Genomic DNA, 57,671 nt, shown 5'->3' on the forward strand with positions numbered 1-57,671 from the left:
AGCTGCCGCTTAGGCAGCCTGACCCACCCTGTCACCTATCGGTGCAGCAGTCCCGCCCTGGGCCATCAACACCCAGAAACTCCCCTCCTTGGCAATCCGTTCCTTCTTCGACAACACGCGCAACACCTCATCAGTGGGGGGGGTGTTGCAACGACCGATTGAGCTCGCCGATCCTCAGACGGACGCTATGTCGCTGATGCTGCACGTCCCACTGCATGGGCTACAACGGGACGATGGGATGGCTCGATAAGTGGTTTGGCTTGGACGAAACGGACTGGCCGCAGGATCCGAAACTGAACATGTTTCGTGAGGCGGTGTGGCAGCTGTCGCTGGACGGTGAGGTCCGCGGATGGGTGACGACCTCTGTGATGCCCATGCGTTCGCTGCCGTTCTTCTGGGATAAGCAGGAACAGATGTGGACCCAGGTGCATTGGGTGGACGGCCGGCACGAGTACTGCGAAGAAGACTACGGCCCCGAATGGTATGCGGTGGAGGAACTACGCCACGGACACTTCTCTACGTGGGATCCGGCGGTCGATGAGGAAGTCGACTTCGACGCGACGCTCGTCACCGGCGCCGAGCGAGACCGCCTATGGACAGAGTTGAACCACGGGCTCGAGCCTCACAGTCGGAGTTAAGGAGAGGCCCACACATATATATCCGCGTGGATTGACTGGGCCCAAGTGTCCGATGGTGGATCCCTCAGCGGTGTGGTGTTCAGCTTGGGATCGGAGTCTGCTGGTACGAGGCGAGAGCCCACCCGTTGCCTTGACGGACGTACACGCTTGCCATCAGAGCAACGAATGCCGGTGCTGTGCCGTCACGGTAGGCGGTACCGCGGTAGACGAGCACGGCGGCGGAGTCTCCGAGTGGGATTAGTCGTTCCTCATCGATGTCGTAGGAACGCCATGGTGGTGCTTCGTTGAGTGATTCGACGACGTCCTGTCGACTGAACACCTGACCGTGGGCCAGGACCATAACGCTGTTGTCTGTCATCAGTCGGCCGTAGAAGTCGGCTCCGGTGCTATTGCACAGCGATTGCCAGCCCTGATGCTCCAGCTCCATCAACTCCTGCAAGCTCATGCGGCCACGGTAGCCGCCGCTGCACGGCACTCGCTTGCCGGAGCGTCGCATGGACCTTGGTAGTGCGCCGCAAGCGGATCCCCAGCGAGACGGTCAAACCGGACCGCGGCCCCACGATGGTGGCTCGATTTCGTCCTGGGCGCGGCTGGCCACGTGCTGGACGGCTGGCCGCTGCCACCCGATTGATGTCCTACTAGAGCGACGGCTCACGACACGCTACCTTGGGGGCACCCCGAAGCAGAGGAGCGCCCGGTGGGCAAAGTGGTCATGTACGCCGCGGTGTCGGTGGACGGCTTCATCGCGGACGAGAACGACCAGCCCGGACCGCTGTTCGACTGGTTGACCAGCGGTGACGTGCCGTTGGACGAGAGTGGCGTGTTGACGGTGTCGCAGACGTCCTACGACTACACCCGGCCGTACTGGGACCAGATCGGGGTGACCATCGCCGGCCGCCACGTCTTCGACATCACGGACGGCTGGGACGGGACGCCTCCGGCCGGGGTGGACCACGTCGTCGTCGTGACCCACCGGGGCAGGCCCGAGGGCTGGGACCCCGAGGCCCCATTCCAATTCGTCGACGGCATCGAGGCAGGCGTGGCCACCGCGCAGGGACTCGCCGGTGACCGCATCGTCGAGGTCGCCGCCGGCGACGTCGGCGGCCAGGTGCTTGCCGCGGGCCTGGTCGACGAGGTGCGCATGGACGTCGTACCCGTCGTGTTCGGGTCCGGCAAGCCCTACTTCGGGTCGGTCCAGGGGCACCACCTGTTGGAGGATCCCGACGTGATGCTTCAGGGCCACCGGGTGCTTCACCTGCGCTATCGGGTGCGCCGTTGACCGATCCCCTTGCGGCAGGCTTCGGGACTATCTGCCCGGGTGTGCCCGCCGATCCGGTGGTCTTCAGCGCTGTGCCCGGCAGACCGACTCGCGGCGCCGAGCGAGGGCCGCTCCCGCAGCGGACCGTCGGCCCCGTCAGTGGTGACGATGGCCCGGTAAGTGCGCCTTCTCGCCGTCCTGGTCGAAGATGGTCAACAGCTCGACGGGTCCGTGATGCGCCTGGAGTAGGTGCGGGGTCATGGTGGAGAACTCCACAGCCTGACCCGGGTGGACCAGGATGGTCCGCGTGCCGAGCTGGAGCCGGATGGTGCCGCTGAGCACCGTGAACCACTCGTAACCGGGGTGCACGCGGGGCTCGTGCACCTCATGGTCGGCGGCCAGGCGCATCTTGGCGATCGTGACCCCCCGCCGGTCGCGTTCCCGCGAGAGCAGCCAGAACGTCGCACCGCCCATGGATTCGGGCTCCGGGCGAATCACCACGTCCTCGTCCCCCTCCGGCTCCACCAGCTGATCGAGGGAGGTGCCGAGCGCCTTGGCAATGGCCACGAGTTGCTCAAGCGCGATCCTCTGGTGACCGGTCTCGATGCGGCTGAGCGTGGACGGGGACAGGAAACAGCGGGCCGCGAGCGTGTCCAAGGTCCATCCGCGCGCTAGGCGCAACCCACGGATGCGCTGCCGGACGATGGACTCTGCCGATTCTTGCGTCATACGCAAGAGTGTATTCGTATTGTGGGAGACGGCCGTAATGTGGATGCCATGACTGCTCATCACCACGACCCTTTCGGCCACGAGGCTTGGCACGAGCTCCCCGACGGTTTCGCCGAGTACCTCGAGCTCGAAACCCGGCTGAACGCCCCGCTGCGTGATGCCGTCCTCGACCGTGTCGCCGGTGCCCTCGACGCAGACCCGGCCGTCGTTCTCGACCTAGGTTCCGGCGCCGGTGCAGACGCCGTGGCACTGGCCGGCCGGTTCCCCACCGCCCAGGTGCACGCCCTGGACGTCGCCCCGGAGCTTCTGGACCGTCTCGCGGGTGCGGCGACCGAGGCCGGACTGGCGGACCGGATCCACGGGCACCGAGTGGATTTGGACGGGGGCTGGCCGGCGGAACTCCCACAGGACGTGGACCTGGCCTGGGCGGCGCTGTCCCTGCATCACGTCAGCAACCCCGCCGCCGTGCTGCGGCGCGTGTTCACCGCGCTGCGGCCCGGCGGGGTACTCGTCCTGACGGAGCTCACCGGTGAGGAGGGGTTCGAACCCACAGATCTCGGCACCGACCGTGAGGGGCTGGCGCGCGCCCTGGCACAGCGCGCCCCGCACGCGATGGCGGACTGGGACCGGCTCTTGAACGAGGCCGGGTTCTGCGCGGTGAACCGCCGCGACCACGAGTTCGTCGTCCACGCAGAGACGGATGAGGGCGCCCGGTACCTGCAGCGGAGGGTGCAGTCCCAAAGGGAGCGGCTTACCCCGCAGCTGACCAGCACGGACATCGAGGGGCTCGACGGGGCCCTGGGTGCCCTCAAGGATGGGACGTCGGAGATCACCCTGCGCTCCGGCCGCGCGGTGTGGATCGCGACGCGCCCGTCGACGTCCAATGCCCCCACCGGGCATGCGGCCCGAGAACCGCTCCGTGTACGGGCCCAGGAGAGCAGATCTCAGAACGGCCGGTCCGACGCGGCGGCCGAGGACCTGGAGGCGGAGGTGGTCGTCCTGGGCGGCGGTCCCGCGGGGCTTGCGGCCGCCGTCGCGCTGGCCCGGTCGTGTCGCTCCGTCGTCGTGGTCGATGCTGGCGAGCCTCGTAACGCCCCCGCCGCGGGAGCCCACAACCTGCTCGGGCACGAGGGCATCGCGCCGGGGGAGTTGCTCGCTCGAGCCCGTACGGAGGCCGAGGCCTACGGTGTGCGGATCGTTCCGGGACGAGCGACCGGGATCTCGGGTGCAGTCGATGACTTCACCGTAGAAGTCGATGACGGGGCCTGCCTGGTCCGCGCGCGCCGGGTCATCCTCGCGACCGGGCTGGTCGACGACCTCCCGGACATCCCCGGGGTCCGCGAGGGCTGGGGTCACACCGTCTTGCACTGCCCGTTCTGCCACGGCTGGGAAGTCCGGGACCAGCAGATCGCCATCCTCGCGCGGGACGAGGTGGCCATCCACCAGGCCATGCTGTTCCGCCAGCTCAGCGACCGGGTCACCGTGTTCCTGCACGAGGCGCCGGAGCCCACCGAGGAACAACGAGACCAGATGGCGGCGCTTGGGATCGAGGCCGTGCGGGGCCGGATCGAACGCCTGGTGCTCGAGGGCTCCCAGGTGCGCGCGGTGGAACTGGAGGACGGCAGCACCTTCGCAGCCGACGCCGCCGTCATCGCCCCGCGTTTCGAGGCCCGCACCGAGCTGTACGAGCAACTCGGGGGCACCATCGAGACGACACCTTTCGGCCGACAGGTCCCCGCCGACCCACGCGGGATGACAGCGATCCCGGGAGTCTGGGCCGCCGGCAATGCCAACCAGCTCATGGCGATGGTGGTCGGCTCGGCCGCGGCCGGCGTCACCACGGGTGCCGCCGTCCACGGCGACCTCTGCGTCGCATCCCTCCAGCAGGCCCTCGAGGCCCGTCGGGCCGTCACCGCCTGATCGCGGTCTATCGCGCACGCGGGCCGCCTCTTTGCTACTGAACCACTCCCGCCGACGCCCCGTGGGTTCGTCATTTTCGTAGGGGTAGCCGAGGAACTCACCGCACTGCCAAACATGGATCTCAGCGTGCCCCGGCAACTCAAAGCACCACCCCTTGCATCGCCACCACCAACCGTTCCGAAACGGGATCCCTCGCTGGGACGGTCCTGGCGAAAGGCTTCTTAGTTCCTCGCGGGACCGGTGGAGGTTCCTCTAACGGGCAGGCTGGCACGCGTGGACAGCGCCGCCAACAGGCGACCAAAGAAGACCGCCATTGTGCGATCAAATCCTTAATGCGGTGTTACCGTGCCAGTTGTTCCGTGGCGGCTGCGGCGAGGCCGAGGGCCGGAGCGCGGGGCTGGACTGGTGCATCTGGGACCTGGCGTGAGCACACTGGGGGCATGCATAGTTCCGAGTTCCTCATGACCGCGGACCTGGCCTTGGCGGCCAGGGCACTGGCCCAAGTCTCCGGGGCCTATGTGGCCGACCGCGCCGGGCTTGACCCTGGACGGTTACAGGCGTTCGAGCGGGGTAGTGCCGATCTGGCGATCGGAGAGAAAATGCGGCTGCAACGGGCTCTGGAAGACTGCGGAGTCGTGTTCATCCCCGAGGATGACCAGTCCGGTTATGGCGTGCGGCACCGGTTGACCCGCGCCAAGATGAACCGATTGGAGAACTGGGAGAACGAGGGCGGCCCCGCCTCCGAGCATGACGTCTAGCGCCGGTTCTGATCGGCCGGGTCCGACCGTGAGTCTGGACGCCTGCACCAGCGGTGTCTCAGGCGTTCACATCGAGCTACCCGTGCCGTGTTTGCGCACCGTTTCCTGGTTACGGCCTGTTCGACACGGTTATTCGTGACCTGACGCCCCGCCGCGATCATCACCGCGACGCTGACCCACGGGCATCCGGGCCCGCCCCATCTAACGGGTCGGGGGGAGGGGCTGGAGCTTGAGTTCTCGGGACTACGCTTCCTTCATGGGATCACCCGGGGCCGCCGCCGTTCATGCCGCGATCGTTTACAATCCGGTCGGCAGGCTTCCGCTGGACCGGGTGCGGGGGGCCGTCGAAATCCAGGAGCACCGTCATGGTTGGGGCCGGTCTCGGTGGTACCGGACGAGTCGGGAGGACTCCGGGCGGAGCGCAGCACAACAAGCCCTGGCGGGCGAGCCAGCGGTGGTCATCGTCGTCGGCGGGGACGGGACCGTACGAACGGTCGCCGAGGTCTTGCACGGTAGTGGAACGCCGCTGGCGTTGCTGGCGGCGGGCACCGGGAACCTGTTGGCTCGGAACCTGGGGCTGCCGCGGGGGGATATTGACGCCTCGGTTCGGGCGGCATTCGGCGGGGTGGGCCGTCGGGTCGATGTGGGGGTTGCCGAGCTGGAGGACGAGGCCGGGCACCGCAGCAGTCGGGTGTTTTTGGTCATGGCCGGGATTGGGCTGGATGCCCAGATGGCGGCGGACACCAGCGCGGTGGCCAAGCGACGCCTGGGCTGGTTGGCCTATGTGGATCCGATCGCGAAGTCGATCCTCCGTAATCGGTTGTTCCAGTTGCGGTTCCGGGTCGATGGCGGGGGCGTGCGCTCTGCCCGGGCGCACACGATCATCGTGGGCAACTGTGGCACGCTCACCGGCAGCATGCTCTTGTTGCCGGCCGCCAAGGTGGACGACGGGGTTCTGGACATGGTCATCCTGCGCCCCAAGGGCCGGTTCGGGTGGGCCCGGATCGGCACCCGCCTGGCGCTCCAGGGGGTGGCCCACCGGTCCCGGTTCGGCCGGGCCATGCTGGTGCTGGCCCCAGACCTACAGGCCCTGGCCTATGCCCAAGGACGGGATTTCGCGGTCCGCTTCGAGGTCCCCCACCGCGTGCAGCTCGACGGGGACAGCTTCGGCACGATCGTCGCCGCCCGGATTACCGTTCGTCCGGCTGCCCTGCAGGTCTGCACCGCGAACACAGAACCCTGATCTGCCCCAGGCGCGGGGATGCCACGGTGCCCGGGTCGTTCTCGGTCAGCGGCCCGGCCCGGTCCTACCCCGATGTCCTGCGGGCGGTAGATGCTCGGCCCCAAAGAGCCGCACCAAGCCGGGCAGGCATACCGTTGGTGAGGGGCGGTGGATGGTCAGAGTCGTCGTGCCGGAGGGGTATGGGCGGTGAGGATTAGCGGTGGTGTGAACGGCTGACATGCGTGCTGGGGGGCGCCTATTGTCGGGGCAGGTTCCGTTGATGGCTGTGGCACCGCCGAGTGCTGCCCCACCCTCAGGAGTATTCGATGGGCGCTTCTTCCTCCTCCGATGCCCGACCTGCCGACGAAGGCGCGTCGGACCGCGGGGCTGCGGCCCGTCCCACGCCGGTCGAGGCGATCCAGGGTGCGCGCGCCCACGACGACGCCGCGCACGCGGTGGCCCCGGTTCTCGGGGTCTGGGCGGACGCCCTGGGTCGGGCCGGGTCCCGGGCGGCCCAGACGCTGCTAATCGCCGCGGTCGTGGTGGGCGTGGTCTGGGTGTTGCTGCGGGTAACGCTGGTGGTGATCGCCCTGCTGGTCGCGCTGATCCTGGCCGCGGCGGTGGCACCGGCCGTCAAGTGGCTCGAGCGCCGGGGCTGGTCAGACCTGCTGGCCACCCTGGCCGCGTTCCTGGGGATCCTGGTTTTGGTCGGTGGGGTGCTCACCGGCATCGTGTTCTCCGTGCGCAGCGAGTGGGACACCCTCACCACCCAGGCCGTGGAGGGCTGGGAGGAGCTGCAGCGGTTCGTCACCGCCGGACCGGTGCCCATCGACACCGCCGCCATCGACGAGGCCGCCCGCCAAGTAGGGCAGTTCCTGTCCAGCGGGGCGGCCGCCAGTGGGGCGATCAGCGGGATCTCCGCGGCCACCCAGGTCATCACCGGGGCGGTGCTGGTCATCGTCATCCTGTTCTTCTTCCTCAAGGACGGGGAAACGATGTGGAACTTTTTGTTGCGCTGGACCCGGGGGGAACGCCGGGCCAAGCTGGCCGAGTCCATCGACCGGGGCTCGGAGGTCCTCGGCGGCTACGTGCGCGGCACCGCCGCGATCGCCCTAGCCGATGGCATCCTCATCGGCGCCTTCCTGGTGATCTTCCGGGTGCCCCTGGCCCTGCCCCTGGCCGTGATCGCCTTCGTCACCGCCTTCATCCCCGTGATCGGGGCAACCATCGCCGGGGCCCTGGCCGCCCTGGTCGCTCTGGTGACCAACGGCCCGCTCATCGCCCTGGCGCTGATCGCCTGGGTCATCATCGTCAATCAGATCGAGGGCAACATCCTGCAACCGATCATCATGGGGCGCACCCTGAGCCTGCACCCACTGTTGATCCTGCTGGCCTTGACCGTGGGCACCATCGTGGGCGGGATCTTCGGGGCCATCCTGGCCGTACCGTACACCGCGGTGACCTGGGCCATCCTCCAGGTCTGGGCCACCGGCTACCAGGCCGGCCCCGACCCGGTCCTCGGGGCAGACCCGCTGGATCCCAAGGACCAGATGCGGGACAAGGCCACCCTCGCCCAGCGCTTCCGATACCAGCGCATGCGCCTGCAACACCGCCGCGGCGCCCGCCTCGGGGCCACCGAACAGGACACGACCGGGACCAACCCCACGGACAAGACCGACACCGAACACCCCTGACCTCACACCACGCCGCGCCACCGGTGAGGACCCGGCGCCGCGATCACGGCCATACGCTGAGGTTCGCGCTGGATCACTGGTCGTCATGCAGAGCGTCCCCGTGCCGCAGCTGCGGCACGGGCCCTCTAACTGTCCTCGGCTTCCCGGAGTTCGGCCCGGCTCATGCGATGATGCCGCCTTGGTTCTGCCACCAGGCGACCAGGTCTTCGCGCACGGGCCGGGACATCAGCTCCGCGGCCCGCTTTTCTGCATCCAGCACCGCCGCCCGCACCGATTCCCACACGACCTGGTCGCTCTTCTTGCCCGCCTCGATCCAGCCCGGCGAGACCTGCTCGCGGCGGGCATCGGCGGCCTGGATGGCCGGATCCCCCGACGCCTTACGCAGGTTCTCATAATCTTGCATCAGCTTCTGCGGGCGTTCGGACTCACTCAGAAGCTGGGCCGCGAAAACGATCCCGGTTCCGGTCTTGGTCCCGTGGCGCAGGGCAAGGGCCACCACGTCGGCATGGCGGTGCTCGCTCTGGACGGGGCGCCACTCCAGCAGGTCCAGGTCAATGCCTTCCCGCGCCAAATCGACCAGGGACGCATCGGTATCGGACCACATCAACTCGCTGCCCGGCTGGACTCGATAAAGCATCGTCGGCTCCGATCAGATTGGTGCAGTGAGCCTACCCGCGCCTCGGGCCGATAGATAGGTGCCCACGGGAGCGCCGTCCCACTCACCGAACACCTTATCGCGGCACTTTCGCAATACCGGCGTGCGAGGCCCGGGCAGAGGATGCCCCGCTCAGCGCTATTGCTAACGAGGCCCGGGGGACCCTGCTGGCCGGTGATGCCCTATTCCTTGATCTCACGCACGGGCTTACCGGCGTGCGTGTCCCACACCGACGGGGCACGGTGCACGATGCCGTCCGCGACCGTCTGGAGGCGGATGAAAAGAGCCAGAGGCGGGACTGGGTGGGGCCGGCCGGTCACTGCGGACCACAACACGGATTCAAAGGGTGTGGCTGGGCGAAGCGTGCCGGAGGGCACATCGAGGTCGGCGGTCTTCTGGGCCTCTTCGGCCACGAAGAACGGGCAGTGTCCCACGTGCCGGCACGTCAGCGGGCCGGCCGGGTGCTCGTCCAAGAACGGCCCGGCACATCCGGGACAGACGGCGACGGAGTTCTCAGTCATCGGGTCTCCTTACGTCCTCGGAGCAGCGTGCAGGGCCCCACGGCCGGCCGGCCCGGAAGTTACGGGCCGGAGCTGGGAAAAATCCATCAGGAGCGACCCAGACGAACCGGTGGGACAGGAACGGGGCTTCATGATCTTCTCCGTCCTCCTTGAGTGGACAGTCTGCGCCATGATGCAGGCCCAAGTAACCCCTGCCCTCAGCCGCGCCGGCGTCATTTTCAAGAGTCGACGGCACTCAAACCAGAAATGGCCTTCACTGATCGCCGAATGACTTCCACACTGCGCCGTAACAGGATCGTCATACGGGGTGAAGAACGGCCCTGAGCGCAGCGCTTTCCTGTTCGGATGACTACTTGGTGGGTTCCAGCATCAGCCGGTAGGGCAGGTTGGTGATCTCGATGCCCTCATCGGTCTGGTGCACGGTGAGTTGACCTTCGAGGGTGGCGACGGCCTTGTCTTTCACGGCCTGGGCTTGTGCGCCGCACCCTTCCGCGGACTCCACGTCGGTCTTCACGGTGGTCCAGACGTCTCCGTCGACGGCCGTGATCTCGAAACCGGGGTTATTGCAGACGTGGCCGGGCCGGATGACGCCGCCGACGAGGGTGTCTGGCAGGTCCACGTCCGTCCACCCGGTGATGTCGACGGGTTCGTTGTCCTTGGTGAGGGACTGGACCTGGTAGGTGATCGACGGCTCGGCGATCGGTTGGTCGGTCGTCGGGGGCGCAGTGCCCATCTTCGGTTCCCCGGGGCCGCAACCGGTGAGCACGAGCAGGGCACCGACGACCAGGATGCTCGCGGCTTCACGTCCTCTGGTCCTCATCGGGTGTCCCTTGTCGATCAGTGGCCGATGCTGTGGTTCCTGAGCGTACCGGTCATATGCGAAGGTGCGCGGTGGCTCAGCCACCGGTGCCGACGCCTTGTCACCGGACCCCACCGGCGCGGCCTGTGCCCACAACTTCGGCGTCACCTCGGGCGTCGGCATGATCCTCAGGATCAGCGGACCAGCTGCCAGGCAGAGCCGGCCCCTGGGGCGAGTGATTGTTGAGAGGGGTAGACGGCCTCGGCCTCGGTCTCCCGCGCGCTGATACCTATGCTGGCGGCATGAGGTGGCGGAGGCGTGGGCGCCGGGTGTGGATCGTGCAGCAGGACGAAACGCCTGACAATGTCGTCTTGGGGGTGTTCGACGACCCGGGCGAAGCCGATGCGTTCGCGGAAGCGATCCAGGACGAGTTTCCCGGGCATGTCATCATCGAGCAGTTCCCCATCGGCTACAAGTACACCGACGGCTCGGCCCGGTATTCCGATTTCTCATAACCATGGTCTACCGATGTGGTTTGAAGATGGCGCCCGTCAACGGTGCAACGGCGAACCACTCGGAGTTATCTGCGTCAGGAGCAATTGCAGCATTGTCGGATCTCTGCTGCTCCGCGATCAGAGCCGCTTCTAGCTCTCCGAAGGCAGCGGCGGCTCGAGGATTGAGGCCCGAGCGCGCCCCACGGAACCTGTGCGGTGGGACACCCGGTTCGTAGGAGCTGAACTGGACTTCGTAGCCGTCACCCAGTTCATCTGCCACCCGTTGGGCCAGACGGTTGCCTTCCGCGGTGAACTGGCGGGCCAGTTCTGCTGACTTCCAGTCTTCGTCGGGCGTCAGTGAGTCGTAGTAGGACTGTTCCCAATCCTCTAGTTCTCGTACCAGCCCTTCAGTGAGGCCGGATTCGTCGTACGGCACGGGCTCACCGAACCACAGAACGGTATCGGCGTAGTCCGGGAACATCCGCACCATAGGAGGCTGACCGTCGCTGTCGTTCATATCGCGACGCTACTACGAGGGGATGCAAACGAGCTGTGCCTCAAGAGGTGCTCCGGTGACCCCTCTTCTCCATTCCGTAAGTGGAACCCCCACCGGACGCCCCCGCTCGTGACCTGCTGTCAGGTTCAGAAGTGGGCTTCACTAATGTCAGAAGCGCGCTGCACTCGATTCCCCCGTCGTCTCCGCGTCGATGAGTAGTCATCGACAGCGACCTTGATCAGTCCGGCTTCACGCCGGTGGGATGCTCGGTCCAGCCTTGTTCTTGTTAGCCGGTTCTGTCACACGGTCCGGCCCGGCGAGCCCGTTGAGATCTGGTTCGTCGAAGGTCACTGATGTCGCGGGCTGCGCGCGGGAGCTTTGCCTCGACGGGGTGCCTCCTCCTAGCAGGGAGAAGCGAGCCCCGGGCCTTTCCATTCTCTCCGGTCAGGCCTTAGCGGTGTCTGACTTGGGTGCTGGTTTTGGGGTGGTCCTGGAGGGATGAAGCGTTAGGAACGCTGTGCGGCGCTTGCCGTGCCCGTCGGAGCAGGGGTGGCCTGGTCGTCGGTGCCGTTGTGGTCTTCGCTGAGGCTGTAGAACCAGGTGATGTGGTGGTGTAGGGCGTCGGCGGCGTCGTGGCCGCGTCGGTCTCGGAAGGCTTCCAGGATGGTTTTGTGCTGGTCTTGAAGGGTGCACCGTACGTCGGTCCAGTTGGGTAGGCCTGCGACGGTTTCCTGGACGTAGCTGATGGTGGCCTGGCGGAGGGAGTCCATGATGGTTTCGACCACCACGTTTCCGGCCAGGGAGCTGAGCAGGGTGTGGAACTGGGAGTCGTGTTCGTGAAACCACCCGGAAGGCAGATCCGGGTCATCCATGGTCTGGAGCAGCTCGGCGGCCTGGTTCAGGATTTCTGACCGCTGATCGGAGTCTGGGGCGGCGGCTGCGTCGAGGGCCGACTGGGTTTCCAGCAGGAGTCGTGTTTGGACGATGTCCTGGACGGGCAGGGAGCGGGTGGCGATGTGCATGCGCAGCGCCCAACCCAGGGCCTTGGAGGGTTCGGAGATGACCACGGCGCCGGCGGTGGGTCCGGAGCCGGTGGCCGAGCGCACCAGGCCCATGGCGTCGAGGATGCGGACGGCTTCGCGGACGGAGGCGCGGGAGATCCCGAATTGTTCGGCGAGGTGGCGCTCTCCGGGCAGTTTGTCGCCCACGCTGAGGTGTCCGGTGCGCAGTTGGGCCTCTATCCAGTCGAGGACCAGGGTGTAGGCGGCGGGGGCTGATGGCACGGACGGCTCCTGGGGTAAAGGGGTAGGACCTCATTCTAGAGAGGCTCACCGATCCCCGGACCGTGGGCTGGTCTGGCCCACGGTCCGGGGATGGGCCCGCGGGTTTAGGTCCTCACCCGCTCGGTCCGGAGCGGGGCGGGGGTGTTGTGCCGCATCATCCACCACGCGACTAGGGCCAGCCCGGCCAGCAGCAGGACGAGCATGATGGTCCCGGGGTTGGCCCCGAGGCCGTGGATGAACAGGTAGGCCACCACACCGCCGGCCAGGCAGTAGTAGGTGGTGACCAGGATGGTCTGGCGCAGCAAGTCACCCTCTCGGCCCAAAAGGCCGACGGTGGCGGAGGCGGCGACGATGTTGTGGATGGAGATGGGGTTGCCGCCGGCGCCACCGACGGCCTGGGCGGCCACGACGAGTTCGGGTTGGGGCACGCCGATCTGGACGCCGGTGGAGAACTGGAACTGGGAGAAGGTCAGGTTCGAGACGGTGTTCGATCCGGCAACGAAGGCGCCCAGGGCCCCGATCCAGGGTGCCAGCAGCGGCCAGGCGCCCCCCGAGATCGCCGCGGCCCCTTCGGCGAGGGTGACCGGCATGCTGGACAGTCCCGAGGCGTTCAGTTCCGGGCCGGACTGGATGAGTACCCGCACCAGGGGCAGGGCGAAGAGCAGGGCCACGGCGGTGCCGGCCAGCTGGCGACCCGAGACCTTCAGGGTGCGCAGGACCTGTTGGCCGTTCATGCGGTGCAGTAGGTAGGCGAATACCGCGGAGAGGATCAGCAGCAGGGCCGGAGAGTAGAACGGTTCGATGCGGGTGCTGACCCCGGTGCCGAGGATGTTCTCCACAGGGATGGCCAGGCTGCGCAGGAACTCGGTCACGGGGGTGACGATCCGGGTGATCACCAGCAGTGCGGCGAGCAGGGCGTAGGGCGCCCAGGCCCGGACCAGGCTCATCTTCCGGGACACCGGCGGGACCTTCTCGGGGTCCAGGGTCCCGGTCCAGCGCCCGACCCAGGAGTCCCGGGGGCCAAAGTCGAAGTGGTCCTTGGGCATCAAAAAGCCCTTGCTGGAGGTGAACATCACCAGCGCCAGGCCGATCAGCCCGCCGAACAGGGACGGGAACTCCGGGCCGAGGAAGCGGGCCACGAGGGTGTAGGGCACGGTCATGGCCAGGGAGGCGTAGATCGCGAAGGGCCACACGGCCAGCCCGTCGCGGAAGCGGCGCTCGGGTCCGAAGAACCCGGTGAGCAGGCAGACCAGGATCAGCGGGATGAGGATGCCCACGATCGCGTGCATGACCGCCACGGAGAACCCGATCGAGTCAACGAACTCCGGCATGCTCAGCCCAAGCACGCTCGCCCGTTCGCTTACCGCCGGGTCACCGCCCAGCCCGTTGGCCACCCCGACCAGGATGGGGGTGCCGACCGCCCCGAAGCTCACCGGGGTGGACTGGACGATCAACCCGACCATGACGGCGGCCATCGCGGGAAAGCCCATCGCCAGCAGCAGCGGGGCCACGACCGCGGCCGTGGTGCCGAACCCGGAGGCGCCCTCGATGAAGCTGCCGAAGAGCCAGCCGATGATGATCGCCTGGACCCGCCGGTCCGAGGAGATGTTGTCGAACCCGGCCCGGATGGTGGCCATCGCCCCGCCCACGGTCAGGGCCGAGAGCAACAGCAGGGCCCCGAAGACGATGTACAGCAGGGTCAGGGCCACGATGAGCCCCTCGATGGAGGCGGCGATCACCCCGGCCGGACTCATCTGCCAGACGGTCAGCGCGATGGCCACGACCGCCACATACCCCACGGGCATGGCGTACTTCGCGGGCCAGCGGAATCCGGCCAACAGCACGCCCACCAACAGCAGGGGCAGCAGCGCTAGAAGGCTCAGCACAGCGAGATTGTCCACGAGGGGTGTCCTTTCTGGGGGACAGGATCTGGCGGGGCCCGCCATCGAGACGCAATGCCTCGACGCCGGCCGGCAGGGGTTGCAGCGAGGGGTTCCCGACACCGCCCCGGCTGTGGTCGGACCACAGTGGTCAGGCCACATAAGTTATATGAGGTGCATCACACCGGTCAACCCCCACCGGCGCGGCGCACCGTCGGGCGGGCCACCGGACACCCCATCCCGCCCCTCGTTGGGCGCCACCCCCGGGCGGCACCCGGACACTCGGGCGGGCATCTAAGGGGGCGCTCGAACCGGACGCCGGAAGGGGGTGTGGTTGTGCGGTGCCTCACACTGCCCTACAGTGGTCAGACCACACGGTCTGTTGGGCCGTCCAGCACTGCTCCCCGACGGAGGTCGCATGAGAATCGCCTTGTTCGCCACGTGCATCGTGGACGCGATGTACCCGCGGGTCGCTCTGGCGACCGTGCGGGTCCTGGAGCGGCTGGGCCACGAGGTGGTGTTCCCGCCCGGGCAGGGGTGTTGTTCGCAGATGCACGTCAACAGCGGCTACCTACAGGACGCGCTGCCGGTGGTGCGCAACCACGTGAAGGCCTTCAGTGCCGCGGACTACGACGTCGCGGTGGCGCCCTCGGGGTCCTGTGTGGCCTCCCTGGGGCACCAGCAACCGATGGTCGCCCGGGCCGGCGGGGACGAGGACCTGGCTCGGCGGGCCGAGGCGGTGGCCGGGACCACTTATGAGCTCTCCCAATTGCTGGTGGACGTGCTCGGGGTGTCCGATGCCGCCGAGCAGCTGGGGTCGTGGTTCCCACACACGGTGACGTATCACCCGTCCTGCCATGGGATGCGGTTGCTGCGCCTGGGTGACCGGCAGAAGGACCTGGTGCGTTCGGTGGCCGGGGTGGAGTTCACCGAGTTGCCCGACGCCGAGGAGTGTTGCGGGTTCGGCGGCACGTTCTCGTTCAAGAACCCGGATGTGTCCGCGGCGATGGCCGAGGAGAAAATCGGCAACATCACCGCCACCGGCGCCCAGGTCTGCACCGGTGGGGACGCCTCCTGCCTGATGCACCTGGGCGGGGCGATCTCCCGCACCGGTGCGGGGGTGGCCACCGTGCACTTCGCCGAGATCCTGGCCTCCACCCGGCAGAACCCGCTGGAGGTGACCGGGCCGGTGGAGCTGTCCATCCCCGGCCCGACCGGACGACGCCACCGGACCCAAGCCGCCGCCGGTTCGGCCGCCGGTTCGGCCAGTAGTGATGCCCCCGCGGCCGTGGCCGCCGATTCAGGAGAGAGCCGATGAGCCGCACCGCCTTAGGGATGCCCGCCGTCCGCCCCGTGCACGGGCAGGGGAACCTGCACGCCGAGACCGCGTTCCCGGCCGCGGCGAAGACCGAGATGGGCAACACCCAGATGCGGGCCAACATCCGCCACGCCACCCACACGATCCGCGGCAAGCGCGCCAACGTGGTCAAGGAGCTCCCGGACTGGCAGGCGCTGCGCTCGGCCGGCTCGGCCCTCAAGGAGTCGGTGATGGCGAACCTGCCCGAGCTGTTGGAGCAGTTCGAGGCCAACGTCACCGCCCGCGGCGGCACCGTGCACTGGGCCCGGGACGCCGCCGAGGCCAACCGGATCATCACGAACCTGGTCCAGGCCACCGGCAGCACCGAGGCCATCAAGATCAAATCCATGGCCACCGCGGAGATCGACCTGGAACGCCACCTGGCCGAACACGGGATCATCGCCACCGAAACGGACCTGGCCGAACTGATCGTCCAGCTGGGCCACGATCGCTCCTCTCACATCCTGGTCCCGGCCATCCACAAGAACCGCCACGAGATCCGCGAGATCTTCCTGCGGGAGATGACCGAGACCGACGAGACCCTCACCTCCGAACCGCGCGACCTGGCCGAGGCAGCCCGCGCCCACCTGCGCGAGAAGTTCCTCTCGACCAAGGTCGCGATCTCCGGGGCGAACTTCGGGGTCGCCGAGACCGGCACGCTGACCGTGGTGGAGTCCGAGGGCAACGGACGGATGTGCCTGACCCTGCCCGAGACGCTGATCACCGTGATGGGCATCGAGAAACTCGTCCCCACCTTCGCCGACCTGGAGGTCTACCTGCAGTTGCTGCCTCGGTCCTCCACGGGTGAGCGGATGAACCCCTACACCTCGATGTGGACCGGTGTCACCCCCGGGGACGGGCCCCAGGACGTGCACGTGGTGCTGCTGGACAACGGCCGCTCCGCGGTGCTCTCGGACCCGGCCGGCCGCTCGGCGCTACACTGCATCCGTTGCTCGGCCTGCCTGAACGTGTGCCCGGTCTACGAACAGGCCGGCGGACACGCCTACGGCTCGACCTACCCCGGCCCGATCGGGGCGATCCTCTCGCCCCAGCTGACCGGTATCACCTCCGCGGAGAACGCCTCCCTGCCGTACGCCTCGACCCTGTGCGGGGCCTGCTACGACGTGTGCCCGGTCAAGATCAACATCCCCGAGATCCTCGTGCACCTGCGCGACGAGGACGTGCGCACCAAGCACGGCCAGCGCCCCACCGCCGACGCGGTCCCCACCGAAGACGGCGCCACCGCCGCCCTTCAGACTCCGGCCGGCCCCCAAGCCACCGCCGAGAACACCGACGGTGGCCGCAGCACCGGATCGGCGTCGGGACCGGCCCCGGGCCGGGTGCGCCGGTTGTTCCAGCGGCTGCCGCACCCGCCGTCCGAGATGGACCTGATGATGAAGGGCGCCTCGATGGTGATGTCCTCCGGACGGCGCATGGCCCTGGCCGAAAAGGCCCTGCCCCTAGGCCGGGCCGTGGCCGGCCACGACCGACGCATCAGCTGGCTGCCCGGCATGGCCGGTGGCTGGACCGACGTCCGCGACATCCCGGCGCCACCCCGGGAGTCGTTCCGCAACTGGTGGGCCCAGCACGCCGATGAAACACAAGACCGGGTCCGTGCGGACGGGGTGGTGCCCGGCACCGGCCCCGGTCAGCCCGCCGGCCCGCGCCAGTCCGAGGAGGATGACCGATGAGCACGGAAGCAAAGACCGAGATCCTGGCCCGCATCCGTGGCGCCCTGGCCGACCAGCCCGCCGCCCCGAAGGTGGAACGCACCTACCGGACCGTCTCAGACCGGCCCGCCGCGGAGGTCCTGGAGATGCTCGAGGACCGGCTCGTCGACTACAAGGCCACGGTCCACCACGAGAGCGTGGAGACCCTGCCGGGCCGCATCGACGAGCTGCTGGGCTCATCTGCCCGCTACGTGGTTCCGACCGGACTGGAGGCGTCCTGGCTGCCGGCCGACACCGACACCCGCCAGGCGGTCTGGGAGTCCACGGATGAACGCGGACGGGTGCTCGGGGTCCGGGAACTCAACGCCGTGGACGCAGTGGTCACCTCCTCCACGGTCACCTGCGCCGAGACCGGCACGATCTTCCTCACCGCCCGCTCGGACGAGGGGCGCCGGGCCATCAGCCTGGTCCCGGACCACCACATCTGCGTGGTTCCGGCCGCATCGGTGGTGGAGCTGATCCCCGAGGCCCTGGCCCGGGTCGAGCCCACCGCGCCGATCACCATGATCTCCGGGCCCTCGGCGACCTCAGATATCGAACTCGAACGCGTCGAGGGCGTCCACGGCCCCCGCCGGCTGGACGTCATCCTGCTCGGCTAAAATCTCCCGGCCCCACCGGGCCGCCGTAACCTGCTGGCCGCCGGTCCCTGCCGGAGCGCCGGGGCCTGGCGGTCGGTGGCCTGACCGCGGGGGGTCGATCACCGGGGGACCTCACCGCGCCCCTAGACCGGGGGGCGCCCGGTCCTCTTGTACCTTTGGACCACTCCGTGCCTCCTCCCGAGGTTCGCACGGCAGCGAAACGGAGTGATGTTCATGGTCCAGAAGATCCTGGTGGCCAACCGGGGCGAGATCGCCATCGGCGTGTTCCGGGTGGCGGTCGAGCTCGGAGGCCCGAGGTGTGGGGTTCGCCAAGGGGTGTTGTCGTGGGTCGGGTTGGATGAAGCGGGCATATCGCTCAGCGTGGGGGACCGGTAGCGTGAGACAGAGCCCCGATGACGCCCGAGTTGGTCACCGAGGATGCGGTGCGCGATGGGTTCTCGGGCCAGGATGTCTTGAGGGGCCCAAGACGTCATCCGCCGCCCACCAGAGGAGGTTCGATTATGAATCCCACCACTGCCCGCGCCGCCGTGCGAGGCCTCACCGGTCTGGGACTGGCAGCCACACTGACGGTGAGGGCTACCGGGTGCAGTGTCGTCAATGAGCAGGCCACCCTCGACGTGTACGCTCCCTCGGACGGGATTATCGCGAACGTCGGGGATGCCGAGCTGCGCAACCTCCTGCTGGTCTCCAAGGCCCCGTCCTCGGAGGCCCGCTTCCTGGGCTCGGCGTTCAACGACTCCGACGAGCCCCTGGAGGTGGTCATCACCATCGAGGGCACGAGCACGCGGTTGACCGTGCCCGCCGGTGAGCGCCTCGAACTCGGCGAGCCCGAGAACGAACACATCATCCCGGACACCGGCACCTTCCCCTGCGGCCTGGCCGAGGCCACCATTCAGGCCGGAGACGCCAGCCAGGATGATCAGATCCCCGTGCTGGACGGCACCCTGGAACACTACCGGCCGTACGTGCCCGGAGGCTGGGACCCGGCCACCCTCGACCACCTCTACACCACCCCTGCCGCACCGGCAGGCGCAGCACACTGAATGCGGGCCCCCCGATGACCGATGCCCACGGGGCGCGGCGTTCCAGGACAGGCACCCCACGCGGGGCGAGGGGACCGGGCCTGGGCATGACCGCGCTCGTGAAGGAGGAACTGGCCCGAACGGGGCTGGGGCCGCTGGCGGAGTGCAGGGCCGAGATCGCGGCGATGCTGCGCTTCGGCGGTGCCTTGCAGCTGGTCTCCGGCCGCATGGTCGTCACCGCGGACCTGGACCGGATCGTCACGGCCCGCCGACTGCGCGCGGGGTTAGCAGGGGCCTACGGGGTTGACAGCGAGATCTCCGCACACTCCGGCACCGTGCACCGCGGTGGCGGTTACACGGTCCGGGTGGATCCGGGCGGGACGGACCTGACCCGTCAGACAGGACTGGTAGACGCCCGAGGCCGCCCGATCCGAGGCCTGCCGGCGGGGCTGGTCCAGGGTTCTGTGGAACAGTTACGGGCCCTGTGGCGCGGCGCCTTCCTCGCCCACGGCTCGATGGACGCAACCGGCCGTGCGATCGCGCTGAGGGTCGACTGCCCGACCATGGAGGCGGCCCTGGCCCTGGTGGGTGCCGCCCGACGGCTCGGCCTCCCGGCAGAGGCCCAAGACCTCCGGGACACCACCCGGGTGAGGATCCGCGAGGCCCACGCCATCCGCTCGCTCCTGGACCAGATGGGCGCCAAGCACGCGGCCCGCACCTGGGACCAGCACCAGGCGGCTCGACCCGCCCGGTTCACCGCACCTCAACGCGCGAGCATCAGCGACGCGAACGCCCAGCGCTCGGCCCGGGCCGCGGCCGCCACCGCGGACCGTGTCGGACGGGCCCTGCAGGTCCTGGGCGACGGCGTCCCGGAGCACCTGCGCCGGGCTGGTGAGCTGCGGATCGCACACCGTCAGGCCTCCCTGGACGAACTCGGACGGCTCGCCGAGCCACCCCTGAGCAAGGACGCGATCGCCGGCCGGATCCGTCGACTGCTGAATCTGGCCGACAAACAACCGGACCCCTGAGGAACCGAGACCCAAGACACCCCAATAAAAGCGGTGTGACAGCCCGAGGTCGGTCGGCGAAAACGCTCAGGGCTTGATTCGAAGCAAAGAATGCTCAGACATGGACTGCACTAACCCTCAGGTGCAATCGCTACACAGTCCGCAAGGGCATCGCGGGTCGGACGCGATGATTCCTCTACTGGGGTGGCCGCTGCGGAAAACCCAGTCAACCCTGTAGAGCCAACCCGGTGGGCGGCAGTTCGACCGGGCAGTGCTGTTTGCGAATCTAGTGCTCGTCGTCCTGGGGTGCGGCGGGCCGGGTGTAGAGGTGCTCGACGGTGTCTGGGTTCCAACCTCCCGGCACGTAGGGTCGGTAGGTCTCCAGGGTTCCGTCCAGCACCGGGATCTGATCATTCTGGCTGGCGTCACCGGCCTGAATGGTGGCCTCGGCCAGGCCGCCGGGGAAGGTGCCGGTATCCGGGATGATGTGTTCGTTCTCGGGCTCGCCGAGTTCGAGGCGCTCACCGGCGGGCACGGTCAACCGCGTGCTCGTGCCCTCGATGGTGATGACCACCTCCAGGGGCTCGTCGGAGTCGTTGAACACCGAGCCCAGGAAGCGGCCCTCCGAAGAGGGGGCTTTGGACACCAACAGTAGGTTGAGCAGTTCGGCGTCCCCGGCCTGCACCTCGATCCCGTCCGACGGGGCGTACTCAAAGATGGTGGCCTGCGGATTGACGGAACTACACGCGGTGGTGCCCACCAGAGCCGCGGCCGCCAAGCCGGCGGCGATGCGGCGGCCGATGGCCTTCGGTGCGGTGGGATTCATGATCGGGCCTCCTCGGGTGAGAGATGATGATGAGGATGATGGGCGGATGGACTGTTGGCAGACTGCTGCCTGCTCATTCTCGCCAGACACCGGGCGGCCTCAGGCTATCGGGCCGCCGAAACGGTGAAAACAGCTCGTGAACCGGCCCCGGACATGACCGTGCCGACCCGCTCGGGACGGAGCCCCACGGTATGGACTGCCCGACGCTGTCGGCCATGCCGGACTCAATCATGCTGAGCCGGAATACGGTTTGAAGCGCCCTGGGTTTCGTTCCGAGTCTCACGAAGGAGAATCGGTACATGCCCAAGAAGTTCACCCCTGAGTTCCGCGACCGAGCGGTGCGGATGGTCTTCGACCGCCAAGCCACGGAAGGTGGTCCTCGTGCGGCTTCGATCCGTGTCGTGGCACAATCCCTGGGCTGTGGCCCGGAAACCCTGCGGAACTGGTGCCAGCGAGCCCAGGATTCAGCACGTCCAGCGGAAGCATCACCGGGTGAGACCCCGGAGGAAGAGCTCCGGCGTTTGCGTCGGGAGCTGACCGAGGCCAGGCGTGCCAACGAGATCCTGAAGAAGGCCTCGGCGTAATCCGTGCGCGGAACAACGTCCGCCCCACGACGAGATGATCCGGTTCATCGACGAACACAAGGATCAGTTCGGGGTCGAGGCCATCTGCCGCACCCTGGGTGCGACGGAGTGTGGGTTCATCACCTCCCGCGGCTACCGCGCCGCGAGGACCCGTCCGGCCTCGGCGCGGAGCCTGCGCGATGCGGTCCTGGCCGAGGAACTGCGGCGGATCCACGCCGAGAACTACGGCGTCTACGGATACCGCAAGATGTGGCATGCCATGCGCCGGGCCGGCTGGGATCTCGGCCGTGACCAGGTCGCCCGGCTGATGAAAGCCGCCGGCCTGCAGGGCGTACGGCGAGGCCGCCGGCCGGTCACCACCAGGCCCGCCGTCGAGCCGGATCACCGTCCGGACCTGGTCAAGCGACAGTTCGCCGCGCAGGCACCGAACCGGCTGTGGGTCGCTGACATCACTTACGTGCGGATCTTGACTGGCTTCTGCTACGTCGCGTTCATCACCGATGCCTGCACCCGGAAGATCGTCGGTTGGGCCGTGGCGGCCACCCTGCACACACAGTCCCTGCCGCTGCAGGCCCTGGAGCACGCGCTGCTGAGCACCGATGCCAGCCTGCGGGACGGACGCCTGGTCCATCACTCGGATCGGGGTGTGCAGTACGTCAGTCTGGCCTACACCGAGACGTTGGCGGTCTACGGTGTCACCGCGTCGGTCGGGTCCGTCGGGGATTCGTATGACAATGCCCTCGCTGAAGCCGTGAATGGCCTCTACAAGGCCGAGATCATCCACAGCTGTCGGGTCTGGCCCTCGGTCACCGCCGTGGAGATGGCCACGATGGACTGGGTGCAGTGGTGGAACACCCGCCGACTGCACGAGAGCCTCGACTACCGGACCCCGGCAGAAGTCGAAGCCTCATACACTCAACACCTGACAGCCGCGCCCGCGGTGGTCTAACCACAGAACGAAACCCAGGGCGCTTCAGTTCACCAGTACCTGCACGGGCACGGAGCAACCTGGAGGAGCACAGGGGCTTGGCTCCGGCTCTGCTTCGGAACCGCCACCCAGGTATGCCCGGGCATACTGCACAAACCGCTCCGGAGAGGGGTCGGCTACCGAGACATGGGACAACATGTAGCGATAACCATCCAAGGCCTGAGAGGCAATCCGAGGACTCAGGGGGTCCGGCACGGCAGCGCCGGAGCGCCAACTGAGCGCCTCGCCAAACATTCCGTTCCCGCAGAGAAGTCTCGGGTCGCGGCAAACGGTGCTCTTCGATAAGTTCGGGGTGCCTCCCCGAGCATTCAAGGTGACTCAGGGGTTATCGCAGGTCTGGGATCTTGGACGGTCCGGTGTAGCGAGGTCGTGTTTGCCGGTGGCTTCTTCGAGGGCGTCGGTGGCGCGGATGAAGCCGAGGTGGCTGAAGGCCTGCGGGAAGTTCCCGGCCAGGCGGTCGCTGGCAGGGTCGTATTCTTCGGCGTAGAGCCCGAGGTCGGTGGCGTGGCCGGTGAGCCGGTCGAGCAGCTCGCTCGCCTCATTTACCCGGCCGGTGCGGGCGTACTGCTCAACCAGCCAGAACGAGCAGATCAGGAAGGGGTACTCGTCTCCGGGCAGCCCGTCGAGGCCGGCTTCAGTGCGATATCGGCGCACCAGCCCGGAGTTGTCCACGAGGTCCTGCTCGATGCGGGCCACGGTGCCGAGCATCCGCGGATCGTCATAGGCCACCAGGCCGGTGTGGGGCAGTTGCAGCAGGGAGGCATCGACCTCGGTGGTGGCGTAGGTCTGGGTGAAGCAGTTCAGGTCCTCATTGAACCCGTGCTCCAGGATCTCCTCGCGCAGGTTCTCCCGGAGCTCCCGCCACCGGTCCACCGGCCCGTCCAGGCCGTGTTCGTCCAGGGCTCGGATTCCTTCGTTGAACGCGGCCCACATCATGGCCCGGCCGTGGACGAAGAATCCCGGGGCTCCGCGCATCTCCCAGATTCCGTGGCCGGGGCGATCGTAGTTCTCTGCGCAGAAGTGCAGCAGGTTCTTCTGCAGGCCCCAGGAGTACTCATCCTCGGGTACCCCGGCGTCGCGCAGGGCGGCCAGGGCGATCATCACCTCCCCCACGACGTCGGCCTGGTATTGGTCGGCGGCCTCATTCCCCACACGCACTGGTCGGGAGTGTTCGTACCCGGTCAGGTGGTCCAGGACGGTCTCGGGCAGCTGGCGTTCTCCGGCGATCCCGTACATGATCTGCAAATCCTGTGGGTCTCCGGCCACGGCCCGCAACAGCCAACCGCGCCAGTGCAGGGCGCCCTCGGTGAAGTCGTGGCCGATGAGCGTCTCAATGGTCAGGGCCGCGTCCCGCAACCAGGTGTAGCGGTAGTCCCAGTTCCGGGCCCCGCCGAAGTCCTCGGGCAGCGAGGTGGTGGCCGCGGCCACGATGCCCCCGGTGGCCCGATGGGTCAACGCGCGCAACACCATCAAGGACCGCAGCACCATCTCGTCGTGGCGGTCGTGGACTTCCACGTGTTCTGACCAGTCCCGCCAGTACGCGATCGTGCGTTCCCGCGCCTGGGCCGGGTCCACCGGGATCGGTGGGTACCGGTGGGATTCGTGCCAAGACAGCACCCACTCCCGGGTGTCACCGGCCTGCAGATCGAACGCCCCGGTGAGCCGGTCGGCCACCGCGCCCTGGTAGTCATCCGGGTGGCCCTGCGGGGAGGCCTCGTGACGGTCCTCCATGCCTTCTTGCGGTTCGCTGCCCTGGTCTTCGTGAGGGTGCAACAGGGGCCCGGTCAGCAGCAGCGCGTCGGGCCCCGCCACCGAGAGCAGTCCTTGCCGATCCGTGCCGTGGAGATCGACCCGCCGGGTCCACGGTTTGGCCCGGTTGTAGTCGAAACGGATCCGCAGGTCATGCTCGATCTGAACCGTCCCGGAAAGACACTGCACCTGTCGTACCAGATCAGCCTGGCCGTCACTGGGCGGCATGAAATCGGTGACCACCGCGACCCCGGTGGCACTGCGCCACGTGGTCTCCAGCACGAAGGTGCGGGGCAGGTACCGCCGGGAGACCACCTCCCCGCCAACAGCGGACAGTCGCCACCGCCCGTCCTCCTCGGTACCCAGCAGGGCGGCGAACACTGAGGGAGAATCGAAGCGGGGGAAGCACAGCCAGTCGATGCTGCCCTCCCGGGACACCAGCGGCCCGGTGCGCAGATCGGACAGGAGTGCGTAGTCCTCCAGAGGGGTGGAGCCACGCTCGAGGTCCTGAGCCATGGCCCCATTGAACCAGCCGCCGTGTCGGGACATCCAGCCGCCGCGGGAGTAGCGTGCTACGGATGGACACCATCGGGACGTTGATCATCCTCGGCGCCACCGGCGACCTCACCGCACGGTTGTTGTTACCGGGCCTGGGCCGGCTGCTCACCGAAGAACCCGACCGCAGGCTGACACTGATCGGCGCCGATCTAACCGCAGACCCCAGCCCATCGTGGCCCGACACCGTCCGAGAGGCCTTCGCCAGCGTCGGGGCCGCCGGTCCGGCGGTGGCCCACACCCTGGCCCACACCGACTACCAGGCCACCGATGCCTCCTCCCCCACCGACCTGGAGTCACTCCTGACCGCCGCGGACGGTATCCCGGCCCTGTACTTCGCCCTGCCCCCGGCCGTAACCACCCGAGCCATCGAGGCCCTCCACGAGATCGAGCTGCCGGACGGCACCATGCTGGCCCTGGAGAAGCCCTTCGGCGTCAACCAACACCGTGCCGCCGAACTCAACCAACACCTGACCTCCCTGGTGAGCGAAGAACAGGTCTTCCGGGTCGATCACTTCCTGGGCAAATCCACGGTGTTGAACATCCTGGGCCTACGTTTCACGAACTACCTGTTCGAACCGCTGCTCAACCGCGACCATGTCGCTCGGGTTGAGATCGTCTACGACGAAGAACTGGGCCTGGAGAACCGAGCCGGGTACTACGATCATGCCGGGGCCATGGTCGACATGATCCAATCCCACCTGCTGCAGGTCATGGCCCTGATCACCATGGACGCCCCACAGTCCCTGCACCCCGAGCAGCTGCGCGCGACCAAGGCCGAAGCGCTGCGCGCGGTGCGGCCCTTCGGCGATGATCCTGCCCACGCCAGCCGACGCGCCCGCTACACCGCCGGCACCATCAACGGCCGACAGTTGCCCTCCTACACCGATGAACCCGGCGTGGACCCGGCACGCGGCACCGAGACCCTGGCCGAAGTCACCCTCGAGGCGGCCACCTGGCGATGGGCCGGAGTGCCGTTCACCCTGCGCTCGGGCAAAGCCCTAAACGCGGACCGGCACGAGATCGTCATTACCTTCCGCGAGGTGCCCCACCAACCGGCCGGCTTCACCGGAGCCACCGAACCCACCGTGCTGCGCCTCAGCTTGGGCCCGGACCAGTTGACAGTGGAACTCAACGTCAACGGACCCGGTGACCCGTTCACCCTGGACCGCGGGCGGCTCACCGCCGACTTCGGCGCCGGCCGACTCAACCCCTACGGTGAGGTCCTCCGCGGTCTACTGGATCGCGACCCCACGCTGTCCATCCGCGCCGAGGGCTCCGAACACGCCTGGCGGATCATCGACCAGATCCGCACGGCGTGGCAGGCCGGAACCGTACCGCTGGAAGAGTACCGAGCCGGCACTACCGGGCCGGCACACTGGCTTCGGCACTCCCCCAGCTGACAGCCGACGCAGGGGCCGAGCACGGCGGCTCCACTCCGTCGGCAAGACCGCGCGGGCCGCGCTTCTCCCATCCTGAAGAAGTGTCATCTCCGCTAGTGGAGGTATCAAAGCGATCATGGCGGCGTCGAGCACGGTCCTTGGCATCAACGGCCCTGGGATAAATTCCGCAAGGATGAGGCGAGGATTCCAGTGCTTCCGGGCAGATGCGCGCGCGTCGCCGACCATAGGGAAGCACCCAGCATCGATCAGCGAAAGAAGGCACTGTGCGACTCTTCGACCCTCGCGATCGCGAGATCACTCCTCAACAAGCACGCCGCTACGCGCTGTTCGAAGTGCTCCATACGATCGTGGACTTCGCCGCGGCGTCCCTATTCATCATCGGCAGCATCCTGTTCTTCTTCGAACAGACCATGCTCCCCGGCACGTGGTGTTTCTTGTTCGGTTCCATCTTCTTCGCAACCAAACCAACGATCCGATTGGCACGCGAAATCTGGTTGGCCAAGCTCAAGGACATCGATCGTCTGGCCAAGATGGCCCCGGAGGGGCCGGGTTCATTCGAGAAGCTGCCCGCAGACAACCAGAACGCAGTTCCCGATAACGGCGGTCGACCTGATGAGGAATATCGACTTAACACGGAAACCAGTACCGGGAGATTCAACCGCGAGTCGTAAGAGCCAGCAACAGTTGCCGATAAGACAGGAAGTACCCTCGGCTGTCCGATCTTGAAACAGGCATAAGTGTTCCAGTTCCTTGGAACCGGAACACCTCTGGCTATGCATCAATGGCAAAGTTTGTCAAACGGTTTATGCTGGTCTCATGGCAACGATGAACGTATCCCTTCCCGACGGGCTCAAGGAGTTCGTCGAAACCCAGGTGGGCGAACGTGGCTACGGCACCAGCAGTGAGTTCGTCCGAGATTTGATTCGACGCGAGCAGGCACGCACGCAATTGCGTGCCTTGCTGGTGGAGGGCATGGGGTCCGGGCCGGGGTCGGAGATGGATGAGGCGTACTTCCAACGGATGCGTGAACGGATCCAACTCTCTGGACCGGCGTGAGCGCGCGCCAGGTCGTCACCACGCGGCGGGCCGATGAGGACATCACCGCAGCCGTTGAGTACTACCTCGGCCAAGGAGCTGCCACCGCAGCCTTGGCCTTTGTCGATGCACTGGAAGACGCCAAGGTCCTCATCGGTGAGCATCCGCAACTGGGCTCCATGCGGCTGGGGGCCGAGGTGGACATCCCCGAGATCCGCACCCTGGCCCTGCGCCGGTTCCCCTACCTGGCCTTCTATACCGACGACGTCGATGCGGTTCGTGTCCACCGGGTGCTGCACACCGCCCGGGACATCCCCTCCGAGCTCCTCGACGTCTGAACGCCCTCCGGCGGCTGCCACCAGTGCTTGTCGGGCGGGTGTATGTGAAGCGCTCTGGGTTTCGTTGCGTGGTCAGAGCGATATTCCCGACAGCGGGCCTGTAAGCCTGACTATGTAAAGTGAAAGTCCAGCGTGGCCATGGAACCTGATCTTCTCCCCAGCGGTGATGTTGCAGTAAGCCCGACGACGTCCCGGTGAACGGCTCTCCGTCGGAAGCCTCGTAGCCGTTGACCTTCGCACGCTGGTGTCCTCGTGGCGGGGAACAGGTGACGCGACAGCCCAAGTCTTGCGGGTGGACGCCTTCAACACGGTCGGGCGCTGACGCACACTGGCCGGACAGCTCAAGCTCTCAGGGACGGTTGAGCGGGATTGATGGCTTTGAGACGCGCTCGGATGGGTAGCTCAGTGAGACGGAGGACGGCGTTCAGACTCCGTCTTCGCGGGGCAATATCGCAGGATGTTGCGGACTGTCGTAGCCGATTGGTCGTCAGCGTCGCGACCATTGTCCGGTGTTATCGATTCTCCGCTGCTATCGCTCGTGAACCGTGGTATTCAGTGGCCCCCACCGCTATCTACAGATCCAGTTGCCAGCGAGGTAAGGAACCTCGGTTGGTCCGTTCGCGACAACGCGGGCGATGCTTCGTCGCGGACCGTCGGATCGGACTTATCCCATAGCAGGTTCAGGCTCCCGATAGGATCACGGACGTGGACACTCGCTGGCTGGAGGCCTTCATCGCCGTGGCTGAAGAGCTTCACTTCGGGCGTGCCGCTTCCAGGCTGCATATGGCCCATTCGCCATTGAGTCAGATGATCCGCAAGCTCGAGCGGGAGATCGGCTCGGACCTTTTCGACCGCAACACCCGATCCGTGTGCATGACCAGCGCTGGATTAGCGTTCCTTCCCTTCGCCCGGGAAAGCCTCGAACGGCTGTCTTCGGGCAGGAAGGCCACCACGGCGGCGGCCGACGTGGTCGTCGGTCGGGTCCGTATCGGTTATTCAGGAGTGTTGAACCACGTCCTGTTGCCGCCATTGACGCGCGGAGTCCACCAAGAGTTGCCCGGTGTCGAACTCGAGCTCATTGGCCGGGTCCTAACGGATGATGCCCTAGTCCAGCTGCGCCACGGGGCCCTGGACCTTGCCTGCGTGGGTTTGCCCATCGCAGCCAGCGCCATGAACACGCGGTTGCTGTACCAAGAGCACCTCGGCGCGGTCCTGCCGGCTGACCACCGACTGGCAGCGGCGGGCACCATCGACGTCACCGACCTCGCCGACGAACCCTTCGTCACCACGTCAACGTCTGGCGGATCGGCCTTGGAGGCCACGCTGATGCAGCAATGCTCTGACGCCGGATTCCGTCCACGCGTGGTGCAGGAGACGTCTGATCCCTACGTCGTGTTGCAGCTCGTGGCTGGCGGCGTCGGTATCACGCTAGCGCCGGAGACCATCGCGCCGATGCTGCCGCCCGGCGCCGTGTACCGCTCCTTGCTGAACCCAACCGTCACCTTGGATCACGGCTTGGCGTGGTCCCTTGGGCCGGGGACACCAGCTCTCCACGCCGTGCTGGACCTCGTTGAGAGGGTTATGGCACATACCTCACGGTGATGAGGATTGTGCTGACCGTGTACATAATCAATCCCGAATTTTGTTCTACACTTATACAGTTTGCATCCCTACGCTTATGTGAGGTCGATCACCGGATGTGGTGGTCCATAGACATAAGAAAGGGGCCATCTTGAGCGCTTCAGTCAGCGATGCCCGCCGTTCTGCGGACGATGCCTCCCTCGCGGGTACCGAGACCGTGGCCGCGCATACCCGTTCCCTCACCGACCCGCGAAACGCGCGTCGGGCGGCCCTGTCGGGATTCTTGGGCAGCACCTTGGAGTACTACGACTTCTTCATCTACGGTTCGGCCGCCGCGCTGGTCTTCAGTTCGGTGTTCTTCGCTGATGACAACGCGACTTCGGTGCTGCTGTCCATCTCCACCCTTGGAGTCGCCTACGTGGCCCGCCCGCTCGGAGCTGTGCTTTGGGGCCACCTCGGGGACACCTTCGGCCGCCGCAACACCCTGATCGCGTGCCTGCTGACCATGGGCGTCTCCACCCTGCTGATCGGCTGCCTGCCCACCTATGAACAGGTCGGTATGCTCGCCCCGATCCTGCTGGTGCTGTTGCGCCTTCTGCAGGGCCTGTCCGCCGGCGGCGAGTCCCCCGGGGCCGCATCGCTGTCCATGGAGCACGCCCCGGAAGGCCGGCGCGGCTTCTTCGCCTCGTTCACCATGTCCGGAATTATGTTCGGCATCGTGCTAGCCACCCTCGTGTTCATCCCGGTGGCAGCCATGGACGATGAGGCGTTGATGTCTTGGGGCTGGCGCGTCCCGTTCTGGATCTCCATTGTCCTGACCGTCCTCGCCTTCGTCATCCGCCGCACCCTGGAAGAGCCAGAGGTCTTCGAGGAGGTCAAGGATGCTGACGAAGTCGTCAAGGTCCCCATCGTGGAACTGTTCCGCAACCACTGGACTTCAGTGGTGCGCGTGATGTTCGCCGCCACGTTCGCCATGATGAACACCGTGGTCAATGTCTTCGGTCTGGCCTATGCGGTGGAGTACAACGGCATCGAGCGCACTACTATGCTGCTGGCCATCGCGGCGGGTAACTTCGCGGCCGTCCTCACCCAGCCCTTCTACGGGTGGCTCGCGGACCGAATCGGCCGCAAACCCGTCTTCATCGGCGGCGCACTCGGCGCAGGCGTAATGATGTTCGTGTTCTTCAACGCGATCGGCACCGGGAACGTCGCCATGGTCTTCGTCTCCGCGGTCATCCTGTTCGGCGTCTTCTACGCGGCCCCGAACGGCTCATACATGGCCAGCTTCCCGGAGCAGTTCCCGGCCCGGGTGCGCTACTCCGGCATGGCGATCGGCCTCATGCTGGGCCTGTTGGTCTCCGGTTTTGCCCCTGCCCTGGCCCAGTGGATGACCAGCGGCGATTCCGCCAACTGGGGCCCCGTTGCCTGGATGTGTTGCGGTTTCGCGGTGCTCTCGGCCGTGGCCTTCGCCACCGGCCCGGAGACGTACAAGGTTCCTCTGCCGTTCCTTGGACTGAAGAAGCGCGAACTAGCCGATCTCCAGGCCAAGGGCATCTACTGAAATTCCCCGACCCGCAGGAGGGGTAGGGGTTCCCATCCGAGGAGCAGGGGCCGGCCGGGTACGTCCCGGTCGGCCCCTGCGGCCTCCATCCATCACTACTCTGGAGGGTTCCACGACCATGCCTGAACAAGCCCCGAGACGGGCCCTGATTACCGGCGGTGCCAGTGGCATCGGCGCCGCGACGGCCGAGCGGCTCCGCGCGGACGGACTGGTAGTTCTCACCGCCGACCTGGCCCCGGGAGCCGACTTCCGCGTAGACGTTAGCAGCGAGGACTCCGTGAGGCAGCTCGCCCGGGAATGCGGCCCGGTCGATGTCTTGGTCAATTGCGCCGGGACCGTGGGCCCCGGAGCGGACGTCGTGGACACCGACGTCGCGGCCTGGCGCCGGACCTTCGCCGTCAACGTGGACGGGACGTTCCTGATGTGCCGAGCATTCGTACCATCGATGGCCGAACGGGGCTGGGGCCGCATCGTGAACCTCTCCAGCATCGCCGCCAAGGACGGCAACCCGCGCCAGGCCGCCTACTCGGCATCGAAAGCGGCGGTGATCGCCCTGACGAAATCATTGGGCAAGGAGCTCGCCACTACCGGAGTACTCGTCAACGTCGTCGCCCCGGCGGCGGTGAAGACGCCCATGAACGCGGAGACTGCACCGGAAATCCTCGCGCGCTCTCAGGAGATGACGCCTATGAACCGGTTCGGCACCGCCGTCGAGATCGCAGAGCTCATTGCCTGGCTCAGTTCCGAGAAGGTGTCCTTCTCCACCGGAGCGGTCTACGACGCCTCCGGGGGGCGCGCCACTTACTGAGCTGCCCAGTAGCCTCAGAACCTGATCGGACGCCCCGTCCGGGAGGATTCATAGACGGCCAGCAGGATGCGCAGCGACTTGGTGGCCTCCTCGCCGGTGACGGCGGGATCCGCGCCGGTGCGCACCGCGTCCACGAAGTCGGCCACCTGGACCCGGTGCCAGGGGAGCAGCGCTCCGTTAATGGTGGCCAGGTCGGCGTTGGGCGCCAGCGACGACGGCCAAGTCTCCGAGGCGCCAACGCTGTCACCGGTGGCCCAGATGTCCACGCGGCCGTCGGTGCCCTCCGGGAACTCCGTCAGCTGGGCCGTGGCACCGCTGGAGCCCGTGACCCTGATCTGCACTCCAAGGGAGGGGGTCACCGCGGTGGATGCCTGCAGGGTGGCGATCGCCCCGGACGCGAACCGCAGGGTGGCCACCGCGGAGTCCTCCACCTCGATGTGCTCGCCGTGGACGTATGTCGCAGTGTGGCCGTGGACCTCCACCACGTCTCCCATGAACCACTGCAGCAGGTCGATGTAGTGGATGCCCTGGGTCATCAGCACCCCGCCACCGTCGCTGGCCCAGGTGCCGCGCCAGGGGGTGGCGGAGTAGTACTCGGATTCGCGGTGCAGCATGACCGAGCAGTGGCCCAGGATCGGGGTGCCGATCGTGCCGTCGTCGATTGCCGCACGGATCCGTTGGGCGGCGGGCCAGAAACGGCGCTGGAACAGCACGCCGAAGGTCACGCCGGCCTCCCGGCAGGTGGTCACCATGCGCTCGGCGGCGGCGAGGTCGATCGCGATCGGCTTCTCGCACAACACGTGCACGCCGGCAGCGGCAGCCTCGGCGACCACAGCCTCGTGGGTGGGATGCGGGGTGCAGACGGACACAACATCGAGCCCTCGCCCGTCCACGCCCCGCCAGGCCAGCATGTCCGTCACCGAGCCGAACGCGTGGTCGATCTCGTTCGCGATGGCCAGCTGCTGCGCACGCTCGGCATCGATGTCACATAAGGCCACCACCTCCACGTCATGCAGCGCCCGGTAGGCCTCCAGGTGGTTGCGAAAAATCGCGCCGCCGCCGGCGATGCCTACGCGCAAAAGCCCGGTGGCCCCCGGGACGGGATGGGTGGCCTCGGGGGCGGTGGTCGTCGTCATTGATCATGCTCCTCGTGCTTGTGATGGTGGACGTGGGACGCCACCGTGCCGGGAAAATCGGCACGGTGGCAGCCGCGGGCACTGCATTCGGCGGGGTGGCGCCGGCTCTACTGCTTACCGAGCAGTTCGGGGTGCTCCTGGAACGCGCTCCGGGCCCGGGCCGGGCCGAGCTCGGCGGTGGGCACTTTATACGTCTCCCGGGCGGTGGCAATCGCGAGGCAGGAGATTCCCACGGCTAGGGTGACGAACACGGCGACCGGGATCCAGCCCAGGGCTCCCGGCTGGGCGAGGACGGCGGCGATGGTGGGGGCGAAACCAGTGAGGATCAGGCCGATCTGATTGCCCATGGCCATTCCGGTGTAGCGCACCGGGGCGGCGAACATCTCGGGGAAGAACGCCGGCCAGACGCCGTTCCAGCAGGAGTAGAAAATGGACTGGTTAATAAAGGCGAACACGAAGATCAAAATCAGGTCCTGCTCACCGATGGCCCAGAAGAAGCCCCAGATGGAAGCCACGCAGCCGACGGCGCCGATGAACAGGGTGGCCTTGCGACCGATCCGGTCCGCCATCCGGGCGGCCAGCGGGATGCTGACCATGGACAGGCCAACAGTGATGACGTTGATAGTGAGCATCGCAGTTCGGTCAATGCCATGGACGTTGACGGCATACTGCAGTCCATACACGGTCACGATCGTCTGGATGACCGAGAAGAGCGTGATGAACACGATGCGCACGACGTCCTGCCACTGCGTCCTCAGGACCAGCAGGGCGGGCACGTCGGTGCTTGTGCGGTCGATGGCCGCCTCGGCGAGGTATTCACGATGGGCACCGGGCTCGCCGCTGGTTACCATGCCCTCGACCTGCTCCTCGAAGACGGGCGTCTCCTCGAGCTTGGTGCGCACCCAGTAGGCGACGACCAGAACGACCACGGAGACCAGGAAGGGCACCCGCCACCCCCAGCTGGTGAACTGGTCATCGGGCAGCAGGGCGATGGGGATGAAGACCAGGTTGGATAGCACCATGCCGGAGGCGTAGCCCATCATCACGGAGCTGGAGAACTCGGCCCGACGGCGTTGGGGTGCATGCTCCAGCGTCATCGTGGCGGCGCCGGCGGCCTCGGCCCCAGCGGAGAAACCCTGGGCCAGGCGGCACAGCAGCAGCAAAGCAGTGGCCCAGACTCCCACCGCGTCGTAAGTCGGTAGCAGGCCGATGGCCGTCGAGGCCACACCCATGATGACCAACGTGATCATCAACGCGGTGCGACGCCCGATCCGGTCCCCGACGTGCCCCATGACCAGCCCACCGATCGGCCGGGCCAGGTAACCGGCGCCGAACGTCGCCATCGCGGCCACCGTCGCGACCACGGGGTCACCCTCGGGGAAGAACAGGCGGTTGAAGATCAGCGCCGCGGCCGTTCCGTAGATGAAGAAGTCGTAGTACTCCAAGGTGGAACCGAGCCACGAGGCCAGGGCGGCCTTACGCGCCTGTGGCGTAGCCTTGCGCGCGTCCAGCGCGTGAGTGCCGGCCACGTCTCCGGTCGCCGGGAGGGTGGGATCAGCCATGGCCGTCTCCTTGGATGTCTAGGGATTCCAGATGCCCGTGGTTCACTGCCAGTCCGGAACTTTCGGCCTCAGTGTGATGAGCGTTACGAATCATCGTGAGCCACGCGGTGCACGTCTCGCGCCCCGAATCCCATTGAATGAAATCCGCGCGATGTGCTCTGGCGTCAGCTCAGCTCGGTTGCCCACCAGTCCTCGGGCCATTCTCATGGCGTCCGGATCGGTTGGCTCAGAAGGCGTCTGGCTCCGCAAACTTGCCCTGTGATCCCATCTGCCGGGACAGCCCCCGCGCGGCGGCCAGCAGCACGGGCACCTGCACCTTGAGGTCGATCTGGTCCACGGCCGAGACGATCGAGATGGCTCCGAGGACCCGGCCTCCGGGGCCGAGCACGGGTGCAGCAGTCCCGGAGGAGCCTGGGACCAGGACCCCTCGCATATGCACGTAACCGTCCATCCGCGCCTGGGCAAGCCGACGGCGCAAGCCTTCCTCGGTGAGCCCCGAATTACGGGTGACCGGATCCCAGGGTTCGCTGAGGAACCGTTCCTGCATGTGGCGCGGGGAAAACGCCAGGATGGCCAGGCCAGGAGCGGTCGAGAGAACGGGCAGCCGACCGGCGACCTTGGTCAGGTCTGTCGGTACGTCCTGGCTGATGAGCCGCTCCAGGTAGATGATGGTGCGGTCCTCGGGGTCCAAGATGGCCAGGCTGGTGTTCTGGCGCTGGGTGACGTGCACGGCCTCCATGAAAGGCAGCGCCTGCTGACCGAACTCCTGGTAAGACGAGCTGCGCTGGGCCAGCTCCCATAGCACCAGTCCGATGCGGAACTTCCCCTGCGGTGTGCGCCGTAGCAGTCCATGGGTGGTCATGTCCCCCGCCAACCGGTGGGCGGTGGAAAGGGACAAGTCCGCTCGGGCAGCCACCTCGGTGGCCGTCAGTTCCGCATGATCCATGTCGAAGGCGTTCAGGATCCTCACCAGCCGCTCGACCACGGACTCCCCGGAACGCGAGTTCGCCATGATCCCACCATAGTCCGATCGACCCAGCGACATTCACCGGCGCCCGCCCGGTCTGCTCAACCGGCAGACGCCAAGTCGCGGCCCGCGGGGATGGTGTCCGCGGCCGGGGGCTGGACTGGACCAGTCCCGCTGACGATGTGAGTGCCCACCGCAAAGGCGCGGGTAATGGCCGAGCCGATCGTGGCCCCGCCGCCAGGATACGCATCCCTGAATACGGTGGCTGAGCAGTTCCCCGCTGCGTAGAGTCCTCCGAGCGGCTCATCCCGCCAGTCCAGAACCTGACCATCCAGGTCCGTGCGCAATCCACCGGCCGTCCCAAGGGCCCCCGGATGCAACTGCACCGCGTAGAACGGGGCGGTCTCTACCGGGGCCAGGCACGGGTTGGGGGTGTTCGCCGGGTCGCCGAGGTGACGGTCCTGGTCGGTGGCCCCGCGACCGAAGTCGGGATCCTCACCGGTGCGGGCATGCTCGTTGAACCGCCGGAGGGTGTCGACCAGGCCGTTTGGGTCCACGCCGATCCGGTCCGCCAGCCCCGTGACGGTGTCGGCCTGCACCATCCAGGCGGGGGCGTCGGCAGGGCTGGAGAACACCGGGTGTCCGGCCACCGGGTACTTCGCGGCGTACCGGGAGTCCACCACCAGATACGCCGGGATGTTGGCGAAGTCGCCCGAAACCGGATCGACGTTCCCGAACACCCGCGAGAAGTCGTGGTAGTTCAGGGCCTCATTGACGAACCGCCGGCCGGCTCGGTTGACCACGACGCTGCCGGGCAGCGTGGCCTCGACGTTGCCCATCCTGCCGCTGGGCCGGCCGCCGTACTCGGCGCCGTGGGCGGTGAGCACCGGTACACCCCAGATGTCCTGGGTCTCGGCGATCGATGCCCCAGCGGCCAAGCCCAGCCTGAGTCCGTCGCCCTCGTTGGACGGCGCCGAGATGGGCACGATCGGAAAGCGCAGTAGCGTGCCGGTCAGTTGCGGGGACCATTCGAAGCCGCCCGAGGCGATGACGAGGGATCGGGTGCGCACCGTCACCTCATCGCCCACGGTCAGCATCCAGCGGTCGCCCTGGGGCGGCAGATCGGCACCGTCCTCTGCCAGGGAGCCGGCTCCGCCGTGAACGATCCGTTCCAGTCCCGTGGCCGGGGAGGGCGCGGAGATCACGACGCCGGCCTCCCAGGCCGAGGCGATCAGTGCACCGGCCAGCGCCCCGCCCATGGTGCGGATCCCGCGCTGGGCGCGGGCCGCGAGCAGCGCCGGGTCCGGGGCGCCGCCGTGCAGCCGGTCGCGTTCGTCCATGGTGATCCGCGGCAGATAGGTCGGCGGGCGCAGGGCCTGGGCCAGGCCGGGGACTATGGAGGGGTCGAATTCCTGGTGGTCCAGTCCACGACCGCCCGGAGTGGCCCCGGGCCATTCCATGTGATAATCCGGGCGGGCCAGCGGGGCGTACTCCACACGGGTGTAGTCGTCGAGGAAGCGGATCGCCGCGGCGGAGGTCTTCAGGTACCAGGCGATCTCGTGGTCGCTGAGGCGTCCGCGGGTGGCGGCCCGGAGGTAGGCCGCTGCGTCCCGGGCCGTGTCGGTGAAGCCTCGGCTGGGCATGAGGTGGTTGTTCGGCGCCCACATCACGCCGCCGCCGGCGGCGGTGGTGCCTCCGAGCTGTTTGTCCTTCTCCACTATCAGTACCGACTGCCCGGCGTGGGCGGCCACGAGGGCGGCCGTGATCCCGGCGCAACCGGAGCCGATGACCACCACGTCATAACGGTCCGCCAGGTGATGTGCTGGAGTCAGGAGGGTGCGGGTCCGGGGATCCGTCATGCTACTGCTCCTTCGTTGTGGTGGGTGGAGGCTGCGAGAGCGCCTGCGGAGGCAGCTGATCCGGTGGCACCGGCGGCGACGGCGGCGCCTGACCTGTCGTCTGGGGCGTCGGGGAAGTCGATGGCGGCCTTGCCGACCCCGGCGTCCGGGTCGGCAAGTGCGGCGAAGGCCCGGTCGAGCTCATGGAAGCCGAAGCGGTGGGTGATCATCGGGGCGATGACCTGCTGGTATCGGTCCAGCAGATCCAGGGCTTGGCCGATGAGGTTCTGAGAGTTGCGCGAGCCCAGGAGGTCGAGCTCCTTGACCGGCACGGTCCGCAAGGTCAGGCGCAACTCCGCGTCGGAGATCCCCACGCACACCACCCGACCGGCGGTAGCGACCAGGTCCACTCCGGTGGCTACCGAGGCCGGAGCGCCGGTGGCGTCGATGACCAAGGAGGGGCCGTTGCCGTTCGTGAGCGTGGCCAGCCCGGCCTGCTGGGCCGCCGTCGGGAAATTCCCGGGGCTCACCTCCAGGGCGCGATCCGCCCCCATGCCCAGCGCCAGGGCCAACCGGGTTGGATTGACGTCCGCCACGGTGACGTCACAGCCCAGGTCCTTGAGGTAGACCGTGGCGAGCAGGCCGATGGGGCCGGCTCCCGAGACGAGGACCTTCTCTCCGGCCTGCGCCCGACCGCGCTGCACGGCTTGCATCGCGATGGAGATCGGCTCGGACAACGGGGCCAGGCCCAGGTCGACACGGTCCGGGACGCGGTACAGCTTCTCGAGCGGCACGGCCTGCGCGGTGACAAGCGATCCGTCCTCATAGCAGCCATACACGCTCATATGGCGACAAGCGTTGACCCGTCCAACGGAACAGGCATAGCAGGTACCGCAGTAGGACATCGGGCTGATGGCCACCCGGTCCCCGACTCGCCACACGCCGCCCTTGTCCGCGGGGTCCAGCGCCTGGATGGTGCCGGCTGCCTCGTGGCCCTGGATAATGGGCAACTCGGTGGCGTAGTCATCGTCCCAGATGTGCAGGTCGGTGCCACAGAGCGTGACGGCGTGCATGGCGATGACCGCGGTGCCCGGTGCCGGTGTTGGATCGGCAACGTCCCGGTACTCGATGACGCGGCGGGAGGTGGTGACGGCTTGCTGCATGGTGATGGTCTTCCTGATTTTCGGGAGGGGACGGGTCAGGCGGCCTGGGCCGGGTGGCCCTCGGTGCCCGCGGCACCAACCACGCCGAAGGCGAGGTTCCACTGGCGAACCAGACGCTCGGCAATGAAACCCCCGACCTGGAAGGGATCCCCGTCCATCAGCGCTTCCACGTCCGCCACCGAGTCACCGGTGATGACCAGCAGGGCACCCAGCGGGTCGCACTCCGTGAGGCGACCCGAGGCCAGCAGCCGACCCTGCTCGTGCAGGCTGGCCAGGAAGTCCACATGGGCGGAACGGGCCCGCGTCATCGGTTCGGTCTCAGGAACATAGGCGTAGGTAACGGCGTAGAGGGCCATGAGAAACGTCCTTTCGAGGCTCCCGGGTTCTTGAGGGCCCGAGGGTGAAGTGGGTCACCGCCATGATGGTCGGTCGCGCGCACGCCCAGCAGGGCACTTCCCATTCAATGGGCACCGACGGACACGTCCGGTGGGTCCCAGCACGGCAGCAGCGATCCCGGAGGGCTCGGGAGCCGGCACGGCCGCACATGCACGTAGCGGTGTGCCGTCGGGCTTGAGGGAGGCGCCGGCGCCGCGTAGTTCCTACGCGCTCAGGTCGGCGGCTGTGGTCTCATCCACATCCGGTTCGGCCAGTGAACACTCTTGAACGGCGCAGGATGCGGGATACCCGATGGACGGCGTATTCACCGGACGCGGAGATCGCCCTCCTCGGCAATACCACCGTGCGCGTTCTTCACCGCAGCACCTCTCCCGCCCCGGCCGAGCAGGATTATCCGGAGGTTTCCGGCGGAGGCGAGGACGAGAGCCATGATCGTCAGCGCCCCGCCAGTCACGGTCTGCCAGCCGACGAGCACTCCCGGGGTGGGCCACAGGCTGTCCATCACCAGCGCTCCGCTGACCTGTCCGGCCACCAGGCCGAGCGTGTAGAGCAGTGACCCGATGGTCTGGGTCAGCAGCGCCCCGCCGATCACGACCAGCGACCCCGGCAGCCCTCCCGTGTAGTACCACCAATCCCCCGGGCCCAGTGGCAGCCGGACCAGACCCCCGGCCGCTATGGCCGGCCAGGCCACGATCACCAGCGCCAGGGTGCCGGTCAGGTAGTTAAAGAGCACCAGCGGTTCCGGACGTCCCACGGCGGCACTCACTACGCCGTTCATGGCCATCTGAGCCGGCTGGACCAGTCCGCCGGTGAACACGATCAGCAACGGCACGATCAGGCCCAACAGGCCGGTCGTCCCGGCATCGTCCGACACCCACCCGGAACCGCCGTCGACGCGGCCGCCGGCGTCAAAGCGGACCGACAGCGCGAGAAGGACTCCTGCACAGGCAACGAGTATGCCCAGCAACCGGGCCGCTCCGAGCCGCGTCCGGCCTGCCGGGACCCAGCCCGCTGAATCTAGGACCGCTGAGGCGACCATCTGCCCGCCGATGAACACCAGGGAGAAGACGGCGACCCCGATGAGGTCTACCGAGGCGCCCTGGCCAAACACCGCATAGGCACCCAACAAGCCGCTAAACATGAACACCGCTGGGTACCGACCCTTGAGGCCTCCGGACACCATGCGGGCGACCCCTTGACGATTGGCCCGGGTGGCCACGTTGACCCCGATCATCAGGGCCAGGCCGGACCCGAAGGTCACGGCCGCGGCCAGCGCCGCGTCACCCAGCTCGAGCTTCAGGGCGCCCGTCACCCGGGCTTGGATTGCGATCGCCCATCCTCCGGCCAGCGCCAGGATCAGCGAGGCGGACCTTCCCACGCGGGTCTCCTTCGGTATCTATGACAGCTGATGGATGTCGGCGGCGGTTCTGGCGCCGGCTCGCCTGGCCGGCAAGCGCAGGGCACCCCATCCTGCCCCCTCACCCGTGCTGGGCGCTGCCTCCACCGTGCCTGCCGGTCCCCGAAGGCCAGAATCAGTCTGCTGGGCGGCCACCATCTCCAGGAAGTGGCGGCGCATGCGGTCGGCGTCGGCCGGGCGCCCGGTCACCAGCCGGAAGGCGTCCACGGCCTGGCCCACCGCCATGGTGCCGCCGTCCACCACGTCGCAGCCCCGGGCCCGCGCGGTGACGACCAGCTCGGTGTCCACCGGCAGGTAGACCACGTCCGAGACCCACATCCCCGGCCGCAGCCACTCCGCCGCCACCGGCATCCCGGGGTGCAGGTGCATGCCCACGGGCGTGCAGTGCGCGAATCCGGTGGCCCCCGCCAGCGCATCCTGCAGCTCGCCGTGGGACCGGGAGGTCACCCGCTGGCCCGGGAACTGCGCCTGCAGGTCACCGGCCCGGGCGGCGGCCCGGTCGGTGTCGAGGTCGATCAGCACCAGCTCTGCGGCTCCGGCACGCAGCAGGGCGTAGGCCACGGCCGAGCCGGCACCGCCGACGCCGAGCTGCACCACCGCGGCCAGGTCGGCCTCCGGCAGCGTGGCCCGCAGGCCGGTGATGTACCCGGAGAAGTCCGTGTTGTAGCCCACCGAGCGCCCATCGGAGAAGACGACGGTGTTCACGGCCCCGAGGTTGCGGGCGTCCTCGTCCACCTCGTCCAGGTGGGCCATGATCGTCTGCTTGAACGGGTGGGTGACGTTGAACGCGTTGAAGCCCAGCCGGCGGCCGTACTCCAGCAGCCTCGGCGCCTCCCGCTGCGCCTGGTCCCCGGTGTACCCGAGGGCGGCGACGTCCACGGGCCGGTAGAGGTAGTGCAGTCCCTGTTCGCGTCCCTCCCTCTCGTGCATCGGCGGGGTCAGCGACGCGGTGATCCCGTCACCGATGAGTCCGACCAGGTAGGACTCTGCGACTGTGCTCATGCTGTTTCCTTCTGGCCGGAGTACCGCAAGGCCGGGGGCGTGGGCCGATCGGCGTCCTCCGCGGCGTCCGGGCCGGCGGCACCGGTACGGCGGGCGGCGGCGTGTCGGGCGGCCACCCAACCGAACGTCATCCCCGAACCCACCTGTGAGCCGGCTCCGGGATACTCCGAACCCATGACCGAGGCGGCATCGTTGCCGGCGGCGTACAGTCCCGGGATGGCGTCCCCGTCCCCGTCGAGCACCTGGGCTTCCGAATTGACGCGGATGCCGAAGGAGGTGGCCAGCGGTGTCGGGTAGACGGCCATGGCGTAGTACGGTGCCTGCTGGACCGGGCCGATGTTGGGGTTGGGCTCATTCTTGGGATCACCGGCCACCCGACCGAACAGCAGCTCGCCCTTGTGGAAGTCCTCGTCCACGCCGGTCTCGGCAAAACCGTTGTAGCGTCGGACGGTCTCCTCAAGTCCCTCAGGGTCCACGCCGATCTGCTCGGCCAGACCCCGCAGGGTGACGTCCTTGACCAGGTAACCCTCGTCCACGTAGCGCTGCAGGGCGAACTCCGGCAGGTGCGGCATGGTAATCATTCCCAGGCCGTACTTGGCGAGCGTCGCGGCGTCCACCACGAGCCATGCCGGGATGGTCGGGACGGACCGGTGGGAGTCATACATGGCCCTCACGAACCGGTGGTAGGACACGGACTCGTCCACGAACCGTCGGCCGGCCGCGTTGACGGCGATCAGTCCGGGCTTGGCGCGGTCCCAGATGTGCGGGAAGACCACGGTGGACCCGTCCCGTCGCCGGCCGATCGAGGACGGGAACCACAGTGCGTTCTCGCCGTTGTCGTTGCCGAGGGCGGCGCCCACGGCCTCGGCCAGCGCTAGGGTGTCCCCGGTAGCACCCTCCCCGGCCCGGGAGTACTGCGGTGTGGGCGTTGGTAGGTACCTCTGGCGCAATTCGGGGTTCTGGGCGAAGCCGCCGGCGGCGAGGACCACGCCCCGACGGGCGCGGATCCGCCGGGGCAGTCCGCGGTGTTCGACCACGGCGCCCGCCACCTCGCCGGAATCGCGCACCAGTTCAATGGTGCGGGCGTTGACCCACAGCTCCCCGCCGCGGTCCTTGAGCTCGTAGAGCATCCGCGCGGTCAGCGCGTTGCCCATGACCAGCCGGGTGCCACGCGGGTACCGGAGCCTGTCCGTGGCCCAGCGCAGGCCCAGGCCCAGCGCGGTGGTGACGGCCTTCGCCGTCTTTCCGGCCTCCTTCGAGAACAGTCCCAGCAGGGTGTTCACCTCCGGCCGGCGCAGCATCATGGTCCCGCCCATCAGCGCGAACTCCGGCACAGGCCGACGCATCCGTGAGAAGTCTGCCGGACCCAACTTGCGGCCGTCGAACGGCTCGGGTTCCAGGGCACGGCCGGTCTTGCCGGTGTCCGGCAACTCGGAGTGGTAGTCCACCACGTTCGGCGAGCGGAGGAACCGCACCCCCAGCCCCTCCATGTACTTCAGCATCTCCGGACCGTTGTCCACGTAGGCCTGGCGCATCTCCTTGGGGGACTTGTCCCCCACCACGGCGTCGAGGTAGGCCTCCACCTTCTCCGCGTCATTGATGATCCCGTCCTCGCGCTGGAAGTGGTTGTTGGGGATCCAGCAGGTGCCGGCGGAGTATGCGGTGGTGCCACCGATGTAATCGGTCTTCTCCAGCACCAGCACGTCCAGGCCCTCGGCGACACCGGTCAGCGCGGCCGACAAGCCTGCCGCCCCGGAACCGAGTACCAACAGGTCAACCTCGTGGTCCCAACCTGCTCGACCCTCGGTCATCGTGTCCATAGCACTGCTCATCTCGTATTGCTCCCGCTCGTCATCGTCAGTACGTGTGCTCTTGCACTCGGTCTGGACAGGTTGGTGCTTGTGTGCCGTCGTCCTCGTACTCGGTCACGCCAGCCAGGTCGCGGCCGGCGATGTAGCCGAAGGCCATGGCCGGGCCGAGGTTGATGCCGCCGGAGGGGTAGTTGCCGCGCATGATCGAGGCGTGGTCGTTGCCCGCGGTGTACAGTCCCGGGACCGGGCGACCGGCGGTGTCGACGACGCGGGCTCGGGTATCCGCGGCGATCCCGGCGAAGGTGCCGAAGGAGCCCGGGCGCACGTGTACCGCGTAGAAGGGACCCTTCTTGATCGGTGCCAGCGAGGGGTTGGGCCCGACCTTCGGGTCGCCACCGTAGCGGTTGAAGGGTGTGGCGCCGCGCTGGAACTGCGGGTCCTCGCCGCGGCGGGCGTTCTCGTTGAACTCGCGCACGGTCTCGACGAGGCCGGTGGGATCGATCCCGCACTTGCCGGCGAGCTCCTCGAGGGTGTCTGCCTTGATGAGGTATCCGGCCTTGATGTAGGGCAGCAACGGCATGGGGATCGGCTTGGCGAAGCCCAGCGGGTACTTGCGGACGAAGGTGGAGTCGGCGATCTGCCAGGACTCCACCGGCTCGCCGTCCGGGGTGGCCTGCAGCAGGCCGTCCACGTAGTCGAAGTAGCCGTTGGCCTCGTTGACGAACCGCCGGCCGTCGCGGCGCACGCCGATGGATCCTGGCTTGGCGCGGTCCATGATGTGCGGGAAGGCGCCCTGGCTCCCGTTCGGGAACGGGACCAGGGACACGGGGCACCAGGCGGCCGGGGAACGCATGTCCGTGTCGAACACGCCGCCGGCGCCCAAGGCCAGGTCCAGGCCGTCGCCGGCGGCCTCCTCCGGGGCCAGGGACCAGTGTTCGTTGCCGGTCGGAGCCTTGGGGAACAGTTGGCGTCGGCGTTCGACGTCGTGCGGGAACCCGCCGGTGGCCAGCACCACGCCGCGGGACGCGCGGACGTAGCGGCCGCCGTCGGGACCGCCCACCAGGGCGCCGGTCACCCGGCCCTCGGTGTTGCGGACCAGCTGTTGGACCGGCGCGTTCACCCGGATGTCCACGCCGAGGTCATCGGCGGATTTCATGAGGCGGCCGGTCAGGGCGGTGCCGTTGACCAAGTGCATGGAGCGGCCCTTGCGCACCATGTCCCACACATGCGGGATGACGCGCCCGGCGGCATAGGCCCATCCCTTCGGGGACCACTGGGAGGCCGAGAGCATGGTGGTGAGGTCCTTGCCGGCCATGATGCCCATGCCGAAGAACGACGTGGGGTAGTACTGTCGACGCATCTTCTTCAGCAGCTCGGGGCGGAACTCGTAGGCATTGACCGGTTTCGGGCCCACCGAGCGGTTGCCAGTGCCGGCTCCGGGCAGGTGGCCGTAGATGTCGTTGATCTTCGCGCCCGTGACGAACTGCATGGCGGTCTTGGTGTGGAAGAAGCCGACCATGTGGGGCACGGCTTCCAGGAAGGCGTCGATCTTCTCAGCCGCGGCCGGGGTGTACCGCTCCCCCAGCACGCCCCGAAGGTAGGTGCGGAATTGCTCTCGGTCCTCGTTCACGCCCTCGGCGCGGGCCAGGGCGGTGCCGGGTGTCCAGGCCCAGCCACCGGACCAGCTGGTGGCTCCGCCGCAGACGGACGCCTTTTCGGCCACCATGACGTTCAGGCCGTGGTAGGCGGCGGTCACCGCGGCCGAGAGGCCGCCGGCTCCGGAACCGGCCACCAGCACGTCCACGTCCTCCACGGGGACGCCGTTGGCCAGCACCTCGTCCTCGTTCAGGGGCCGCGGGGCGGCGCTGTCCTGCGGTGTCGTCGTCTCCGGGGTCATCGGATCACTCTCGCTTCTGTCGTCTCAGTCGTTTCGCCCGGTCGGTGCCGGGCCCGGGGCATGCCTGGCAGGTCCGTGGTGGCAGAGCCCGCCCGGGCGCCGGGCGGGTCAGGAGTGCCCGCACGCCTGGCCGGGGTGGGCGGCGTGGTATCGGTGGTCAGCGGCCGTGCTCGTCGGGGTCCAGCCGCGGTCCGGCACCGGTGTCCAAGCTGTCCAGGGCCTGCATCTCTGCCTCGGTTAGCTCGAACCCGAACACGTCCAGGTTGCTGCGCTGCCGGCCGGCGTCGGCGGACTTGGGCACGGCCACGCGGCCGGACTGCACGTGCCAGCGCAGCAGCGCCTGGGCCGGTGTGATGCCGAGGCGCTCCGCTGGCCCGGTGACCTCGGGCAGGTCGAACAGCTCGCCGCCGCGGCCCAGGGGGCTGTAGGCGACGGTGAGCACGCCGGCATTCCGGTTGGCGGCCAGGACGTGGGGTTGTGCCACGTACGGGTCTACCTGGACCTGGTTCACGGCCGGCACGAGCCCGTCGTCCCGAAGCGTCCGAAGGTGGTGCGGGGTGAAGTTCGAGACGCCCCAGGCCCGAAGCAGCCCGCTCCCCGTGAGCTCGGCCAGAGCCTGTGAGGTCTGCCGGAAGGTTCCCTCCGACTCGGCGCGATGCGGGTTCGGCCAGTGGATGAGGTAGAGGTCCAGGTAGTCCAGGCCCATGCGTTCCAGGGTGGCCTCGAGTCCGGCCCGTACGGTGGCGGTGTCTCCAAAGGTGGCGTTGGTCAGCTTGGAGGTCACGAAGATCTCGGCGCGGGCCAGTCCGCTCTCGCGGACCCCGGCCCCGACCGCGTCCTCGTTACCGTACATCTCCGCGGTGTCCACGTGGCGGTATCCCAGCTGCAGGGCCTGCACGACGGCGGCACGGGCCTCCGTACCCACCAGCGGCCAGGTGCCCAGGCCGATGCGAGGCACGTGCACGGCGTCGGGACCCTGGGGGTCTGGCAGCCCGGTGCCGGACAGGGCGACGGTGGGGGCAGGGGTGGTTGTGGTGATCGGGACGGTCATCGGGCCGCCTCCTCGACGGCGAGCAGGGATCGGGTGGCTCGCATCAGGTGTTGGATCCAGGCGGGCCCGCCCAGGCGCTTGACGGCCTCGTCGTTCGGCACCTCCACGGAGACGGGCAGCAGTGTTCCGGTCCGGGGCGTGTCCGCCAGGCCGGCCTCGATGGCGGCGAGCATGCCGGACAGGTCGAGGTCGCCCTCTCCGGGGGCCAGCCGTGCCGATCGTGACTCGTGCACCAGGCCCTGGCGGTCGGTGGGGCGCACAGCGGGGGCATCGCAGAACTGCACCAGGGGCGCACGGCCCGCGGCGGCGGCCAGCTCCTCCGGCGTCCCGCCGAAGCGGGCCACGTGCAGGGTGTCCACGAGGAGGTCACAACCAGTCTGGACCGCGATTTCGTCTGCGAGGGGGATGGAGTTCACCACCTGGTAGCTAATGGCTTCGAGAGCTGGGGTGATGCCATAGGCCCGTCCGTCCTCGGCCATCTGTGCCAAGGTGTCACGGGCCCGGGAGAGGTCCGTGTCGGCGCAGGCCACGGTCAGCGAGTCGGCTTCCAAGGCCTGTCCGGCCTCGAACATGCGCATCCAGGCCTCACGCTGGTCCGAGCCGTCCAGAAGCAGGAACTCGATGTCCTTGACCACCACGCCGGTGTCGGCCATCCGCGCGAGCGTCTCCGCCAGCAGCGCTGATCCTGGCTGCACGTCGTAGGAGGCCTCCTGGTCGGTCACGGGCCGGACCCGGACGCCGACGAAATCGAAGCCCGCGTCGGCGGCGTACTGCACAAGCTCGGGCGGGGAAGCCGACAGCAGGGAGAGCTGGGCGAGACCGATCAGTCGGCCATCGGATGCAGGCATCTGCGGTATCCGTTCTTCCGGGACGTGAGCGAGGTGACGCCTCTCATGTAACCCGCTTCACAACTGGCACATCACCCGAGATCCCATTGATCGGGATGGAGTGAAAACACGGTCACCCTGGTTGGGCTCCTGGCAGCCAGAGCATGTTGCCGATACCCCACAGCACCAGGCACACCAGCACGAACGGCAGGGTCCGGGCGATCAGGGCCCCGCGGGTCAGGGGCGGTCCCGGGGTGCCCTCCCGTTGGAAGGGGCCGGCGATCCGGTAGGCGAGTTCGACGCGCGCCGGGCTGGCCAGGCAAGCAAGGCCGGCGGCCACGTTCTGCGAGGCCATCATCCACAGCGGATCTGCCCCCAGGGCCCTGGCGGCCGCGTCCTGGGTGCCACCGAACATGGCGTTGGCCCCAGTGCCCGAGGCCGTGATGTACCCGCCCAACCCGCCGAGCAATGGCACCAGGAGCAGGTAGCCCTGCCCCAGCCCGGTCAGTGCCGTGGCCAGCGCCTGGGCCAGTCCACCGGCGGAGACCGCGGTGCCCAACACCAGGTACAGACCGGTCGGCACCGCCACCTGCAGCCACATCCGGCGGATCTCTCGGGGCAGGAGCCACCGGTGGTCCCGGTCCATGGACAGCACGACGATGCCGACCAGGGCACCGGTGATGGACCACAATGCCGGTGAGCCCAGCACCGCGCCGAACCCCCCGAGCGGCAGCAGTCCCTCCAAGAGCTGTCCGGTGATGGTGCCCAGCAGCAACACCAGGTACGGCACCAGGGCGCGGGCCGGGATGGGCCCCATCCGGCCCCGGTTGATCACCCCGGCCCAGCCCGCGGACATCACCAGGGTTGCCACCGCACCGGCCACGGCCGTGCCGAAGGCCAGATTGGCGGCCAGCACAAGTACGGACAGCACCACGCCCGAGGCCAGTCCCGTGCCGATCCAGGCGAGGTAGTCAACCGGTCGGGGCCGGGAGCCGCCGGCGGTTGTGGGCAGTCCCCGTCCGGCGATGACCGCGGCCACGGCGCCCGAGCCCAGGAAGGCGATCACGTTCAACACCCCGGAGGCCACGCCCAGATCCTGCAGGGTGACGCCGGCGATCTGGGAGCCCAGTAGCGTGCCAGGACCCATCGATCCCCAGGGGCCCACCATCAGGGCCACCAGTGAGAGCGAGGCGGCCCGCAACGGAGTGAACCCTAGGGACAGCAGCAATGGCAGTCCGATGATCACGGAGACCCCGAATCCGGTGACCGTCTCCATGAACGGCACCACCCCGTGCGCCATGAGCAGCGCCGAGGCCACCGTGGGACCACCGCCGGCCGAGAGCCACCGGGCCAGCTTCTCCTGGGCGCCGGTGCGGTCCATGACGCGGGAGAGCAGGATTCCGCCAGCGATGATCGCCAGCACCTCCACCAGGGTCCAGACGCTCTCGCCCAAGGCCGAGGACAGCTCCGCCACCGGGGTGGAGAACCAGGCCATACCGATCAGCACGGCCGAGACCAGCCCGGCCCCCGGTGCCACCCACGACGGAGCCGGCACGAGCAGCAGGGCCAAGGTCAGCACAATGGGCAGAGCCGCCATGAGTACATCCAACGGCGGCCCACCTCCACACTTCTGTCAGGTTCTCGTCACCGAAAGATGCTACGTGCTGTGGACCCGTCCCAGTTCCTTGGAACTGGAACACTCCCCCAGAGAGTGACCAAGCACGACGACACGCCGCGGATTTGCGTCCCAGAACTAAACCCAAAACGACGTCCCACCCGGAGCGTACACAGATGACTTTCGGTACAGTGTGCCCATGGACATCGGCTACGCGCGGGTCTCGACCACAAAACAGGACCTCGACCGGCAGATCGATGCCCTGCGTCAGGAGGGCATCACGGCGAAGCGGATCTATGTCGACAAGAAATCCGGTGCCAACACCAACCGCCCCGGGCTCCACGCTGCCCTGGACCAGGCCCGGGAGGGCGACCTCATCGTCGTGCACACCCTGGACCGGCTCGGACGCACCGTGAGGGACACCCTGAACCTCATCCACGATCTGGCCGACCGCGGCGTGGGCGTGCGGAACCTGGCCGACCCGATCCGGGTCGACTCCTCCAACCCCGAGGACCCGATGTCCCAACTAGCCGTGGTCATGCTCGCCCTCTTCGGTCAGATGGAACGCACCTACGCCATCGAACGCGCCGCTCACGCCCGGGCCGTGGCCACCGCCAAGGGCCGGCGGAGCGGTCGGCCCAGCGTGGTCGATCCGACCAAACTGGCCTACGCGGAGCACCTGCGCAACGAGGGCCACACCATCAATGAGATCGTGGAGAAAACCGGCATCACTCGGACCACCCTCTACCGACACCTCCCGCCTCGCCCACCACGGCCCCTCACCGCCGAAAACCACCACCCCAACCAAGCCGACACACGGCAGGAGTGACCGGGCGTCCCCACAACATCCTGAAGCCGACACTCGCGGATGCGCGTGGGCTCGGTGAGAAGTCCCCATGGGGTCTCCGGAGCACTCGTGGCGGGCTCGAGCACAGTCGGCGAACCCGCTGGCACTTCACAATTGCCACCGCCGAGACGGAACCGACTCAGATTTCTTCGTGGGAGCCGCCATGAGTCCCTGCAAGACAAGGATCGGGGCACTCGCCAGTTCAATCGGATCCGTCACCACCGCTACTTGTCCTTCGCTTCGCAGGGTTTCAGCGTGCTCCACCGCGGGGTTGCCGGAGTCGCGACGCCACAAGGGATGAGAGAACACGAGCGATCGATCCTTATCGGTAGCGACGGGCACCCCGCTCGGCCCCCTTGACCACTTCACTTGGACGCTTTCTCCGGCACCACGGAGATCCGCCAGGAATGCCTCGAAGTGCCCCAGGTTTCCGAACCATCGGCCCGTCTTGAGGGGTGAGCCGGCGGCTAGATCAATCATGTCTAAGGCCAACCGCCAGTTGAGCGCTCCGTGCAAACGTTGGTTGTCCCACCCTTGGAGGCAGTCCGGACACAGAACATCACACTGGCGGGCATGGGACCGCTTCTCGTAGTCGGCGGTGAGGCTCGTTCGCGTTTCCTGCAATAGTTTCTTGAGGTTCTCGGGGCGAGAGAATTCCTCGGCGTAGCCGGCGCCGTTAGCCGCGGCGTCGGCCAAGAAGATTCGCATGACTCGCGTTCTCGTTTTCTGATCCTCTGTGCTGTAAAGGCCGCTCTGCAGTTCTTGGGGGTCAATGTCGAGAATTGACTTCGCTGCTCGGCGCAGAATCTCGGCGAAGGAGTGATAAGCGCGCACACCGGCCGGCAGCACCGTGGGATCCTGTGCAACGACGCCGCCCGGAATATCGACACCGGAGAGCCCGAATGTCACCGCATCTGTCACCCTGACGTATCCGATGGCGGCGCTACCGAAAGGCTTGCCGGTCGTGCCGGTTTTCCGCCCTTCTATGTCGGCAATTAGTCGGCCTCGATCTTGAGTGAAGGTGAACAGCTGTCCCCGGTTGTCGTTGTAGGACACGATCTGGCTCTGGGGGAACCGCTGCACATCGAGCGCACCGATCCGTTCCTGAGAGGCTGGGTCACCCAACGGAACGAAACTCGGTTCTTGGGCCCTCGCTGTCAGGGAATATGCACTGCCCCGGTACTCTCTCGGTTCGCCGGACATGAATCCCTTTGGTTCGAGCAGGCGCACCGGCGTGAGCACGTCGGAGCACGTCGGGCACTGCGTCGGTGCATTGGCCACGTCATTTGCCAGAGCCGCGAATCCGCACGAAGAACACGCGGACAGCCACATCACCGGGCCTGTGGAAGCAGCGCTGCGGAAGAATGCTGGCGGTTTCGAATCCAGGGGCGGCGCGAAATCAGCCAATGCCTCGACCGTGTACACGAGACCGTCCCGCACGACTTTGGCCCCGGGCGCATAGTTGCTAATAGCCAAGGCCATGTCCCGGTCAGCCACCGTAGCGTCCTGAACTGCTTGAGAGATTGTCGAGCCGGCCGTGAGTCGTGGAATGGAGTGGTACAGGTTCCTGACCATTGTCGGGAAACCATGCAAGGGGAGAATGCCGCCACGCGCCGCGACTTCTGATAGCTCTTCGGGACTGTCTCCATCCGACGTTGTGCCAGCCTCCCGTTCCACGGCCCCGTCGAGGCTTGCGACGAGCCCCACGAGAACGGAATCCACGATTCCCGCTCGGTCATCTCTGCTCAGCGCCAGCCCCTCGAAGAGGATGTCGGCGATGTCTTTTACCCAATCTGCGTGATTGCTTAGCCACTGTGCTGCGTGAGTACGGGTGATGCCATCGCGCCACTGTTCCACCGTCCCGAACGTGCCGTGACTGCTATCCGGTGTCCACTTGGCTTCCGCGCAACTGGCGAAGCATTCCTTCAGGACGGTCGACGCCAGGACGCGCCGTGCCACCTGTGGTCGATTCGTCATCAGATAGGGCTGTGGCGCTGGGTCCCCGGTGATCCGCTCGGGGTGCTTGAAGTAATACTGGTCGTGTTCGAAATCGCGGCAGCTCGTGACAGCAAAGGAGAAATGCTGGCCGGATCGTCCGGCGCGCCCTACTCGCTGTTGGTAGTTGAACCGTTGCGGCGGCATGTTCGCCATGACCACGCTGCGGAGTGTCCCAATGTCGACGCCGGCCTCCATAGTCGTCGTAACGCTCAGCACTTCCAGCGAGTCGGCCCTCTCGACTTCCTGGAGGTTGGTTAGTGCAACTCCCTGGAACAGTCGCTGCCTGCGCCGGGCTTCCGAAGCCGGTCTCGTCTGGGCCGTCAGCTCCGCCGTGGCAATCTTGCGGGACGGTTGGTCCGCTAGACGGCGGTAGAAGTTGGCTCCTTCACGATCATTGACAAGTGCCTCCATGTCCACGCCGTTGCAACCATGGTTGACGCACACTCCAGCTGAGGGGTGCATGTGCAGGAACTGACAATTTTGGCAGCGATGCATCGTCCCGTCCCCGGACTCCACGACGACTGGTTGAGAAGCTGCTCCGATCTCCAGAACCCAGCTGTCTGTGACCACCACGTTGGCGAGAATTTCCGAGACTGCAGAGGCAAGGGACTCATCGTCAGCACCGTGCTGCACCGCCACCGCATCAAGGTAACTCTTGACGGCACTCGGCATGCTCGAATATCCGCCAAACCGTCGCCCCTTGGGACGGAAGCCGGCCAGGCCAAGAATGCGCAACACCGAGGCAAGGAGCTCCTGAGTGGCATCCTTATCCAACCCAGGCAGGGTTTCGATATCCAGGACCGGTTTCAAGTAACCAATACCGGCGCTCTCGATGTCCCGACGCGCACCGTCGAAGGCAACGTTAAGCAGCTCGTTGCCGAGAGCGCGAAGGGAGTTAGTTGCGAATGTGGCGGCCTGCTCGGAAATGTCACGATGCCAGTCATCCTGCGAGCCGGGTTCGAAGGCACGGAACCACGGTTTCTTGTCGGCACCAGCATCTAGGGGGTAATGTCTGGCGCTGCGGGAAACGCCGGCCGGGCTGAGGCCGAGTTCTACGAGCCGGTGGGACACCGCTTCGGTGACCTTGAGCCAGGACCGCCCCGATAGTCTCGTAATGGCCTCGAGGAGAGGGGCCGGCCGTGTTCCCCCTTCGAGTTCTCGTTCATAGAGGTCTTCCCAATCCGGGCAGATGGCTCGCAACCGGGCAATGAAGTCCCGTTGTTCCTCGGTCATTGCCCGCCGTGCCGCCCGGTCACCGAATTCCGCCTGCAAAGTCTCGTTAGGGTCGAGGCTGGGCTCCACCGTCAGCTCGCGGGCCAAGGCCTGCGTCAAGGCATCCTGGTATTGACGGAAGTTTAGGGACGCGGAGGCCCGGGCCGCCGCGTCACGATTGTCCGTGAAGACAATGGTGCGGTAATCCTCGGGACGATCGCCCAAGGACAAGGGCAGACTGCGCATGTATACCTGCGTCAGCTGCTCCGAGTTCGTGCGGTGGCCGCGAATCGGACTGTAGACGCTTCCGTCTTCGGAGAAGTCCATTTGCCGTGTCGTTGCCTGCTGTGCACAGGCCAGGCACCGGTCCGGCAAGGCAGGCAGTCGGCCAGATCCCTCGGAGTCGATCTGGACTACATAAGCGTTGATCTCGTCCAGATGCGGGAGCAGGTCCAGCCTGCCCGATCGCTGGAGATGGACACCACGCACCTGGACTTTCTCTCCACCATTGGTCCACGACTCCTTGGTCGCGTAACCCTGTGCGGCCCCCTTGAGCCAAACCCACCGATACTGACTTCGCTTGCGCTGACTGAGGACTGGAGGGGTGGCATTCACAACTTCGAAGGGGGTTGCTGACAACATCTCAGCGTGGGGTAAATCGGGATCTCGGTTGACGTACCCCCCGAGGCTGATGTCACCGCATTCATTACAGAAAAGGAGTTCTAAGACCCGGGATTGGCATGCCGGGCACGCTGTCGCTGGCGCCGTCGACAATCGCCCGATGCGAGGCGACTCCTGCTCAGGAGCCTCCGGACATTCTGGATTGATACATGCCCACAGGCCGGAGAGGGATCTAGCAAAGAGATGGCCGCGCAACGGCACGGTTGACACCTCCCCCGCACCGGCAATGGCGGAAAGTATCTCGCCCGTTCGCTCGGCACGTTGCTCCTCGGGCAGGTTAGGTAGCAGTTTCCCGCCGATGGTGCTGACGGACGTCGGCCGAAATCGCCATGGATCTTCACCGTCTCGGCATGCAGCAGCCACTGCCACGGAGAGGGCATGGGAATCCACCGCTTTCTGAACTCGCAGTTCGACGTCGGAAAGGTCGACCGAATCGGGGATCTCCATTGCCTGTCCGGCTGTCACCAGGAAGCTGTCCCGTGGCGCCCCGAAGAAATCTTCCAGGTAGGCCAGACCTTCCTCATTCGGCTCCAAGGAAGCGGACGCAGCGATGATCCTCAGCTGGGGACTGCTCGGTGAAAGTCCGATTCTCTCCAGGAATCGACGAAGAAGGAGACCGACTTCCGTGCCCGCCGTGCCTCGAAACGTATGTAGTTCGTCGACCACGAGAGTAAATACGGAATCAGGGCTGCTCTGGAGCCAAAGCCGGGTCTGGTCGAACATGCGGTCTTCGTGGTCGCGCATGAGCATCACATTGAGCATGGCGTAGTTGGAGACCAGGATGTCTGGCGGCGTCAGAACCATATCCCGACGGTGTACCATCTCATTCCGCCGAGGATCCGTGAAGAGGGAGAGGACGGACCCGCCCTTTTCGCGCGCGACGGCGTCAAACTCTTCCATCAACTCTTTGATGGCCTGGGCGTCCTTGCGATAGTCGCGTTTCTTGCCGCTCATGGTGGTTGCACGAGCAGACCCGAGGGTGCTTCCGGTATACCTTCCGAACCAGATGCGGGCTCGCGGATCGCGGTTCTCCAGGGCACGCAGAGCACGACGGAGTCGGACCAGCTGATCTTCGACGAGGGCATTGGTGGGATACAGGATCATGGCCCGCATGGCTGCCGGCCGATGGGAACCGTCCCGGCGAAGGCCGGGTTCAGGCTTGGAGCGGGCTTCCCACCACGTATTCACAGGAGACGGGGCTCCCCAAGCCTTCGACTCTTGGACCAGTCGCGTCAGGATTGGGATCAGGAATCCCTCGGTCTTTCCAGAGCCCGTCCCCGATGTCAAGACGACGTTCCTCTGAGCGCTGGGTGGTCCGAGCGAATGGATGACAGACTCTGTCTGGTGTCGGCGTAGGCGAACCTCACTGCTGGAGTCCTCGATGCCGAACACCGCACTCGTCACGGCGCCGAGCACGTCCGGATCAATACCGGCCGAGGCTGCGACATCACCGACGACATCTGTTCCTGGATACGGCAGAACCGGCTCGATGAGCGGCTCGGTGAAAACTGCTGATTCTGCGGTCAGCAGGTTCCTTCGAGCAGCAGCCAACCCGGGATCCCGGAGACGGAAGGTGGTTTCGTAGTAGCTAAGGAACGCATCCGACAGGTTGTCCAGGAGGGTGATGGGGGTCAGCGCGTTCATGAGGACATCCTTGCGCGGAGAGCGGCGGCGAGTTCGTCGGTGACATCGCGGTATGCATGGTGGAAACCGCCTGGCGATGACTCTGGCAGACATCCACTGCTCAAGACGGCAGCGCGCTCGTACAGCTCTGGCAGACGTGCCCCGAGCGGCGTGGTGAGGATCTGCTCATCGTGATGAAATCCCAGTAGCGTCCTCCCGGCGGCCTGGGCCAGGAGATGCTTGCCTAACTCCACGTCGACAGCGGCCGCAGTACCGATTTCTACGTCATGTTCCGTCCGATACCAGTAGTCGCGTCGGTGGTAGCCGCGGTCTCGTCGGTAGAGTCCCGGAGCGTCCCATCCGGAGACGTCAATCCACGCGAGGGAATCGAGTTGGAACCTCTGGAAGGGACCCTGCTCGAGTCGCATATTGCGTCGCGGCAGGTTGGAAGCGACTTCCGACAGGGCCGGCAGCTGGCCCGCGATCAGCCTCCAAGACTCTTCGGCGTTGTCCACGCCGTCCAGTTCGATGTACTCGAGGAGATCGGAAGCCGAAGCGCCGGTGACGGTGGGCAGTTCGGCAAGCGAGCGGGAGGGGTGTAGTTCTGCCTCCAGGTCATCCACCACAGCTCGGAGACCCGCCATGCGCTCGAGTGACCAACCGCCCCCAAGTGCCACTCTGCCGTTGGCCAGCATGAGTAGTGCCGGCGGTGTGATCTCCCAGCGCTCCCTACGGAATGAATCATCCCGGGTCGTCTCCATCAGGCCTAACGCACTGAGGTCACGAAGCAAGTTGGCTTGATCACCGGTGTTTGCTCCCGATTGAGCGACGATGGCCTGAAGCGCCGCGATGTCGCCGCTATGCGTGTGAACGAGCGCATCGCTCACAACATCCGTACGGATGTCATGAACGTGGACTTCGGGCAGGCGTTCCGCGAAGGCCACTTTCGATTGTCCGGAGGCCTCGTTTCGAACCGCGTTCAGGGCCCGGCCACGTCGCTCCTCGTATTCACGTCGAAACTCCGGCTTCATGGCATCTACCCAGTTGATGGGCGTGCGACGGACAGCGCCGCATCGGCTGCACGTGCCGGTCTGCCACTTTCCCTTCGTCTTGCCATCGATGAACGTGGGGAACTGAAACACGTGGGATCCGGTCACGATGCACGCATCAGGCGCTGGCGCCGGCAGGCTCAGCGATTCCCGGCTGGTGGACTGTCGGTGATGCAGGGCGCTCCAGTCGACTTCACTCGGCAGGCCGCCGTCGAAGATCTTCCCTTCCTCTGCCAGCACGTCGACGCCGAGCACCGTGATGTCCGCGGCGTCAATCCCTGTGAGCGCGCTTGCTGCAGAGATGGGCCGAGTATCGTGGGCTGCTCCCTGATGGCGAACGAGCCCTTCGTAGTCCTGTTGCGTGCCCGTACGCAGACGCAGAGTTTCAGTCTGCAGCGGTGGCGTTGGATTCGAGCTCTTGCTTCCGCCTCGTGACTTGTGCAGCGACACACGATAATCCCCGGCTGCAAGGGAATCCGGCAGTTGTACGATGCACGGCCCCGAGATGCCCGCCTGCAGGACGGTCACCTTTTCGCCTTGGGCCCCAGGGGTCAGCCACACCTCGAACGAGGCCTTCGTGGAAGGAGCGGTCGTGACGATGATGTCGGGAAGGGCCGCTGCATGCCATTTCTTCAATCGGCCCGGAAGCCGAAGCCCGCCCTGCACGGTGAACTGTGTCTCGATGGGCGCGATGAGAGCGGTGACCTCGCTGGAGGTGAAGTCTCCGATGTTGGCGACGGCACCAGGGATGAAGCCGTCAATGATCAACCAATCCTGGTCGATGCCCTCAACGCGGAGATCCTTGTTCCCGGCGAATGAGGTGAGCGTCAGCAGGGTGCGCAATTCCTCGATCATGTCCAGGGATGCATCTGGACTGACCAGGATCCGATGCCTAGCTCCGGAGACGGCCCGGCGGGTCTCAAGGTATGCGCCGGCTGCCTCGTCCTGGACGAGCAGCACGATATGTCGAGGGCGTCGTTGCATGACCCGCCCGTCGGGTCCGGTCAGCCGGATCTCCCGCGTCAGCAGTTGGCCGGAATCAATGCCGATTTCGTATCCCGCGGCGTAAACGTGCGTTGACGACAGCTCGCGGGGCCTCAGGGTAACCTCGCCCTGTTCGTGGACCAGGCTCCAGGACTGCATGTCACCGCCTCGACGAAGGGCTAGCCCCAGGTCAGCGGACTCGCTATCACCGTGACGTCCCCGGAGCACCATGGCCAGTGGCACCCACGTGGTTTCCGATCCACCGAGCGATGAGGTCAGCCCGATGCTCGAGCTCGAGCGCTCGACCCGATCTACATCACCATCCCAAGCCCGCAATTCTGTGATAGCCGTTTCGGCGATTCGCTCTCGGACGTCCGCAGCCTGGTTCCACTTCTGGATAAATTCCTTGCCGGCACCAGATCCATGGATGTTCGTCCATTCGTCGATCAGGCTCTCCATCTCAACCGGGGAGAGCAGGGAACCGGGCAGTAGTGCGTACTGGGCGAACATTCGCTGGAATGCCTGGCGATCCGCCATGCGGATGATGGCCTGGGATACCGGAAGGCCGACGTAGCGGTGGTGGTTGGCATGGGCAGTGGGAAGGCCGAACCGCCCCTCCATGTCCTCCAGCCACCAGTTGAACGCTTCCCAGAAATCCTCCGTGACGCGGAAGTCGTTGCGCAGCTTCTCCTTGTCTGCCTCCTGCAGTCCAAAGGCGGCGAGCAAGTGGTTGTAGTAGTTCGTCGATGAAACGTACTTTCCGTCTCGGGTGGACTCTTGCATGGATTGCGCGGCAATCACCGTGGTCACTAGAAGTGCGGTGACCGGTGGGGGTTCGGAACGGTCTTCATATCGTTCTCGGTTGCTCAGGGAACGGGCATTCTTAACCCAGAGGGTGACCTCTCTTGCGTAGACGGCGAAGAGTTCCTTGGATGACGAAGAGGAGTTCATGACATTGCGGACGACCTCGAGCAATCGGTCCTTGCCCCGTCCGTGCTCCAGTCCGAAGCGTTCCTCCAGATGGCGGTACAGCTCTGGTTGAGGGTCCAGGTAGAGCGGCTTGCTCTCCATGTCTTCCCGTAGGAAGTACTGGTTGACCTGTTCA

At 66.9% G+C, this 57,671-nt stretch carries 46 protein-coding genes and 1 pseudogene (1 of these 47 running past the window's edge); 22 read left to right on the forward strand and 25 right to left on the reverse strand.

Annotated elements, in window-relative coordinates; translation table 11 throughout:
- Positions 1-233 precede the first annotated feature (233 nt).
- The gene (locus Q0283_RS15060; protein ID WP_183528754.1) at positions 234-638 is read left to right on the forward strand and encodes a hypothetical protein; all 405 of its coding nucleotides are present in this window, start codon (positions 234-236) and stop codon (positions 636-638) included.
- A gap of 79 nt (positions 639-717) precedes the next feature.
- Here the strand turns inward: Q0283_RS15060 and Q0283_RS15065 are convergent, their stop codons facing one another.
- On the reverse strand, positions 718-1,083 hold the full coding sequence (locus tag Q0283_RS15065; RefSeq protein WP_183528756.1) for a nuclear transport factor 2 family protein: 366 nt from the start codon (positions 1,081-1,083) through the stop codon (positions 718-720).
- Positions 1,084-1,335: 252 nt separating this feature from the next.
- Between Q0283_RS15065 and Q0283_RS15070 the strand changes: the two genes are divergently transcribed.
- Positions 1,336-1,917: a dihydrofolate reductase family protein gene (locus tag Q0283_RS15070; RefSeq protein ID WP_183528758.1), complete on the forward strand. Its 582-nt coding sequence runs from the start codon at positions 1,336-1,338 to the stop codon at positions 1,915-1,917.
- A gap of 135 nt (positions 1,918-2,052) precedes the next feature.
- On the opposite strand, the gene Q0283_RS15075 is transcribed toward Q0283_RS15070, so the two are convergent.
- Complete coding sequence (locus tag Q0283_RS15075) at positions 2,053-2,625, reverse strand: helix-turn-helix domain-containing protein (RefSeq protein ID WP_183528760.1); 573 nt, start codon at positions 2,623-2,625, stop codon at positions 2,053-2,055.
- A 48-nt stretch (positions 2,626-2,673) separates the two neighbouring features.
- On the opposite strand from Q0283_RS15075, the gene Q0283_RS15080 reads away from it, so the two are divergent.
- From Q0283_RS15080 to Q0283_RS15095, 4 genes are all read left to right on the forward strand, one after another.
- Positions 2,674-4,545, forward strand: coding sequence for an FAD-dependent oxidoreductase (locus Q0283_RS15080; RefSeq protein WP_298045386.1), 1,872 nt, complete (start codon positions 2,674-2,676; stop codon positions 4,543-4,545).
- A 440-nt stretch (positions 4,546-4,985) separates the two neighbouring features.
- Positions 4,986-5,303 carry a hypothetical protein gene (locus tag Q0283_RS15085; protein WP_183528764.1) on the forward strand — a complete coding sequence of 106 codons (318 nt, stop codon included), beginning with the start codon at positions 4,986-4,988 and terminating at the stop codon, positions 5,301-5,303.
- A gap of 256 nt (positions 5,304-5,559) precedes the next feature.
- The gene (locus tag Q0283_RS15090; RefSeq protein ID WP_183528766.1) at positions 5,560-6,546 is read left to right on the forward strand and encodes a diacylglycerol kinase family protein; all 987 of its coding nucleotides are present in this window, start codon (positions 5,560-5,562) and stop codon (positions 6,544-6,546) included.
- 305 nt (positions 6,547-6,851) lie between these two features.
- On the forward strand, positions 6,852-8,219 hold the full coding sequence (locus Q0283_RS15095; protein WP_183528769.1) for an AI-2E family transporter: 1,368 nt from the start codon (positions 6,852-6,854) through the stop codon (positions 8,217-8,219).
- Between the two features lie 160 nt (positions 8,220-8,379).
- Here Q0283_RS15095 and Q0283_RS15100 read toward each other — a convergent pair whose 3' ends face one another.
- The 3 genes from Q0283_RS15100 to Q0283_RS15110 form a co-directional block, all read right to left on the reverse strand.
- Entirely contained in the window at positions 8,380-8,856 is a 477-nt protein-coding gene (locus tag Q0283_RS15100; protein WP_298045388.1) for a hypothetical protein, read from the reverse strand.
- A gap of 200 nt (positions 8,857-9,056) precedes the next feature.
- Positions 9,057-9,395 (reverse strand): hypothetical protein, encoded by a 339-nt coding sequence (locus Q0283_RS15105; RefSeq protein ID WP_298045389.1) that lies wholly within the window; start codon positions 9,393-9,395, stop codon positions 9,057-9,059.
- 349 nt (positions 9,396-9,744) lie between these two features.
- Positions 9,745-10,215 carry a hypothetical protein gene (locus Q0283_RS15110; RefSeq protein WP_183528775.1) on the reverse strand — a complete coding sequence of 157 codons (471 nt, stop codon included), beginning with the start codon at positions 10,213-10,215 and terminating at the stop codon, positions 9,745-9,747.
- Between the two features lie 317 nt (positions 10,216-10,532).
- Between Q0283_RS15110 and Q0283_RS15115 the strand changes: the two genes are divergently transcribed.
- Positions 10,533-10,709: a hypothetical protein gene (locus tag Q0283_RS15115; RefSeq protein WP_298045390.1), complete on the forward strand. Its 177-nt coding sequence runs from the start codon at positions 10,533-10,535 to the stop codon at positions 10,707-10,709.
- Between the two features lie 7 nt (positions 10,710-10,716).
- Here Q0283_RS15115 and Q0283_RS15120 read toward each other — a convergent pair whose 3' ends face one another.
- The 3 genes from Q0283_RS15120 to Q0283_RS15130 all read right to left on the reverse strand — a co-directional run bounded on the left by Q0283_RS15120 (position 10,717) and on the right by Q0283_RS15130 (position 14,368).
- Positions 10,717-11,205: a hypothetical protein gene (locus Q0283_RS15120; RefSeq protein WP_183528779.1), complete on the reverse strand. Its 489-nt coding sequence runs from the start codon at positions 11,203-11,205 to the stop codon at positions 10,717-10,719.
- A 485-nt stretch (positions 11,206-11,690) separates the two neighbouring features.
- Positions 11,691-12,467 (reverse strand): FadR/GntR family transcriptional regulator, encoded by a 777-nt coding sequence (locus Q0283_RS15125; protein ID WP_298045392.1) that lies wholly within the window; start codon positions 12,465-12,467, stop codon positions 11,691-11,693.
- A gap of 104 nt (positions 12,468-12,571) precedes the next feature.
- A complete protein-coding gene (locus Q0283_RS15130) occupies positions 12,572-14,368 on the reverse strand; it encodes an L-lactate permease (protein ID WP_265121812.1) in 1,797 nt (598 codons plus the stop codon).
- Positions 14,369-14,765: 397 nt separating this feature from the next.
- Here Q0283_RS15130 and Q0283_RS15135 point away from each other — a divergent pair, with 397 nt between their 5' ends.
- The 6 genes from Q0283_RS15135 to whiA all read left to right on the forward strand — a co-directional run bounded on the left by Q0283_RS15135 (position 14,766) and on the right by whiA (position 20,083).
- Positions 14,766-15,665, forward strand: a complete 900-nt coding sequence (locus tag Q0283_RS15135; RefSeq protein WP_137772478.1) for a (Fe-S)-binding protein — start codon at positions 14,766-14,768, stop codon at positions 15,663-15,665.
- The gene (locus Q0283_RS15140; RefSeq protein WP_298045395.1) at positions 15,662-17,395 is read left to right on the forward strand and encodes a lactate utilization protein B; all 1,734 of its coding nucleotides are present in this window, start codon (positions 15,662-15,664) and stop codon (positions 17,393-17,395) included. The genes Q0283_RS15135 and Q0283_RS15140 overlap by 4 nt, the downstream gene beginning before the upstream one ends.
- Positions 17,392-18,033, forward strand: coding sequence for an LUD domain-containing protein (locus Q0283_RS15145; RefSeq protein WP_183528789.1), 642 nt, complete (start codon positions 17,392-17,394; stop codon positions 18,031-18,033). Before Q0283_RS15140 ends, Q0283_RS15145 begins: the two co-directional genes overlap by 4 nt.
- Before the next feature lie 213 nt (positions 18,034-18,246).
- Positions 18,247-18,408 carry a hypothetical protein gene (locus Q0283_RS15150; RefSeq protein WP_183528791.1) on the forward strand — a complete coding sequence of 54 codons (162 nt, stop codon included), beginning with the start codon at positions 18,247-18,249 and terminating at the stop codon, positions 18,406-18,408.
- Positions 18,409-18,533: 125 nt separating this feature from the next.
- The gene (locus tag Q0283_RS15155; protein WP_298045396.1) at positions 18,534-19,076 is read left to right on the forward strand and encodes a hypothetical protein; all 543 of its coding nucleotides are present in this window, start codon (positions 18,534-18,536) and stop codon (positions 19,074-19,076) included.
- An 86-nt stretch (positions 19,077-19,162) separates the two neighbouring features.
- Entirely contained in the window at positions 19,163-20,083 is a 921-nt protein-coding gene (whiA, locus tag Q0283_RS15160; protein ID WP_298045397.1) for a DNA-binding protein WhiA, read from the forward strand.
- Between the two features lie 265 nt (positions 20,084-20,348).
- Here whiA and Q0283_RS15165 read toward each other — a convergent pair whose 3' ends face one another.
- Positions 20,349-20,888 carry a hypothetical protein gene (locus Q0283_RS15165; protein ID WP_183528804.1) on the reverse strand — a complete coding sequence of 180 codons (540 nt, stop codon included), beginning with the start codon at positions 20,886-20,888 and terminating at the stop codon, positions 20,349-20,351.
- Positions 20,889-21,187: 299 nt separating this feature from the next.
- Between Q0283_RS15165 and Q0283_RS15170 the strand changes: the two are divergent.
- Positions 21,188-22,421, forward strand: a pseudogene (locus Q0283_RS15170) (IS3 family transposase).
- 357 nt (positions 22,422-22,778) lie between these two features.
- Here the strand turns inward: Q0283_RS15170 and Q0283_RS15175 are convergent.
- Positions 22,779-24,725: a glycoside hydrolase family 15 protein gene (locus tag Q0283_RS15175; protein ID WP_221243755.1), complete on the reverse strand. Its 1,947-nt coding sequence runs from the start codon at positions 24,723-24,725 to the stop codon at positions 22,779-22,781.
- Positions 24,726-24,787: 62 nt separating this feature from the next.
- On the opposite strand from Q0283_RS15175, the gene Q0283_RS15180 reads away from it, so the two are divergent.
- From Q0283_RS15180 to Q0283_RS15210, 7 genes are all read left to right on the forward strand, one after another.
- Positions 24,788-26,167, forward strand: coding sequence for a glucose-6-phosphate dehydrogenase (locus Q0283_RS15180; protein WP_183528809.1), 1,380 nt, complete (start codon positions 24,788-24,790; stop codon positions 26,165-26,167).
- Between the two features lie 263 nt (positions 26,168-26,430).
- Positions 26,431-26,838: a YrhK family protein gene (locus Q0283_RS15185; protein ID WP_183528811.1), complete on the forward strand. Its 408-nt coding sequence runs from the start codon at positions 26,431-26,433 to the stop codon at positions 26,836-26,838.
- 145 nt (positions 26,839-26,983) lie between these two features.
- Positions 26,984-27,223 (forward strand): type II toxin-antitoxin system ParD family antitoxin, encoded by a 240-nt coding sequence (locus Q0283_RS15190; RefSeq protein WP_183528813.1) that lies wholly within the window; start codon positions 26,984-26,986, stop codon positions 27,221-27,223.
- Positions 27,220-27,540 carry a type II toxin-antitoxin system RelE/ParE family toxin gene (locus Q0283_RS15195; RefSeq protein WP_183528815.1) on the forward strand — a complete coding sequence of 107 codons (321 nt, stop codon included), beginning with the start codon at positions 27,220-27,222 and terminating at the stop codon, positions 27,538-27,540. Before Q0283_RS15190 ends, Q0283_RS15195 begins: the two co-directional genes overlap by 4 nt.
- Before the next feature lie 705 nt (positions 27,541-28,245).
- Positions 28,246-29,142, forward strand: a complete 897-nt coding sequence (locus Q0283_RS15200; RefSeq protein WP_183528817.1) for a LysR family transcriptional regulator — start codon at positions 28,246-28,248, stop codon at positions 29,140-29,142.
- A gap of 262 nt (positions 29,143-29,404) precedes the next feature.
- On the forward strand, positions 29,405-30,682 hold the full coding sequence (locus tag Q0283_RS15205) for an MFS transporter (RefSeq protein ID WP_255459685.1): 1,278 nt from the start codon (positions 29,405-29,407) through the stop codon (positions 30,680-30,682).
- A gap of 118 nt (positions 30,683-30,800) precedes the next feature.
- Positions 30,801-31,490, forward strand: a complete 690-nt coding sequence (locus Q0283_RS15210) for an SDR family NAD(P)-dependent oxidoreductase (protein ID WP_183528819.1) — start codon at positions 30,801-30,803, stop codon at positions 31,488-31,490.
- A 14-nt stretch (positions 31,491-31,504) separates the two neighbouring features.
- On the opposite strand, the gene Q0283_RS15215 is transcribed toward Q0283_RS15210, so the two are convergent.
- The 13 genes from Q0283_RS15215 to Q0283_RS15275 form a co-directional block, all read right to left on the reverse strand.
- Positions 31,505-32,626 carry a Gfo/Idh/MocA family protein gene (locus tag Q0283_RS15215; protein WP_183528821.1) on the reverse strand — a complete coding sequence of 374 codons (1,122 nt, stop codon included), beginning with the start codon at positions 32,624-32,626 and terminating at the stop codon, positions 31,505-31,507.
- A gap of 107 nt (positions 32,627-32,733) precedes the next feature.
- On the reverse strand, positions 32,734-34,188 hold the full coding sequence (locus tag Q0283_RS15220; RefSeq protein ID WP_183528823.1) for an MFS transporter: 1,455 nt from the start codon (positions 34,186-34,188) through the stop codon (positions 32,734-32,736).
- Positions 34,189-34,414: 226 nt separating this feature from the next.
- Positions 34,415-35,173 carry an IclR family transcriptional regulator gene (locus Q0283_RS15225; protein ID WP_183528825.1) on the reverse strand — a complete coding sequence of 253 codons (759 nt, stop codon included), beginning with the start codon at positions 35,171-35,173 and terminating at the stop codon, positions 34,415-34,417.
- 83 nt (positions 35,174-35,256) lie between these two features.
- Positions 35,257-37,014 (reverse strand): FAD-dependent oxidoreductase, encoded by a 1,758-nt coding sequence (locus tag Q0283_RS15230; RefSeq protein ID WP_183528827.1) that lies wholly within the window; start codon positions 37,012-37,014, stop codon positions 35,257-35,259.
- Positions 37,011-38,156: an alcohol dehydrogenase catalytic domain-containing protein gene (locus Q0283_RS15235; protein ID WP_183528829.1), complete on the reverse strand. Its 1,146-nt coding sequence runs from the start codon at positions 38,154-38,156 to the stop codon at positions 37,011-37,013. The genes Q0283_RS15230 and Q0283_RS15235 overlap by 4 nt, the downstream gene beginning before the upstream one ends.
- 35 nt (positions 38,157-38,191) lie before the next feature.
- The gene (locus tag Q0283_RS15240; RefSeq protein ID WP_183528831.1) at positions 38,192-38,512 is read right to left on the reverse strand and encodes a YciI family protein; all 321 of its coding nucleotides are present in this window, start codon (positions 38,510-38,512) and stop codon (positions 38,192-38,194) included.
- 344 nt (positions 38,513-38,856) lie between these two features.
- Entirely contained in the window at positions 38,857-39,930 is a 1,074-nt protein-coding gene (locus Q0283_RS15245; protein ID WP_298045401.1) for a DMT family transporter, read from the reverse strand.
- A gap of 18 nt (positions 39,931-39,948) precedes the next feature.
- Positions 39,949-40,971 carry a shikimate dehydrogenase gene (locus tag Q0283_RS15250; RefSeq protein WP_298045403.1) on the reverse strand — a complete coding sequence of 341 codons (1,023 nt, stop codon included), beginning with the start codon at positions 40,969-40,971 and terminating at the stop codon, positions 39,949-39,951.
- Positions 40,968-42,782, reverse strand: a complete 1,815-nt coding sequence (locus Q0283_RS15255) for an FAD-dependent oxidoreductase (RefSeq protein WP_298045405.1) — start codon at positions 42,780-42,782, stop codon at positions 40,968-40,970. Before Q0283_RS15255 ends, Q0283_RS15250 begins: the two co-directional genes overlap by 4 nt.
- Before the next feature lie 46 nt (positions 42,783-42,828).
- Entirely contained in the window at positions 42,829-44,679 is a 1,851-nt protein-coding gene (locus Q0283_RS15260) for an FAD-dependent oxidoreductase (protein WP_183528839.1), read from the reverse strand.
- Positions 44,680-44,836: 157 nt separating this feature from the next.
- The gene (locus Q0283_RS15265) at positions 44,837-45,730 is read right to left on the reverse strand and encodes an aldo/keto reductase (protein ID WP_183528841.1); all 894 of its coding nucleotides are present in this window, start codon (positions 45,728-45,730) and stop codon (positions 44,837-44,839) included.
- Positions 45,727-46,578, reverse strand: coding sequence for a sugar phosphate isomerase/epimerase (locus Q0283_RS15270; RefSeq protein ID WP_183528844.1), 852 nt, complete (start codon positions 46,576-46,578; stop codon positions 45,727-45,729). Before Q0283_RS15270 ends, Q0283_RS15265 begins: the two co-directional genes overlap by 4 nt.
- A gap of 112 nt (positions 46,579-46,690) precedes the next feature.
- Positions 46,691-48,154, reverse strand: coding sequence for an L-lactate permease (locus tag Q0283_RS15275; protein ID WP_298045408.1), 1,464 nt, complete (start codon positions 48,152-48,154; stop codon positions 46,691-46,693).
- Between the two features lie 217 nt (positions 48,155-48,371).
- On the opposite strand from Q0283_RS15275, the gene Q0283_RS15280 reads away from it, so the two are divergent.
- On the forward strand, positions 48,372-49,001 hold the full coding sequence (locus tag Q0283_RS15280; protein ID WP_298045409.1) for a recombinase family protein: 630 nt from the start codon (positions 48,372-48,374) through the stop codon (positions 48,999-49,001).
- Positions 49,002-49,127: 126 nt separating this feature from the next.
- Here Q0283_RS15280 and Q0283_RS15285 read toward each other — a convergent pair whose 3' ends face one another.
- Positions 49,128-54,554: a DEAD/DEAH box helicase gene (locus tag Q0283_RS15285; RefSeq protein ID WP_298045410.1), complete on the reverse strand. Its 5,427-nt coding sequence runs from the start codon at positions 54,552-54,554 to the stop codon at positions 49,128-49,130.
- A protein-coding gene (locus tag Q0283_RS15290; RefSeq protein WP_298045412.1) for a hypothetical protein crosses the window boundary here: on the reverse strand, positions 54,551-57,671 show its 3' portion. The gene runs 119 nt beyond the window's last position; the window shows 3,121 of its 3,240 coding nt (coding positions 120-3,240); its start codon lies off the right edge, out of view; the stop codon is at positions 54,551-54,553. The genes Q0283_RS15285 and Q0283_RS15290 overlap by 4 nt, the downstream gene beginning before the upstream one ends.

Origin of the sequence: uncultured Citricoccus sp. (genome assembly GCF_937871995.1) — a bacterium.
Lineage (GTDB): Bacteria > Actinomycetota > Actinomycetes > Actinomycetales > Micrococcaceae > Citricoccus.

What these genes read in the sequence shown, in the direction of transcription:
- Q0283_RS15060 (WP_183528754.1), top strand. Translation starts at nt 234, where the DNA reads ATGGGATGGCTCGATAAGTGGTTTGGCTTGGACGAAACGGACTGGCCG.
- Q0283_RS15065 (WP_183528756.1), bottom strand. Translation starts at nt 1,083, where the DNA reads ATGAGCTTGCAGGAGTTGATGGAGCTGGAGCATCAGGGCTGGCAATCG.
- Q0283_RS15075 (WP_183528760.1), bottom strand. Translation starts at nt 2,625, where the DNA reads ATGACGCAAGAATCGGCAGAGTCCATCGTCCGGCAGCGCATCCGTGGG.
- Q0283_RS15080 (WP_298045386.1), top strand. Translation starts at nt 2,674, where the DNA reads ATGACTGCTCATCACCACGACCCTTTCGGCCACGAGGCTTGGCACGAG.
- Q0283_RS15085 (WP_183528764.1), top strand. Translation starts at nt 4,986, where the DNA reads ATGCATAGTTCCGAGTTCCTCATGACCGCGGACCTGGCCTTGGCGGCC.
- Q0283_RS15090 (WP_183528766.1), top strand. Translation starts at nt 5,560, where the DNA reads ATGGGATCACCCGGGGCCGCCGCCGTTCATGCCGCGATCGTTTACAAT.
- Q0283_RS15095 (WP_183528769.1), top strand. Translation starts at nt 6,852, where the DNA reads ATGGGCGCTTCTTCCTCCTCCGATGCCCGACCTGCCGACGAAGGCGCG.
- Q0283_RS15100 (WP_298045388.1), bottom strand. Translation starts at nt 8,856, where the DNA reads ATGCTTTATCGAGTCCAGCCGGGCAGCGAGTTGATGTGGTCCGATACC.
- Q0283_RS15105 (WP_298045389.1), bottom strand. Translation starts at nt 9,395, where the DNA reads ATGACTGAGAACTCCGTCGCCGTCTGTCCCGGATGTGCCGGGCCGTTC.
- Q0283_RS15110 (WP_183528775.1), bottom strand. Translation starts at nt 10,215, where the DNA reads ATGAGGACCAGAGGACGTGAAGCCGCGAGCATCCTGGTCGTCGGTGCC.
- Q0283_RS15120 (WP_183528779.1), bottom strand. Translation starts at nt 11,205, where the DNA reads ATGAACGACAGCGACGGTCAGCCTCCTATGGTGCGGATGTTCCCGGAC.
- Q0283_RS15135 (WP_137772478.1), top strand. Translation starts at nt 14,766, where the DNA reads ATGAGAATCGCCTTGTTCGCCACGTGCATCGTGGACGCGATGTACCCG.
- Q0283_RS15140 (WP_298045395.1), top strand. Translation starts at nt 15,662, where the DNA reads ATGAGCCGCACCGCCTTAGGGATGCCCGCCGTCCGCCCCGTGCACGGG.
- Q0283_RS15145 (WP_183528789.1), top strand. Translation starts at nt 17,392, where the DNA reads ATGAGCACGGAAGCAAAGACCGAGATCCTGGCCCGCATCCGTGGCGCC.
- Q0283_RS15150 (WP_183528791.1), top strand. Translation starts at nt 18,247, where the DNA reads ATGGTCCAGAAGATCCTGGTGGCCAACCGGGGCGAGATCGCCATCGGC.
- Q0283_RS15155 (WP_298045396.1), top strand. Translation starts at nt 18,534, where the DNA reads ATGAATCCCACCACTGCCCGCGCCGCCGTGCGAGGCCTCACCGGTCTG.
- whiA (WP_298045397.1), top strand. Translation starts at nt 19,163, where the DNA reads ATGACCGCGCTCGTGAAGGAGGAACTGGCCCGAACGGGGCTGGGGCCG.
- Q0283_RS15165 (WP_183528804.1), bottom strand. Translation starts at nt 20,888, where the DNA reads ATGAATCCCACCGCACCGAAGGCCATCGGCCGCCGCATCGCCGCCGGC.
- Q0283_RS15175 (WP_221243755.1), bottom strand. Translation starts at nt 24,725, where the DNA reads ATGGCTCAGGACCTCGAGCGTGGCTCCACCCCTCTGGAGGACTACGCA.
- Q0283_RS15180 (WP_183528809.1), top strand. Translation starts at nt 24,788, where the DNA reads ATGGACACCATCGGGACGTTGATCATCCTCGGCGCCACCGGCGACCTC.
- Q0283_RS15190 (WP_183528813.1), top strand. Translation starts at nt 26,984, where the DNA reads ATGGCAACGATGAACGTATCCCTTCCCGACGGGCTCAAGGAGTTCGTC.
- Q0283_RS15210 (WP_183528819.1), top strand. Translation starts at nt 30,801, where the DNA reads ATGCCTGAACAAGCCCCGAGACGGGCCCTGATTACCGGCGGTGCCAGT.
- Q0283_RS15215 (WP_183528821.1), bottom strand. Translation starts at nt 32,626, where the DNA reads ATGACGACGACCACCGCCCCCGAGGCCACCCATCCCGTCCCGGGGGCC.
- Q0283_RS15220 (WP_183528823.1), bottom strand. Translation starts at nt 34,188, where the DNA reads ATGGCTGATCCCACCCTCCCGGCGACCGGAGACGTGGCCGGCACTCAC.
- Q0283_RS15230 (WP_183528827.1), bottom strand. Translation starts at nt 37,014, where the DNA reads ATGACGGATCCCCGGACCCGCACCCTCCTGACTCCAGCACATCACCTG.
- Q0283_RS15235 (WP_183528829.1), bottom strand. Translation starts at nt 38,156, where the DNA reads ATGCAGCAAGCCGTCACCACCTCCCGCCGCGTCATCGAGTACCGGGAC.
- Q0283_RS15240 (WP_183528831.1), bottom strand. Translation starts at nt 38,512, where the DNA reads ATGGCCCTCTACGCCGTTACCTACGCCTATGTTCCTGAGACCGAACCG.
- Q0283_RS15250 (WP_298045403.1), bottom strand. Translation starts at nt 40,971, where the DNA reads ATGAGCACAGTCGCAGAGTCCTACCTGGTCGGACTCATCGGTGACGGG.
- Q0283_RS15255 (WP_298045405.1), bottom strand. Translation starts at nt 42,782, where the DNA reads ATGACCGAGGGTCGAGCAGGTTGGGACCACGAGGTTGACCTGTTGGTA.
- Q0283_RS15260 (WP_183528839.1), bottom strand. Translation starts at nt 44,679, where the DNA reads ATGACCCCGGAGACGACGACACCGCAGGACAGCGCCGCCCCGCGGCCC.
- Q0283_RS15265 (WP_183528841.1), bottom strand. Translation starts at nt 45,730, where the DNA reads ATGACCGTCCCGATCACCACAACCACCCCTGCCCCCACCGTCGCCCTG.
- Q0283_RS15270 (WP_183528844.1), bottom strand. Translation starts at nt 46,578, where the DNA reads ATGCCTGCATCCGATGGCCGACTGATCGGTCTCGCCCAGCTCTCCCTG.
- Q0283_RS15275 (WP_298045408.1), bottom strand. Translation starts at nt 48,154, where the DNA reads ATGGCGGCTCTGCCCATTGTGCTGACCTTGGCCCTGCTGCTCGTGCCG.
- Q0283_RS15280 (WP_298045409.1), top strand. Translation starts at nt 48,372, where the DNA reads ATGGACATCGGCTACGCGCGGGTCTCGACCACAAAACAGGACCTCGAC.
- Q0283_RS15285 (WP_298045410.1), bottom strand. Translation starts at nt 54,554, where the DNA reads ATGAACGCGCTGACCCCCATCACCCTCCTGGACAACCTGTCGGATGCG.